General features: G+C 63.6%; 56 protein-coding genes, 1 other RNA gene and 1 riboswitch (2 of these 58 cut by a window edge). Of the genes, 33 read left to right on the forward strand and 24 right to left on the reverse strand.

The features are described 5' to 3' along the window. The 4 genes from dgoD to ACQKRQ_RS21230 all read left to right on the forward strand — a co-directional run. Positions 1 to 767, forward strand: the 3' portion of a protein-coding gene (gene dgoD, locus ACQKRQ_RS21215) for a galactonate dehydratase (protein WP_116139217.1). The gene continues 382 nt to the left of window position 1, outside the view; 767 of the gene's 1,149 nt are visible here — the last part of the coding sequence; its start codon lies beyond the left edge, outside the window; the stop codon is at positions 765 to 767. Positions 768 to 821: 54 nt separating this feature from the next. Further along, positions 822 to 2,171, forward strand: coding sequence for an MFS transporter (locus ACQKRQ_RS21220; RefSeq protein WP_427479280.1), 1,350 nt, complete (start codon positions 822 to 824; stop codon positions 2,169 to 2,171). A gap of 250 nt (positions 2,172 to 2,421) precedes the next feature. Then, complete coding sequence (locus tag ACQKRQ_RS21225) at positions 2,422 to 2,724, forward strand: hypothetical protein (protein ID WP_427479178.1); 303 nt, start codon at positions 2,422 to 2,424, stop codon at positions 2,722 to 2,724. A 13-nt stretch (positions 2,725 to 2,737) separates the two neighbouring features. Next, the gene (locus ACQKRQ_RS21230; protein WP_427479180.1) at positions 2,738 to 2,968 is read left to right on the forward strand and encodes a YodC family protein; all 231 of its coding nucleotides are present in this window, start codon (positions 2,738 to 2,740) and stop codon (positions 2,966 to 2,968) included. A gap of 197 nt (positions 2,969 to 3,165) precedes the next feature. Here the strand turns inward: ACQKRQ_RS21230 and ACQKRQ_RS21235 are convergent, their stop codons facing one another. Then, on the reverse strand, positions 3,166 to 4,095 hold the full coding sequence (locus tag ACQKRQ_RS21235) for a CopD family protein (protein WP_427479182.1): 930 nt from the start codon (positions 4,093 to 4,095) through the stop codon (positions 3,166 to 3,168). Then, on the reverse strand, positions 4,092 to 4,469 hold the full coding sequence (copC, locus tag ACQKRQ_RS21240) for a copper homeostasis periplasmic binding protein CopC (RefSeq protein WP_427479282.1): 378 nt from the start codon (positions 4,467 to 4,469) through the stop codon (positions 4,092 to 4,094). Before copC ends, ACQKRQ_RS21235 begins: the two co-directional genes overlap by 4 nt. A 369-nt stretch (positions 4,470 to 4,838) precedes the next feature. On the opposite strand from copC, the gene ACQKRQ_RS21245 reads away from it, so the two are divergent. From ACQKRQ_RS21245 to ACQKRQ_RS21260, 4 genes are all read left to right on the forward strand, one after another. Continuing rightward, positions 4,839 to 5,570 carry a c-type cytochrome gene (locus tag ACQKRQ_RS21245; protein ID WP_408287730.1) on the forward strand — a complete coding sequence of 244 codons (732 nt, stop codon included), beginning with the start codon at positions 4,839 to 4,841 and terminating at the stop codon, positions 5,568 to 5,570. Between the two features lie 21 nt (positions 5,571 to 5,591). After that, the gene (locus ACQKRQ_RS21250) at positions 5,592 to 6,890 is read left to right on the forward strand and encodes a c-type cytochrome (protein ID WP_132373192.1); all 1,299 of its coding nucleotides are present in this window, start codon (positions 5,592 to 5,594) and stop codon (positions 6,888 to 6,890) included. Between the two features lie 120 nt (positions 6,891 to 7,010). After that, positions 7,011 to 7,631 (forward strand): PAQR family membrane homeostasis protein TrhA, encoded by a 621-nt coding sequence (gene trhA / locus ACQKRQ_RS21255; RefSeq protein WP_093635539.1) that lies wholly within the window; start codon positions 7,011 to 7,013, stop codon positions 7,629 to 7,631. 212 nt (positions 7,632 to 7,843) lie between these two features. Next, a complete protein-coding gene (locus tag ACQKRQ_RS21260; RefSeq protein ID WP_427479184.1) occupies positions 7,844 to 9,406 on the forward strand; it encodes a DEAD/DEAH box helicase in 1,563 nt (520 codons plus the stop codon). A 46-nt stretch (positions 9,407 to 9,452) separates the two neighbouring features. Here the strand turns inward: ACQKRQ_RS21260 and ACQKRQ_RS21265 are convergent, their stop codons facing one another. The 4 genes from ACQKRQ_RS21265 to ggt form a co-directional block, all read right to left on the reverse strand. Continuing rightward, on the reverse strand, positions 9,453 to 9,977 hold the full coding sequence (locus ACQKRQ_RS21265) for a hypothetical protein (protein WP_408181099.1): 525 nt from the start codon (positions 9,975 to 9,977) through the stop codon (positions 9,453 to 9,455). A 104-nt stretch (positions 9,978 to 10,081) separates the two neighbouring features. Then, entirely contained in the window at positions 10,082 to 10,909 is an 828-nt protein-coding gene (locus tag ACQKRQ_RS21270; RefSeq protein WP_012434272.1) for a ferritin-like domain-containing protein, read from the reverse strand. Between the two features lie 348 nt (positions 10,910 to 11,257). Further along, positions 11,258 to 12,622, reverse strand: a complete 1,365-nt coding sequence (locus tag ACQKRQ_RS21275) for an MFS transporter (RefSeq protein ID WP_132373186.1) — start codon at positions 12,620 to 12,622, stop codon at positions 11,258 to 11,260. Between the two features lie 192 nt (positions 12,623 to 12,814). Then, positions 12,815 to 14,452, reverse strand: coding sequence for a gamma-glutamyltransferase (gene ggt, locus ACQKRQ_RS21280; protein WP_427479187.1), 1,638 nt, complete (start codon positions 14,450 to 14,452; stop codon positions 12,815 to 12,817). A gap of 354 nt (positions 14,453 to 14,806) precedes the next feature. On the opposite strand from ggt, the gene ACQKRQ_RS21285 reads away from it, so the two are divergent. From ACQKRQ_RS21285 to ACQKRQ_RS21295, 3 genes are all read left to right on the forward strand, one after another. Beyond that, a complete protein-coding gene (locus tag ACQKRQ_RS21285; RefSeq protein WP_408181102.1) occupies positions 14,807 to 15,586 on the forward strand; it encodes a DeoR/GlpR family DNA-binding transcription regulator in 780 nt (259 codons plus the stop codon). Between the two features lie 308 nt (positions 15,587 to 15,894). Next, positions 15,895 to 16,092: a hypothetical protein gene (locus tag ACQKRQ_RS21290; RefSeq protein WP_132373180.1), complete on the forward strand. Its 198-nt coding sequence runs from the start codon at positions 15,895 to 15,897 to the stop codon at positions 16,090 to 16,092. Positions 16,093 to 16,304: 212 nt separating this feature from the next. Further along, complete coding sequence (locus tag ACQKRQ_RS21295) at positions 16,305 to 16,934, forward strand: TetR/AcrR family transcriptional regulator (protein ID WP_427479189.1); 630 nt, start codon at positions 16,305 to 16,307, stop codon at positions 16,932 to 16,934. A 76-nt stretch (positions 16,935 to 17,010) separates the two neighbouring features. Here the strand turns inward: ACQKRQ_RS21295 and ACQKRQ_RS21300 are convergent, their stop codons facing one another. After that, on the reverse strand, positions 17,011 to 17,385 hold the full coding sequence (locus ACQKRQ_RS21300; protein WP_132373176.1) for a hypothetical protein: 375 nt from the start codon (positions 17,383 to 17,385) through the stop codon (positions 17,011 to 17,013). Between the two features lie 201 nt (positions 17,386 to 17,586). On the opposite strand from ACQKRQ_RS21300, the gene glpD reads away from it, so the two are divergent. The 4 genes from glpD to ACQKRQ_RS21320 all read left to right on the forward strand — a co-directional run bounded on the left by glpD (position 17,587) and on the right by ACQKRQ_RS21320 (position 22,426). Further along, on the forward strand, positions 17,587 to 19,116 hold the full coding sequence (glpD, locus tag ACQKRQ_RS21305) for a glycerol-3-phosphate dehydrogenase (protein WP_408435024.1): 1,530 nt from the start codon (positions 17,587 to 17,589) through the stop codon (positions 19,114 to 19,116). A 174-nt stretch (positions 19,117 to 19,290) separates the two neighbouring features. Continuing rightward, positions 19,291 to 20,790 (forward strand): glycerol kinase GlpK, encoded by a 1,500-nt coding sequence (glpK, locus tag ACQKRQ_RS21310; protein WP_427479192.1) that lies wholly within the window; start codon positions 19,291 to 19,293, stop codon positions 20,788 to 20,790. Between the two features lie 86 nt (positions 20,791 to 20,876). Beyond that, positions 20,877 to 21,590, forward strand: coding sequence for an MIP/aquaporin family protein (locus tag ACQKRQ_RS21315; RefSeq protein ID WP_132373170.1), 714 nt, complete (start codon positions 20,877 to 20,879; stop codon positions 21,588 to 21,590). A gap of 149 nt (positions 21,591 to 21,739) precedes the next feature. Continuing rightward, complete coding sequence (locus ACQKRQ_RS21320) at positions 21,740 to 22,426, forward strand: HAD family hydrolase (RefSeq protein WP_408318593.1); 687 nt, start codon at positions 21,740 to 21,742, stop codon at positions 22,424 to 22,426. Between the two features lie 115 nt (positions 22,427 to 22,541). On the opposite strand, the gene ribB is transcribed toward ACQKRQ_RS21320, so the two are convergent. The 4 genes from ribB to ACQKRQ_RS21340 form a co-directional block, all read right to left on the reverse strand. Further along, complete coding sequence (gene ribB / locus ACQKRQ_RS21325) at positions 22,542 to 23,261, reverse strand: 3,4-dihydroxy-2-butanone-4-phosphate synthase (protein WP_408181108.1); 720 nt, start codon at positions 23,259 to 23,261, stop codon at positions 22,542 to 22,544. 146 nt (positions 23,262 to 23,407) lie between these two features. Further along, positions 23,408 to 23,591: riboswitch (FMN riboswitch) on the reverse strand. A 119-nt stretch (positions 23,592 to 23,710) separates the two neighbouring features. Then, positions 23,711 to 24,400 (reverse strand): helix-turn-helix domain-containing protein, encoded by a 690-nt coding sequence (locus tag ACQKRQ_RS21330; RefSeq protein ID WP_132373166.1) that lies wholly within the window; start codon positions 24,398 to 24,400, stop codon positions 23,711 to 23,713. Positions 24,401 to 24,588: 188 nt separating this feature from the next. Beyond that, a complete protein-coding gene (locus ACQKRQ_RS21335) occupies positions 24,589 to 25,755 on the reverse strand; it encodes an MFS transporter (RefSeq protein ID WP_132373164.1) in 1,167 nt (388 codons plus the stop codon). Between the two features lie 16 nt (positions 25,756 to 25,771). Further along, positions 25,772 to 26,170, reverse strand: a complete 399-nt coding sequence (locus tag ACQKRQ_RS21340) for a VOC family protein (RefSeq protein ID WP_427479285.1) — start codon at positions 26,168 to 26,170, stop codon at positions 25,772 to 25,774. Between the two features lie 111 nt (positions 26,171 to 26,281). On the opposite strand from ACQKRQ_RS21340, the gene ACQKRQ_RS21345 reads away from it, so the two are divergent. The 7 genes from ACQKRQ_RS21345 (at position 26,282) to lnt (ending at position 34,044) form a co-directional block, all read left to right on the forward strand. Further along, positions 26,282 to 27,265, forward strand: coding sequence for a LysR family transcriptional regulator (locus ACQKRQ_RS21345; RefSeq protein ID WP_132373162.1), 984 nt, complete (start codon positions 26,282 to 26,284; stop codon positions 27,263 to 27,265). Between the two features lie 139 nt (positions 27,266 to 27,404). Beyond that, on the forward strand, positions 27,405 to 28,778 hold the full coding sequence (miaB, locus tag ACQKRQ_RS21350) for a tRNA (N6-isopentenyl adenosine(37)-C2)-methylthiotransferase MiaB (RefSeq protein ID WP_132373160.1): 1,374 nt from the start codon (positions 27,405 to 27,407) through the stop codon (positions 28,776 to 28,778). A gap of 47 nt (positions 28,779 to 28,825) precedes the next feature. Next, positions 28,826 to 29,905, forward strand: coding sequence for a PhoH family protein (locus ACQKRQ_RS21355; RefSeq protein ID WP_132373158.1), 1,080 nt, complete (start codon positions 28,826 to 28,828; stop codon positions 29,903 to 29,905). 39 nt (positions 29,906 to 29,944) lie between these two features. Further along, entirely contained in the window at positions 29,945 to 30,406 is a 462-nt protein-coding gene (gene ybeY, locus ACQKRQ_RS21360) for an rRNA maturation RNase YbeY (protein ID WP_408318587.1), read from the forward strand. A 49-nt stretch (positions 30,407 to 30,455) separates the two neighbouring features. Beyond that, positions 30,456 to 31,157, forward strand: a complete 702-nt coding sequence (locus ACQKRQ_RS21365; protein ID WP_132373155.1) for a gamma-glutamylcyclotransferase — start codon at positions 30,456 to 30,458, stop codon at positions 31,155 to 31,157. 201 nt (positions 31,158 to 31,358) lie between these two features. After that, positions 31,359 to 32,252, forward strand: coding sequence for an HlyC/CorC family transporter (locus ACQKRQ_RS21370; protein WP_091799238.1), 894 nt, complete (start codon positions 31,359 to 31,361; stop codon positions 32,250 to 32,252). A gap of 82 nt (positions 32,253 to 32,334) precedes the next feature. Next, entirely contained in the window at positions 32,335 to 34,044 is a 1,710-nt protein-coding gene (lnt, locus tag ACQKRQ_RS21375; RefSeq protein ID WP_427479198.1) for an apolipoprotein N-acyltransferase, read from the forward strand. 136 nt (positions 34,045 to 34,180) lie between these two features. Here lnt and ACQKRQ_RS21380 read toward each other — a convergent pair whose 3' ends face one another. Both ACQKRQ_RS21380 and ACQKRQ_RS21385 read right to left on the reverse strand, forming a co-directional pair. Continuing rightward, the gene (locus tag ACQKRQ_RS21380) at positions 34,181 to 34,939 is read right to left on the reverse strand and encodes a M48 family metallopeptidase (RefSeq protein ID WP_427479200.1); all 759 of its coding nucleotides are present in this window, start codon (positions 34,937 to 34,939) and stop codon (positions 34,181 to 34,183) included. 300 nt (positions 34,940 to 35,239) lie between these two features. After that, a complete protein-coding gene (locus ACQKRQ_RS21385; RefSeq protein ID WP_132373149.1) occupies positions 35,240 to 35,854 on the reverse strand; it encodes a glutathione S-transferase C-terminal domain-containing protein in 615 nt (204 codons plus the stop codon). A 203-nt stretch (positions 35,855 to 36,057) separates the two neighbouring features. Between ACQKRQ_RS21385 and ACQKRQ_RS21390 the strand changes: the two genes are divergently transcribed. The 5 genes from ACQKRQ_RS21390 to purH all read left to right on the forward strand — a co-directional run bounded on the left by ACQKRQ_RS21390 (position 36,058) and on the right by purH (position 42,048). Beyond that, on the forward strand, positions 36,058 to 37,464 hold the full coding sequence (locus ACQKRQ_RS21390; protein WP_427479203.1) for an aminopeptidase P N-terminal domain-containing protein: 1,407 nt from the start codon (positions 36,058 to 36,060) through the stop codon (positions 37,462 to 37,464). Between the two features lie 21 nt (positions 37,465 to 37,485). Next, positions 37,486 to 38,883 (forward strand): UbiH/UbiF/VisC/COQ6 family ubiquinone biosynthesis hydroxylase, encoded by a 1,398-nt coding sequence (locus ACQKRQ_RS21395; RefSeq protein WP_427479206.1) that lies wholly within the window; start codon positions 37,486 to 37,488, stop codon positions 38,881 to 38,883. A gap of 239 nt (positions 38,884 to 39,122) precedes the next feature. Next, positions 39,123 to 40,187 (forward strand): tRNA dihydrouridine synthase DusB, encoded by a 1,065-nt coding sequence (gene dusB, locus ACQKRQ_RS21400; protein ID WP_408181117.1) that lies wholly within the window; start codon positions 39,123 to 39,125, stop codon positions 40,185 to 40,187. After that, complete coding sequence (locus tag ACQKRQ_RS21405; protein ID WP_007180440.1) at positions 40,184 to 40,417, forward strand: Fis family transcriptional regulator; 234 nt, start codon at positions 40,184 to 40,186, stop codon at positions 40,415 to 40,417. The genes dusB and ACQKRQ_RS21405 overlap by 4 nt, the downstream gene beginning before the upstream one ends. Before the next feature lie 65 nt (positions 40,418 to 40,482). Next, entirely contained in the window at positions 40,483 to 42,048 is a 1,566-nt protein-coding gene (gene purH, locus ACQKRQ_RS21410; RefSeq protein ID WP_427479209.1) for a bifunctional phosphoribosylaminoimidazolecarboxamide formyltransferase/IMP cyclohydrolase, read from the forward strand. A 221-nt stretch (positions 42,049 to 42,269) separates the two neighbouring features. On the opposite strand, the gene ACQKRQ_RS21415 is transcribed toward purH, so the two are convergent. Further along, positions 42,270 to 42,509, reverse strand: a complete 240-nt coding sequence (locus tag ACQKRQ_RS21415) for a hypothetical protein (RefSeq protein WP_427479211.1) — start codon at positions 42,507 to 42,509, stop codon at positions 42,270 to 42,272. 127 nt (positions 42,510 to 42,636) lie between these two features. On the opposite strand from ACQKRQ_RS21415, the gene ruvC reads away from it, so the two are divergent. Next, positions 42,637 to 43,179, forward strand: coding sequence for a crossover junction endodeoxyribonuclease RuvC (gene ruvC, locus ACQKRQ_RS21420; protein WP_132373137.1), 543 nt, complete (start codon positions 42,637 to 42,639; stop codon positions 43,177 to 43,179). Positions 43,180 to 43,320: 141 nt separating this feature from the next. Here ruvC and ACQKRQ_RS21425 read toward each other — a convergent pair whose 3' ends face one another. After that, positions 43,321 to 43,953: a LysE family translocator gene (locus ACQKRQ_RS21425; protein ID WP_132373135.1), complete on the reverse strand. Its 633-nt coding sequence runs from the start codon at positions 43,951 to 43,953 to the stop codon at positions 43,321 to 43,323. Positions 43,954 to 44,112: 159 nt separating this feature from the next. Between ACQKRQ_RS21425 and ruvA the strand changes: the two genes are divergently transcribed. The 3 genes from ruvA to ACQKRQ_RS21440 all read left to right on the forward strand — a co-directional run bounded on the left by ruvA (position 44,113) and on the right by ACQKRQ_RS21440 (position 46,850). Continuing rightward, positions 44,113 to 44,694 carry a Holliday junction branch migration protein RuvA gene (ruvA, locus tag ACQKRQ_RS21430; RefSeq protein WP_007180436.1) on the forward strand — a complete coding sequence of 194 codons (582 nt, stop codon included), beginning with the start codon at positions 44,113 to 44,115 and terminating at the stop codon, positions 44,692 to 44,694. A 118-nt stretch (positions 44,695 to 44,812) separates the two neighbouring features. Further along, positions 44,813 to 45,877 carry a Holliday junction branch migration DNA helicase RuvB gene (gene ruvB, locus ACQKRQ_RS21435; protein WP_132373133.1) on the forward strand — a complete coding sequence of 355 codons (1,065 nt, stop codon included), beginning with the start codon at positions 44,813 to 44,815 and terminating at the stop codon, positions 45,875 to 45,877. Between the two features lie 31 nt (positions 45,878 to 45,908). Then, positions 45,909 to 46,850: an oxygenase MpaB family protein gene (locus tag ACQKRQ_RS21440; protein ID WP_427479214.1), complete on the forward strand. Its 942-nt coding sequence runs from the start codon at positions 45,909 to 45,911 to the stop codon at positions 46,848 to 46,850. A gap of 215 nt (positions 46,851 to 47,065) precedes the next feature. Here the strand turns inward: ACQKRQ_RS21440 and ACQKRQ_RS21445 are convergent, their stop codons facing one another. The 3 genes from ACQKRQ_RS21445 to tyrS form a co-directional block, all read right to left on the reverse strand. Continuing rightward, positions 47,066 to 47,737: a histidine phosphatase family protein gene (locus tag ACQKRQ_RS21445; protein WP_427479216.1), complete on the reverse strand. Its 672-nt coding sequence runs from the start codon at positions 47,735 to 47,737 to the stop codon at positions 47,066 to 47,068. Between the two features lie 104 nt (positions 47,738 to 47,841). After that, positions 47,842 to 48,300, reverse strand: coding sequence for a D-aminoacyl-tRNA deacylase (gene dtd, locus ACQKRQ_RS21450; protein ID WP_064268828.1), 459 nt, complete (start codon positions 48,298 to 48,300; stop codon positions 47,842 to 47,844). A 31-nt stretch (positions 48,301 to 48,331) separates the two neighbouring features. After that, entirely contained in the window at positions 48,332 to 49,576 is a 1,245-nt protein-coding gene (gene tyrS / locus ACQKRQ_RS21455) for a tyrosine--tRNA ligase (protein WP_132373125.1), read from the reverse strand. A gap of 206 nt (positions 49,577 to 49,782) precedes the next feature. Here tyrS and ACQKRQ_RS21460 point away from each other — a divergent pair, with 206 nt between their 5' ends. After that, positions 49,783 to 50,913 carry an anhydro-N-acetylmuramic acid kinase gene (locus ACQKRQ_RS21460; protein ID WP_427479218.1) on the forward strand — a complete coding sequence of 377 codons (1,131 nt, stop codon included), beginning with the start codon at positions 49,783 to 49,785 and terminating at the stop codon, positions 50,911 to 50,913. Between the two features lie 81 nt (positions 50,914 to 50,994). On the opposite strand, the gene erpA is transcribed toward ACQKRQ_RS21460, so the two are convergent. The 3 genes from erpA to rplM all read right to left on the reverse strand — a co-directional run bounded on the left by erpA (position 50,995) and on the right by rplM (position 52,471). Beyond that, the gene (gene erpA, locus ACQKRQ_RS21465) at positions 50,995 to 51,360 is read right to left on the reverse strand and encodes an iron-sulfur cluster insertion protein ErpA (RefSeq protein WP_007180424.1); all 366 of its coding nucleotides are present in this window, start codon (positions 51,358 to 51,360) and stop codon (positions 50,995 to 50,997) included. A gap of 278 nt (positions 51,361 to 51,638) precedes the next feature. Then, on the reverse strand, positions 51,639 to 52,031 hold the full coding sequence (rpsI, locus tag ACQKRQ_RS21470) for a 30S ribosomal protein S9 (protein ID WP_011489810.1): 393 nt from the start codon (positions 52,029 to 52,031) through the stop codon (positions 51,639 to 51,641). An 11-nt stretch (positions 52,032 to 52,042) separates the two neighbouring features. Then, positions 52,043 to 52,471, reverse strand: coding sequence for a 50S ribosomal protein L13 (gene rplM, locus ACQKRQ_RS21475; RefSeq protein WP_020069304.1), 429 nt, complete (start codon positions 52,469 to 52,471; stop codon positions 52,043 to 52,045). A gap of 648 nt (positions 52,472 to 53,119) precedes the next feature. Between rplM and ACQKRQ_RS21480 the strand changes: the two genes are divergently transcribed. Beyond that, the gene (locus ACQKRQ_RS21480; protein WP_064268831.1) at positions 53,120 to 53,542 is read left to right on the forward strand and encodes an OsmC family protein; all 423 of its coding nucleotides are present in this window, start codon (positions 53,120 to 53,122) and stop codon (positions 53,540 to 53,542) included. A gap of 109 nt (positions 53,543 to 53,651) precedes the next feature. Here ACQKRQ_RS21480 and rnpB read toward each other — a convergent pair. The 3 genes from rnpB to pyrC form a co-directional block, all read right to left on the reverse strand. After that, positions 53,652 to 54,065, reverse strand: an RNA gene (rnpB, locus tag ACQKRQ_RS21485) — RNase P RNA component class A. A 96-nt stretch (positions 54,066 to 54,161) separates the two neighbouring features. Further along, positions 54,162 to 54,989, reverse strand: coding sequence for a DUF3025 domain-containing protein (locus ACQKRQ_RS21490; protein ID WP_427479222.1), 828 nt, complete (start codon positions 54,987 to 54,989; stop codon positions 54,162 to 54,164). A gap of 12 nt (positions 54,990 to 55,001) precedes the next feature. Beyond that, positions 55,002 to 55,084: the final stretch of a dihydroorotase gene (pyrC, locus tag ACQKRQ_RS21495; protein ID WP_408434992.1), read on the reverse strand. The gene runs 979 nt beyond the window's last position; 83 of the gene's 1,062 nt are visible here — the last part of the coding sequence; its start codon lies off the right edge, out of view — the gene reads right to left on this strand; it ends in the stop codon at positions 55,002 to 55,004.

The raw sequence follows: 55,084 nt of genomic DNA on the forward strand, positions 1-55,084 counted from the left end.
TGGCCAACAACGCGCGCGCCGTGGTCGAGCGCGGCTTCAAGGCCGTGAAGATGAACGGCTCGGAAGAACTGCAGATCATCGACACCTTCGACAAGGTGCAAGGCGTTATCAACAACGTCGCGGCCGTGCGCGAGGCGGTCGGACCGAACATCGGCATTGGCGTGGACTTCCACGGCCGCGTGCACAAGCCGATGGCCAAGGTGCTGGCGAAAGAACTCGACCCGTACAAGCTGCTGTTCATCGAAGAGCCAGTGCTGTCGGAGAACGCCGAGGCGCTGCGCGACATCGTCAACCAGACCAACACGCCGATCGCGCTGGGCGAGCGTCTGTATTCGCGCTGGGACTTCAAGCACATTCTGTCGGGTGGTTACGTCGACATCATTCAGCCGGATGCGTCGCACGCGGGCGGCATTACCGAGTGCCGCAAGATCGCGTCGATGGCGGAAGCCTACGACGTCGCGCTCGCGCTGCATTGCCCGCTCGGCCCGATCGCGCTGGCCACCTGCCTGCAGATCGACGCGGTGAGCTACAACGCGTTCATCCAGGAACAGAGCCTCGGCATCCACTACAACCAGGGCAACGACCTGCTCGACTACATCAGGAATCCGGAAGTCTTCAAATACGAAGACGGCTTCGTGTCGATTCCGCAAGGTCCGGGCCTCGGCATCGAGGTCAACGAAGAGAAGGTGCGGGAGATGGCGAAGGTCGGCCATCGCTGGCGCAATCCGGTGTGGCGCCACGAGGACGGCAGCGTCGCCGAATGGTAATTGCGTGAAGGAACGCCGCCCATGGGCGGCGTTTTTGTTTTTGCGTCGACGTTCATGTTTGCGTGTTCCGCGGCCCGTGGCGCCGGCAGAAAAACCAACAAGAGGACAACCTCAGTGGAGACAACCCACATCCAGACGCAAGCGACGGCCAAGCGCCACCGCCTCCTTGCGATGCTGTTCATCACCGTCGTCATCACGTATCTGGACCGCAGCAATCTGTCGATCGCCGCCACCGCGATCGCGCAGGACCTGCAACTCGATTCGACCCAGATGGGGTTGGTGTTTTCCGCGTTCGGTTGGTCATACGCACTGCTGCAAATTCCCGGCGGCATGCTGGTCGATCGCACGCGGCCGCAGCTTCTGCTCGCGCTGATCATCGGACTGTGGTCGCTGGCGACCATTCTGCAAGGATTCGCCAGCGCGTTCGCGATGCTGCTTTCGCTGCGCGTGCTGCTCGGGGCGCTGGAGGCGCCCGCCTATCCCACGCTGAACCGTATCGTCACGACCTGGTTTCCGGATAGCGAACGGGCTCGCGCGATTGCCAGCTATACGTCCGGCCAGTATGTCGGGCTCGCGTTTCTGACGCCGGCGCTGGTTCTCACGCAACAGCATTTCGGTTGGCAAGGCGTGTTCTTTCTGACCGGCGCGATCGGCGTAGCGTGGGGGCTGGTTTGGTACGCGCTGTACCGTGAACCGTCCGAGGCTAAGGATGTCAACGAAGCCGAACTCGAAACGATCCGTGCAGGCGGCGGACTCGTCGAACTCGGCGATACACGCCATCCCCGCGCGCGCTACAGCGCCGCCGACTGGCGCGCGGTGCTCGGCAATCGCAAGCTGTGGGGCGTCTACATCGGGCAGATCGCGGTGACCTCGACGCTGTGGTTCTTCCTCACCTGGTTTCCCACCTACCTCGTCAAGTACCGGCACATGGACTTTCTGAAAGCCGGCTTCATGGCGGCCGTGCCGTTTCTCGCTGCCTTCGTGGGCATTCTGGGTTCGGGCCTGTTGTCGGACTGGATGATCCGGCGCGGCGTGTCGGCCACGCTCGCGCGCAAGGTGCCGATCGTGACGGGCCTGCTGCTGTCCACGGCGATCGTCGGCGCAAACTATGTCGAGTCGCCCGCGATGGTGATCCTCTTCATGGCCATCGCATTCTTCGGCAGCGGTTTTTCGTCGATCACATGGGTGCTGGTGTCGTCGATGGCGAAGAAGGAACTGCTCGGCCTCACCGGCGGCATGTTCAACCTGATGGGCAACCTGTCGTCGATCTGCGTACCGGTGGTGATCGGCTTGATCGTCAGGAACAACGACTTCCGCCCCGCGCTGGTGTTCATGAGTTGCGTCGGCGTGGTCGGCGCACTGTCGTATCTGTTCCTCGTGGGCAAGATCGAACGGATTCGTTGAAGCGGCCTTATCCCGTGCTTCGCGGCGCGGCCCGCGCGCTACGGTGATGTGGCGCGCGGGCCGTCGCAGTAACGCAGCATCCCGGACCAAATGGACTGAACCAGGCGTTTTCCGGGCTCTTCCCTGCTTCGTGGCACTCCTCGCAAAGCCTCCTCCAGAAAGGCTTTCAAGCCGTTTGTTCGGCATCAGACAGACTCATGGCCCGCTCCTTGCTGAAATGCATTCAAACGACAAATGCATCGGGGAAAATATGGGCGAATTCCTTCCAGACTATCTGCTCCGCGAACAAGCCGCCGTTGGTGCGTTGGTGGTGTTCGGCGTGCTGCGCATCCTCGGCGCGGCGCTCGCATTCGAACGCGCCTGGCGCATCTCGGTCGTCGAGAAATGCCTCATCGGCGCCGCGGTGGTGTACTGCCTGCCGCAACTGTTCGATCTCCTCACGCATATGTATGGCGCGCGCGCCGCGGGCGCCGAACTCGAAGGCAAAGCCGCGGGCTGCGCCATCGCGCTTTTTTGCGCGCCGATCCTCGGACACCGGCTCGGCCTCGAATAAGCGGAGGCTCATCATGCGGCTGGCCAAGCGGCTCGTGAGGCGGGCGCAACCCGCGTTTCGCGCGGGCGACGTCCTGAAACTCGAGTCAGGCGGCCGCCCGATGACCGTCGCCTGGAGCGGGCCGGTGCTATTCGCGCCGGGCAACTGGCTGATCTGCCAGTGGTTCAGCGAAGCCGGCGAGTTGCAGCAGCAGATGTTTCCGGAGGAGACACTAGAGCGGGCGAGCCACGCACTCGCCGCCTGAAAAGAGTAGTAACGGATTGCTGGCCACCGCCATGCGACCGTGTGTATTGCGCCGCACGCTTTTGCTGTGCGGCGCTTTTTTATGTGGTTGACGTGGCGCTTGCGGCACGTTGCAGAACTGAACCCATGCGGACGCGGTTGCGGTTTAGTCGCCGTCGATCATGCTGCTCGCCTTGCGCATGACCTCGCGCCACGGCATCAACCGAGCGCCGCGAACGCCGGTACGCTATGCGACAACGCGGCCGCCGCGACGAACACGCCGATCATCGCCAGCGCTTCGAGATACAGCACGTTGACGAAGGTGTGAGCATCCATCGTCGAAGCCGTGCGGCGCAGGCGCGGCAGCGCCAAAAAACGGTTGAGTCCGCCGAGCAGGAGCGCGAGCGCGACCAGCGCGAGCTTGAGCGTCAGCACATGACCCCATGTGCTGAGTTCAATCGCCTCGAACGAGCCGCCCGAACCCCGTATCGCGTTGAAGATGCCGGAGAGCAGCACGAGCGCAACCGCCACCACCGACACGTTCGACACCTGAGTCGCCGTGCGGATCAACATGCCGCGCGCGGTCGAGGTGCCGAGCGCCGGCAGGACCGCGAGCCCCGCCGCCATCGCCAGACCACCCCACACGCTGGTGACGAGCACATGCAGCGTTTGCATGGCGATCGCGGCCGAGGCCGGCCCGGCATCGGCGGCGTGACCCAGCGATGCCTTGCCCGCGGCGATCGCGATCACCGCGAGCCACAGCAGCGCGTTACGCAGCATGCCCGTATGACTGGCCATCGCCGTGCCGAGCAGCACGAGCGCGCCGGCAAACGCAAGGCTCCAGCCGTAACCGACATGGGTTTGCGTCAGCACGGTCGGCACTACGCCGATGGCGGCCGGCAACGCGACACCGCTCATCGACGCCGCCTGATACAGCAGCCAGCCGAGATCCGCGAGTACCAGCACGACGGTGGCCGTCAGCATCGAGCGTTGTGCGCGCAACCACGCGGGACGCGCGGGCGAGATCTTCTGCTGGGCGTCCTTCGCGAGCCACGCGCCGAGCAACGCCGAACCGACGGCAAACGCAAACGCGACGTTCATGAGCGCGGCCATGGCGACCTGCCCGATCCAGAGTCCATTGATGCTCATTTGACGATAAACGCAAAGTCGCCTTGGGTACGGTGGCCGTCCGTGGCGACCGCGATCCAGTGCACCGCATAGCGGCCGGCATTCAACGACGGCAGCGGCAGATGCATGACCTTGGCGTCGTCCTTATCGACCTGCGACTCGGCCGGCGCGGCCGCCTTGCCGCTCGTGTCGGCAAGCGCGATCCTGCTGAAAGCCGGCTCGAGCGGCTCGGTGAAGTGGATCGTCACTTCGGTGGGCGCGCTGACTTCGGCGTTGGCCGCCGGCACGCTCGAGGTCAGATGCGCATGGGCGAATGCCGTGGACGTCGCAAGCAGCGCCGCGGCGCCGAGCATCGAGGCTCGCAACGCCGGACGGGAAAAATTAAGTAGCTTCATGTAGGGCCGATAGCGGATGATCAGGAAAACGGTGGGCGTCGGACCGGGCACAACGAGACCGGACAAAGCCCGGCGCGCCCGGAAGTGTACGCTTCGATGGTTCGCGCGGGCGTCGGTTCAACCTGGTTTATGGATAGATCGGCCGGGCCCGAGGCTTGCGCCGTTGATCGCGCAGACAGATTTGGGACAACAGGCGAGTCGCTCGAAGCTGTCGTGCGCGTCAAACTGTCGCATGGCTGTGACAGCCGGAACCTTCTCTAATGTGCCAAATAGTCACCATCACCCTTCGATGATAGAATGCTGCGTCGCCGCAGCGCCGGCTGCCCTTCACACCGAGCCGCTCGAAGTTCGGTCAGGTCCCCGATTTTGATGGAGTTACGCGTGTCTTCAAGACGCATTTTCCGCCCGTTGCTCGCCCTTCTGCTGATCGGCTCCGCGGGCGTTTATAGCGCTGCGAAAGCGCAGACTCAACCGAAGGCCCCCGATACGATGGAAGCGCGCGTGCAAGGCTGCACGGCCTGCCACGGCTCGCATGGCCAAGGTACCGACAACGACTACTTCCCGCGCCTGGCGGGCAAGCCGGCCGACTATCTGTACAACCAGCTGCAGAATTTCCGCGAAGGGCGCCGTAAATATCCGCCCATGAACTACCTCGTCACGTACCTCTCGGACGACTACCTTCATCAGATCGCCACGTACTTCTCGCAACAGCGTCCTCCGTATCCGCCGCCGGCCAAGCCGACGGTGTCGTCGAGCACGCTCGCGCGCGGCCAGCAGATCGTGCTGAACGGCGACGCCTCGAAGCAGATTCCGGCTTGCGCGGCTTGCCACGGCAAGAGTTTGACAGGTATGGAACCCGCTATCCCGGGTCTGGTCGGTCTGCACTCCGACTACATCAGCGCCCAGCTCGGCGCATGGCGCTCGGGCTCGCGCCATGCCATCGCGCCTGATTGCATGCACACCATCGCCACGCGCCTGACCGACGATGACGTGAACGCCGTCGCTTCATGGCTTTCCACGCAACAGGCTCCGCAAAACCCCGTGCCGGCTCCGGCCCGCTCGATGAAGACTCCGCTTGCCTGCGGCAGCGAACCGCAATAAGGCACCGGGAGAGACACTCAAATGAAACGCAAGTCTTTGTTCGCCCTCTCGGCAGTCGTCGTCGTTGCGGCCGCCGCACTCGTTCCCGTCCTGTGGTCGGGCGGCGACCATCTGCATAACGGCACGGCCATGGCGGCAACGCCCGCCGACCAGGCCGCGCTGATCAAGAAGGGCGAGTATCTCGCCCGCGCCGGCGACTGTATCGCCTGCCACACGGTGCGCGGCGGCAAGCAGTTCGCCGGCGGTCTGCCCATGGCTACGCCGTTCGGCACGATGTTCACGCCGAACATCACGCCTGACGACCAGTACGGTATCGGCAAGTGGACGCAGGACGACTTCTACCGCGCCATGCACACCGGCCGTTCGAAAGACGGCAGCCTGCTGTATCCGGGCTTCCCGTTCACCAGCTACACGAAGGTCACGCGCGCCGACTCGGACGCGATCTACGCGTACCTGCGTTCGGTCACGCCGGTCAACGTGGCGAGCCGTCCGCATGAACTGAAATTCCCGTTCAATCAGCGCAACATGCTGATCGGCTGGCGCACGCTGTTCTTCCGTGAAGGCGAGTACAAGCCGGATCCGACCAAGTCGGTCGAATGGAACCGTGGCGCGTACCTGATCGAAGGCCTCGGCCACTGCGGCATGTGCCACACGTCGATCAACGCCATGGGCGGCCCGGTGAGCTCGGCGGCGTTTGCCGGCGGCCTGATCCCGCTGCAGAACTGGTACGCACCGTCGCTCACGTCGAACAAGGAAGCCGGCCTCGGCGACTGGGAAACCAAAGACATCGCCGATCTGCTGAAGACCGGCGTGTCGAACCGCGGCGCGGTGTTCGGTCCGATGGCCGAAGTGGTTCACAACAGCCTGCAGTACATGTCGGACGCGGACATCAACGCGATGGCCACGTACCTGAAGACGATTCCGCAGAAGAGCGAAGCGCCTGAACCGCTGCAGCTCGAAACGTCGGAAAAGTTCGGCGGCGAACTGTTGAAGCAAGGTCAGAAGATCTACGCTGACAACTGTGCGAAGTGTCACGCGGAAAATGGCCTCGGCATGCCGCCGTCCTTCCCGCCGCTCGCGAACAACCAGTCGATTCAGATGCCGTCGGCGGTCAATCCGATCCGTATGGTGCTGAACGGCGGCTACCCGCCGAGCACGGATGGCAACCCACATCCGTATGGCATGCCGCCGTTCGCGCAAGCGCTGTCGAATCAGGAAGTCGCGGCGGTTGTGACGTACATCCGTATGTCGTGGGGCAACCACGGTACGGCCGTGTCACCGCAGCAAGTGTCCGATCTGCGTTCGGCGCCGCTCGACTAAGCAGCGTTCGTAGCATCCGGGGCGCGGCCTGCGAAATTCGCGGCCGCGCCCTTCGCTTTTTCAGGACCGGTATCATGGGGCATGATTAAGCCTTATGAAATCGCGCAGGAGAGAAGAATCGTGCATGTCGGGGAGCGTTTCAACAGCATTACCCACCTCGTCGGCGCCGTGCTGTCGGTGGCGGGTCTTGCAACGCTCGTGACGATGGGCGCGCTCGACGGCGACGCGTACAAGGTGGTCAGCTTCAGCGTGTACGGTGCGATGCTGTTCGTGCTGTATGCTATCTCGACGCTTTACCACAGCGTGCGCAATCCGCGCGTGAAAGCAGTTCTGCAGAAATGCGACCATTCGGCGATCTACCTGCTGATCGCCGGCAGCTACACCCCGTTCACGCTCGTCACATTGCGCGGACCGTGGGGCTGGTCGCTATTCGGCGTAAGCTGGGGGCTTGCCGCTCTCGGCATCGTGCAGGAATTGACGCTGGGGCGACGCACCCGCAGCGTTTCGATGGTGCTGTATGTCTTGATGGGATGGCTCGCGCTCGTTGCCGTCCGCCCGCTGGTACAAGCCTTACCGGCAGCGGGTACCGCCTGGCTCGTGGCCGGCGGAGTCATCTACAGCGCCGGCATCTACTTCTTCATCAACGACGAGCGCATCCGGCACGGACATGGTATCTGGCACCTGTTCGTACTGGCGGGCAGTCTGTGTCAATTCGTCAGTGTCGCGCGCTACGTCGCGTGACACGCCACGGCGGCGAAATGCAACTTAAGGCCAGTCAACGTGTCTGCATAGCGCGTTGAAGCATTCGGCACGCGTTTCCCGCGTGCCGCCGATTTCTCTGCGAACGGAACTGGGCTTCGGCCTCGAACACGCCAAGCGGGTGTGTTCACGCGGCATTTATGCCTGCCGGGTCCATGTGTGCCGTTCGCGAAACTGCATTGCAAAGATCTTTTATGTCTTTTGATTCCCTCGGCTTGTCCGAACCGTTGGTCCGCGCTGTACACGAACTCGGCTACACCACTCCGACTCCGATCCAGACGCAAGCGATTCCCGCCGTGCTCAACGGCGGCGACCTGCTGGCCGGCGCGCAAACCGGCACCGGCAAGACCGCCGGCTTCACGTTGCCGATCCTGCAACGTCTGAACTCCATGCCCGCCGTTGCAACCGGCTCGGGCAAGCGCGCGGTGCGCGCGCTGATCCTCACGCCCACGCGTGAACTGGCTGCGCAGGTCGAAGAAAGCGTGCGCGCCTACGGCAAGTATCTGAAGCTGAAGTCGACCGTGATGTTCGGCGGCGTCGGCATCAATCCGCAGATCGGCGCACTGCGCAGCGGCGTGGATATTGTCGTCGCGACGCCGGGCCGGCTGCTCGACCACATGCAGCAGAAGACCATCGACTTGTCGCATCTCGAGATTCTCGTGCTCGACGAAGCCGATCGCATGCTCGACATGGGCTTCATCCACGACATCAAGCGCGTGCTGGCGAAACTGCCGCCGAAGCGGCAGAACCTGCTGTTCTCGGCCACCTTCTCCGACGAGATCAAGACGCTCGCCGACAATCTGCTCGACTCGCCGGCGCTGATCGAAGTCGCGCGCCGCAATACGACGGCGGAAACGGTCGCGCAGAAGATTCACCCGGTGGATCGCGACAAGAAGCGCGAACTGCTCACGCATCTGATCAAGCAACACAACTGGTTCCAGGTGCTGGTGTTCACGCGCACCAAGCACGGCGCCAACCGTCTTGCCGAACAACTGACCAAGGACGGCATCAACTCCCTGGCGATTCACGGCAACAAGAGCCAGTCGGCCCGTACGCGCGCGCTCGCCGAATTCAAGGACGGCACGCTGCAAGTGCTGGTCGCGACCGACATCGCCGCGCGTGGCATCGATATCGATCAGTTGCCTCACGTGGTCAACTACGATCTGCCGAACGTGCCGGAAGACTACGTGCACCGCATCGGCCGCACGGGCCGCGCGGGCGCGACGGGCGAAGCGATCTCGCTGGTGTGCGTCGACGAACTGCAATTGCTGAAGGACATCGAGAAGCTGATCAAGCGTCCGGTGCCGCAGGAAGTGATCGCCGGTTTCGAACCGGACCCGACCGCAAAGCCGGAACCGATTCTGCGTCGCGGCCAGGGTGGCGGCGGTGGTGGCGGTCGTTCGCCGCGTCAGGGTCAAGGCGCACCGAAACGTGACGACGGTCGGCGTGACGGCGCGGGTTCCGCGAAACCGGCGCAGCGCTCGGGTCAACGCCCCACAAACGGTCAACAGCAGCCGAAGCCGCAAGGCGCGAAGCCGGCCGGCAACGGCGGCCAGCCGCGTCGTGACGGTCAGCGTCACGACGACCGGCCGCGCGCCGTCGCGCATGAAGGCAGCGCCGCGCAGCACGCGCCGCGCAAGCCGCAGGGCGCGAAGCCGCAAGGCGGCAATCCGGGTGCGTTGCTGGGCGGCGCGAAGCCGCGCAACGACGCGCCGCGCGGTGGCCATCCCACGCGCAGCGGCCAGCGCGGCCGCTAAGCGTCGAAACCGCACGCTTGTTCGCCGTAGTCCTTGCGTTTGAGGACTACCGGCCGGCACCGGCCGCGGCTTGCTTCAAGTGCTCGATCTGCTGTTCCCATCGGTCGAGCACCACCTCTCCCTCCCCTTCCAGCTCGAACGTAATGCCGCTCGTCAGGCGCGCATAACGGACGCTTTGCGCGTCCGCCGTGTCGATCGAACCATGCAGATAGATGAGCCCACTGGCGTCGCCAGCGACACTCGCTAGCGGCGTCATGAGCAACTGCACCTGATAGAACGCCTCGTCGCAAACAAAGGTGAGCGCTGCGCGGCCGCTCTGCGCGATGGCGCGCGTCGCCCTGGCTTGCGGCCACAACGCGATGCACAGCGTGCGCGAATCAGGCGCATACAACTCGCCGACGCCGAGCAGCGACGTGCGCACATGGCCATTCGAATCGACGCTCAGCAGCGACGCGGTGAAACCCATCTTGCTGGCGAGCGACGAACCGTCGAACAGCGCGCGCACGGCATCGGGCCATTCATCGAACACGTTCTGTTCGAGCGGACGTTCGGGTGCGGGGGAATCGCTCATGGTGTCGATCCGGTGAGAAGTGAGCCAGCCTGCATCATGCCTTGAAAAGCAAATGGCCCGCATGAGCGAGCCATTTGCAACGCCAGGCATTCACGCCATGCAAATCAGCGAAAGAACACATGCTGCGTGATCTTGGCAAGCGGGTAATGCACGCCTGGCTGAATCCGCGCGGGCAGATCGAGCGGCTTGAGCAGCATCTTCACACACATGTCGGCCGACAGATTGCGCCGCACCAGCGCATTGATCCGCGCCGCGCGCTCGCGGTTATAAGTTGAGTCGTGCACACGCTCCGGATAACGAGTCGCGAAGACGTGGCGCAAGGCAATCTCCGAATCTTCGTTCTTGATCTCCATGACGCGGCGCATCAGCGCGCCCAGCACCGCAAGCCGGCCGTTGCCTTCGATCTTGTTGTACTTCTTGAAGTACTTGAAAAAGTGTTTGTAGTGACGCACTTCGTCGGTGCGGATGTTGTCGGTGATCTGCTTGAGGACCGGCTCGTCCGAGCATTCACCGATCGCGCGATACAAGGTCGCCGTGCCGGTTTCGACCACGCAGCGCGCGACCATCTCGAGCGCGCGGGTCTTTTCGAAGTCCTCCACTGAACAGGTCAGCGAATACTCTTCCATGAAATTACGAAAGGCCGTGTCCCAGTCGAATTCGGGCCACACGTAAGCGATATACGTCTTGAGCGCGCGGCCATGCTGCAATTCTTCCGGCTCCCACTCCTGGTTGAGCCAGGCCGAGACTTCAGGATCGCCGTTAAAAAACGTGCTGAGATTGCTGGTGTACAGATCGGAGCCGCTTTCGATAAACGAAGACGCGCACAGCAGCAGCAGCAAATCTTCGTTGGCGACGGCCTTTTGCCGATCAATGCGGGTGAGGTCGATGTCCTCGATCCGCCAGGGCATGACATGGTTCAGCTCTGTGTGCATCGTGTCTTGCTCCGAAAGCTGTATCGACTCGCGGAGCATGCTCGAAACCGCCCGCTCTCGGCCGGGCCGGTCCGCCGTGTCTGATACAGCGCCTTGAATTAGAGTTAACCCCTTGTATCTTGCATCTTAGTCGGTGTTTCGCAACTCTGCAGATAACCCAGCACAGACCATGCCGAGCCGCCGCAGTTCCAATTGCGGGATAGTCCAAACATTCGGTCGGACAAAGGCGCGGTGCGCGAGGCACAAAAAAAGCCAGCTCGAAGAGCTGGCTTGATTCTGTGACGATGCCTCGTCAAGCAGGTTTGGCGGGCACGGCGGCGCTTCGATCAAGCGGCGCGAGGCTCGCGATCAGGCGATCTGAACGCTTTGCATCAGTCGTACGCGACGCATGCGCCAGGCAACGACTACGAGCGAGAGGCCCGACAGCACCGCGGCGATTAACACGTAGTAACTTGGCGCAAGTTTGTCGCCGGTCAAATGAATGAACGTCTCGACGATCGTGGGCGCGAAGCCGCCGAAAATCGTCACGCCGATGCTGTAACCGATTGAAAGGCCCGTCGAGCGCACCTGCGTCGGAAAGATCTCGGACATCAATGCAGGCATCGGGCCGGAATACGCCGCCTTGAAAATGCCCGCCGTGCCCTGCAACAACAGCAACCAGCCGATGGTCGGATGAGACTGCAGCAACGCGAACATCGGATAGATCAGCGTCCCCATCAGAATCGACGTGGTTAGCATGATGCGAATCCGGCCGATGCGATCGGACAACGCGCCCATCACCGGCGAGAGCAGGAATTGCAGGCCGCCGTTGAGCACCACCACGCCGAACGATGCCGCTGCAGGCATGTGCAACTGCTTGACGGCGTACATCGGCATGTAGAGCTGCAGCACATACACGCCCACTGTGGATTGCGCGACGATGCCCACCGCGAGCAGCAAATTGACCCACTGGCTGGCGAACGACGCGTCCTTGTCTTCGCTCACCGTCGAGCGAGCCCCGGCCGCTTCGCGCGCCTCGCGCAGCGCGAGGAACTCCGGCGTCTCGTCGAGATGCGAGCGGATGTAATAGCCCACCGGACCGACCAGCAAACCGAACACGAACGGAAGGCGCCAGCCCCAGTCATTCAGTTGCGCGGGCGGCAGCCATGCTGTCAGCAGCGAGCCAAACGCGGCTGCGGTGATCGCGGCGAGCCCCTGGCTCGCGAACTGCCAACTGGCGTAGTAGCCGCGGCGCGACGCGCTATGCTCGACCATGAAGGCGGTCGCACTGCCGAACTCGCCGCCCACCGCGAAGCCTTGCACGAGCCGCGCGAGCAGAATCAGGATCGGTGCGGCGATACCAATCGACGCATACGGCGGCATCACCGCCATCGTGAAGGTGCCGACCATCATCAGCGCGATGGCGAACGTCAGCGCCGCCTTGCGGCCCTTGCGGTCGCCGTAAATGCCCAGCACAACCGCACCCAGCGGCCGCATCAGGAACGAAATGCCGAAAGTGGCGATGGCGAGCAGCGTGGAGAGCCACTCGTCCTGCATCGGGAAAAACTGTTTGGCGATGATGGTGGCGAAGTAGCCGTAGACCAGGAAGTCGAACCACTCGAGCGCATTGCCGACCGACGACGAAAACACGATCCGCCGCACCATCGCTTTGGAAAGCGGCGCGGGCGCGGAATGAGGGGAAGCTGTCGCCGAGGGCGACGCGTGGGTCTGCATGATGTCTCCTGCTCTGTCTGATGCTCGATGCCTGGCGTGCGGGAAGCCCGCCGGCAACCGGTGTATTTGATTCGCGCGATGCTTTGCGAGGGCAGTCGAGAAAGCGCGCCGAGTGCGGTCGCCGCTGTATCGCCTCCGCACGCAGCGAAGCACCGCCTCAGGCGGCACGGCGCGTCGCGCGTGGATGCTTTCCTAGAAGCCCGCAGCCAACCCGTCACGGCGGCTGTCGCTGGCCGCCACATAGCCGCGCTCCGGATCGTTGCGATCGAGCTTCCAGATGTACTGGCCGGAGCCGAAGTCCATGTACGGATCGTCGACCGACTTGATCGTGTGGCCGAGCTTCTGCAAGGCCTCGGCGGTCTTCGGATCGAGCGTCGATTCGATGTCGATCGTGAAGTCGCGATTGACCTTCCAGCGCGGTGCGTCGCACGCGGCCTGCGGCTGCTGACCGTAGTCGAGCATCCGCACGACGGATTGCAGATGGCCTTGTGGCTGCATGTCGCCACCCATCACGCCGAAGCTCATCACCGCTTCCTGCTGGCCGTTCACCTGCTGTGTGAGGAACGACGGGATGATCGTGTGGAACGGCCGCTTGCCGCCTTCCACCACGTTCGGCGATTTCGGATCCATCGAGAAACCGCAGCCGCGGTTCTGCATGGCGATGCCGCTATCCGGCACCACGATGCCCGAGCCGAAGCCCATGTAGTTCGACTGGATGAAGCTGACCATCATGCCGCGCTCGTCCGCCACCGACATGTAGATGGTGCCGCCGGCCTTCGGCATGCCGAAATCGAACTGCGTGGCGCGCTTGTGATCGATCAGTTTGGCGCGCGAGGTGAGGTACGCGTCGTCGAGCATCTGCTCGGGCGTGACCTCCATGGAACGCGGATCGGCGACGTAGCGGTAGACGTCGGCGAAGGCCAGCTTCATGGCCTCGATCTGCAAGTGCTGCGATTCGACGTTGTCGACCGCCAGTTCCTTCACATCGAATTTTTCGAGGATGCCCAGTGCGATCAGCGCCGCGATGCCCTGCCCGTTCGGCGGAATCTCGTGCACGGTGTAGCCGCGATAATCCTTGCCGATCGGCTCGACCCAATCCGCGCGGTAGTTGCGCAGATCGTCGGCGGTCAACGCGCCGCCACCTTCGCGGGCGAACGCGGCGATCTGCTCGGCGATCTCGCCTTCGTAATACGCGCGCGGGCCCTGCTCGGCGAGCTTGCGCAGCGTCTTCGCGTGGCCGGGGAAGCGCACCAGTTCGCTCACTTCCGGCGCGCGGCCGCGCGGCATGAAGGTTTGCGCGAAGCCCGGCAGGTCCTTCAGTTCAGGCACGGCGGCCGCCCACTTATAGGCGACGATGCTCGCCACCGCGTGACCGCGCTCGGCGATTTCGATGGCCGGCTCCATCAGGTCGGCGAACGGCAGCGTGCCGAATTTCTGATGCAGCGCTTCCCAGCCGGCGATCACGCCGGGCACCGTCACCGCGTCCCAGCCGCGCTTGGGCTGCTTCGCGAGTCCGTTTTCCTCGCCATATTTGCGCTTGAAGTAGTCGACGTTCCACGCCGCCGGCGACACGCCGGAAGCGTTCAGGCCATGCAGCTTCTTACCGTCCCACACCAGCGCGAACGCGTCGCCGCCCAGCCCGCACGATACCGGCTCGACCACCGTGATGGCGGCTGCTGCCGCGATCGCCGCATCGACGGCATTGCCGCCTTTCCACAGCATGCGCAGTCCAGCTTGCGCGGCGAGCGGATGCGAAGTCGAAACGATGTTGCGCGCGAATACAGGCAGACGCGGCGTCGGGTAAGGGTTTTGCCAGTTGAAGCCAGTCATGTCGAACACTCTCGAAAGCGCGGCCCGGCTTGTGGAAAACGCCGGAAACCATTGAAAAACAGATCGAACGCGGGGATGAGACGGGGTGAAGCGCGAATCAACCGCGGAACCTTGGATTGCATCGTGATCCGGCTCAAAAAACAAATTCATTTATCAAATGAATAAATGCGTAATCTGCCTGAATAGATCGACGCGCGGTCGTCTCATATCCTATGCATGTCGCACGAGTTGGCAGACAAGGCGCGCGATGGTCTTACAATACGCTCACCCCCGTTCACGCTTCACTCGCTTACCGGCTCAGCTTGGCGGGCCGGCGGCGGGCAACGCAGACAAGAAACCCACGAACCGAGACACATGACCCGAGACCCCCGCCTGACTCTCAATGCCCGGCAACAGGAACTGCTGGAGTGGGTGCAACGCGACGGCTTCGTGACCGTGGACGACCTCGCGGCCCACTTCGACGTGACGCCGCAGACGATCCGCCGCGACGTCAACTGGCTCGCCGACATGAACCTGTTGCGCCGCTATCACGGCGGCGCGAGTCTGCCTACCAGCTCCGAAAACGTCTCCTATACGGCGCGTCAGCGCATGTTCCATGACGAGAAGCGGCGCATCGCGGCGCTAGTGGCCACTCACATTCCCGATCAGGCCTCGCTCTTCATCAACCTCGGCACCACCACCGAAGAAGTGGCTCGCGCGCTCAATCGGCACCGCGGCTTGCGCGTGATCACCAACAATCTGAACGTCGCGAGCATGATGAGCGGCTATCCGGATTGCGAGGTGCTGGTGACGGGCGGCATCGTGCGGCCGTGGGACAAAGGGATCGTCGGCGAACTGGCGATCGATTTCATCCGGCAGTTCAAGGTCGACTTCGCGATCATCGGCACGTCGAGCATCGAAACGGACGGCACGCTGCGCGATTTCGACACGCGCGAAGTGCGCGTGGCCGAGGCGATCATCCAGCATGCGCGCACCGTTTTTCTCGCCGCCGACAACTCGAAATTCGGCCGCCCGGCGCTGGTTCGCCAAGGCCATCTCGATCAGATCGACGCCTTGTTCACCGACGTCGCGCCGCCCGCCGAAATGATCGAGACGCTCGCAGCCGCCAACTGTCAGGTGTATATCGCCGACTGACGCCAGGCGTTCTGCGCCATGCTGCAGCGCACGCAAAACTTCGAGTGAAATCAAGGATCTGGCCGCGACTCCCAACCGCCGCTGAGACGCCGAATTGTCAAAGGGAGAATTTACTGGGGCGGATTTGGTGTTTAACGTGCGGTTGACTACACTCCAGGTTCCCCGGCGTACGTTCCGCATTCTGCGTAACGCCGGTACGTGAAGCTGTCGTGTGAATCCGTACCTCCCGCCTGATCCTTTGCGGACCTTACTGGCATGAGCCAGTCGCCGGCAAGGCCGTCCGCGTTTGCTTGACATGGAGAGAAACGATGCTGAGTCCGCATGAATTCGCCACGTTATTACTCGTCAAGGACGCTCCCAATCAAGTCGACATGGAGCGAGAAGAACTCGACGCCCTTCTGGAACGCCAGTTGGTTCAACTCGAACGGCTCGCGTCGGGCAACGAACAATGGCGCGTGACTGAAAGCGGCGATAACGCATTGCGGGCCATCAAGCGTCTTTCCTAGTTGTGCTGGTTTCATCGCGTCTTGCGGCCGGACGGCGCAGTCGGCGTCCGGCGCTGTGATGGCGCGTGTGCCGCGCTTTCATGGCGCGTGCTCTTGCTGCTTTTTGAAATCTTTCTCTTCGTGTGAAAAGCAGGACGCCACCCGGCGTCCGCTTTATTGTGCCCAAATCATTTACACAGTAAATTGACGCGACGGACTTTCTGCCCTCGCGCATGCCCAAAACCCTCTCTCTCGACGATATCCAGCAATTCCGCGAGGCCATGCGGCGCGTGGCCGAGAACGCGTTCGCCACACGCGGCGCCGAGGGCGTGACGATGCGCGAACTGGCGAGAGAACTGGGTTGCAGCGCCATGACGCCCTATCGCTACTTCCGCGACAAGGACGAGATTCTCGCGATGGTGCGCGCCGCGGCGTTCAATCGCTTCGCGGCGCGCCTCGAAGCGGCCGCGAAGACCGCCACCGAAACGGATCACTCCGTGGTGAGCGAAGCGTACGTGGCGTTCGCGCTCGACGAACCGCACGCCTATCGGTTGATGTTCGATCTGGCTCAGCAGGCAAGCGTCTATCCGGAACTCGCCACCGCCTCGCAGCGCGCGTGGCGCATGCTCGGCACGCACTTCGAACGGCTGGTCGAAGCGGGCATTCTGGAAGGCGATCCGCAACTCATCGGTTACGCGTACTGGGCGAGTCTGCATGGCTTCACCATGCTGGCGCTGGCCAATCAGTTGCCATTGCCACAGGCGCAGCAACCTTCCGGCACCGGCAATACGCCGACGCGCGAAGCCGTGTTCGCACAAATTCGCCGCATGTTGTGGCGCGGCGCGCAGCCGCAGCGCGGCTAGCGCTTACTGCGCGCGAAGCGGACCGGTTCAACGAAAAGCGACAAGCGAATTGAACGACGGCGCTCGCGCTTAGGCCTCAACCATTGCGCAAAGTCGGATCGACGGCCGCGCGCCAACTCAGCGCCTTGGCGCGCTGGTCGGTAAAGAACGTCACCCACTGGTTGCGCAGTTGCGGATCGGTGCTCGCGCCCTCGCTCGCGTAACGCTGAGCGATCGACGTCTGGAACGCGCAGAAATCGTCCTTCGACAGCTTGCCGCCCCGGTTCGCCACGTACGCGTCGAACATCGCCGCGTAGACGCCTTGCGCGTCGTTGCCGTAGTCGACCGGCTGGGCACTGCACATCTGCTGCAACGACACGAACGACGGCGCGCCCCTCGTTCCGCTCAGGCTCGGCGAACTGACACACCCCGCGAGAAGCGTAGCGGCGCCGATCATCAAAAGTCCACGCATGAATTCACCTCGAAATGGCTGCTGCCAAGAGTATCGTCCGTGGCCGCGCGTTGCGCCACTACCCGGACAGCCGTTAGAGGAGCGTCCAAACAAACCGAACTTTACTTTTTCGAATATGTTCATTAAAGTTCGAAAACGAACACGATCAGTTCGATAGTTTTTCCAAACGATTTTCTGGATACGACGCAGGGGACACAGCAGGTGACGCAAGGCTCGAGATACGATTTGCTCGTCGTGGGCGGCGGGATCAACGGCGCAGGCATCGCTCGCGATGCGGCGGGCCGCGGCCTGTCCGTGCTGCTCTGCGAACAGGACGATCTGGCGGCGCATACGTCGTCGGCCAGTACAAAGCTGATCCACGGTGGCCTGCGCTACCTCGAATACCGCGAGTTCGGGCTGGTTCGCAAAGCGCTGCAGGAGCGCGAAACGTTGCTGCGCGCCGCGCCGCACATCATGTGGCCGCTGCGCTTCGTGATGCCGCACATGCCCGATCTGCGCCCGGCCTGGCTGATCCGCGCCGGTCTCTTTCTGTACGACCATCTCGCCAAACGCGAGCTGCTGCCTGGCTCGCGCGGCATCGTGATGCGCAACCATCCGGCGGGCGCACCGCTGGTCGATTCGATCAAGCGCGGTTTCGTGTACTCGGACGGCTGGGTCAACGACGCGCGCCTCGTCGTGCTGAACGCGCTCGACGCCCAGGAGCACGGCGCGAAAATTCTCACACGCACGAAACTGCTGAGCGCCGTGCGCGCGGGCGGCGAATGGCGCGCGCAACTCAAGCGCCCGGACGGCACGATTCTGGACGTGCGCGCCGGATCGATTGCGAACGCCGCGGGCCCCTGGGTCGGCGAACTGCTGCAAGGCGCGCTCGGCCGCGCCGCGACGCACAGCGTGCGGCTCGTGAAAGGCAGCCATATCGTCACGCGGCGCCTGTTCGAACACGACCACGCCTATATCTTCCAGAATCCGGACAAGCGCATCATCTTCGCGATTCCGTACGAACACGACTACACGCTGATCGGCACGACGGATCTCGAATATCGCGGCGACCCGTCGCAAGTGGCGATCAACGCTGAAGAAACGCAGTACCTGTGCGAGTCGATCAACCGCTACTTCAAGCAGAAGATTTCGCCGGCCGACGTGCGCTGGACCTATTCGGGCGTGCGTCCGCTGCTCGAGGAAGAAGGCGCGGACAACCCGTCGGCAGTCACGCGCGACTACTCGCTCGAACTCGACGCGCCAGCCGGCGAAGCGCCGCTGCTGTCGGTGTTCGGCGGCAAGATCACGACCTTCCGCAAACTCGCGGAAGAAGCCGTCGACAAACTCGCGGACGCGCTGCAGCACGGTGCGTCTTCGTGGACGGCCGGCGCGCCGTTGCCCGGCGGCGACATTCCGAACGCCAACTTCGAGCGCTTTCTCAGCGAATTCAAGCAGCAGCATGCCTGGTTGCCGGCCGATCTGGCGCATCGCCTCGCCCGCGCCTACGGCACGCGCGTCAAGCATGTGGTCGGCAATGCGCGTTCCGTGGCCGATCTCGGCCGCGCCTTCGCACCGGGCCTCTACGAAGCGGAACTGACGTACCTGCGCGATACCGAATGGGCGCGCAGCGCGCAGGACGTGCTGTGGCGCCGTTCGAAACTCGGCTTGCACGTCGAACCGGGCACGCTCGATTCGATCACACGCGATATCGACGCGTGGTTCGCTCGCGAACCCGAGCGACAGAGCGCATAGTCAGACATCGCCCACGCGACGCGCTCGCTGCATCTAACCAAACCGGATCGATTCACCCCTCGGCTGGACCAGGCGGGGCCGCACCACCACGTGTTGCTGCCCGCTTAAAACAACAAGCCGTTCCCGTCGCCGGCTATCCGTCCGGCGATTCATAAAACGCATGGAGAAGAGACAATGCAGGACCAGTACATCCTCGCGCTTGACCAAGGCACCACCAGCTCGCGCGCGATGCTGTTCGACCGGCTCGGCAATATCGTGTCGACCGCTCAAAAGGAATTCCAGCAAATCTATCCGCGTCCGGGCTGGGTCGAACACGATCCGCAGGAAATCTGGTCGACCCAGGCCGGCGTCGCCGCCGAAGCCGTGACGCGCGCCGGCATGAACGGCACATCGATCGCCGCGATCGGCATCACCAATCAGCGCGAAACCACCATCGTGTGGGATCGCGAAACCGGCCATCCGATCTACAACGCGATCGTCTGGCAGGACCGCCGCACCGCCGACTTTTGCGACCAGCTGAAGGAACAGGGCCTCGAAGAGAAAGTCCGCGCCAAAACCGGCCTGCCGATCGACTCGTACTTCTCGGCGACCAAGATCCGCTGGGTTCTCGATAACGTCGAAGGCGCGCGCGAAAAAGCCAAACAGGGCCGTCTCGCGTTCGGCACCGTCGACAGTTGGCTGGTGTGGAATTTCACCAAGGGCGGTTTGCACGTCACCGATGTCACCAACGCGTCGCGCACGATGCTCTTCAACATCCACTCGCTGAAGTGGGACGACGAACTGCTCGAGGCGCTCGACATTCCGCGCAGCATGCTGCCAGAGGTGCGGGCTTCGTCGGAAGTGTACGGGCCGACCAAGACCACCGTGTTCGCTTCCAAGATTCCGCTCGCGGGCATCGCCGGCGACCAGCATGCCGCCCTCTTCGGCCAGATGTGCACGGAGTCGGGCATGGTGAAGAACACCTACGGCACGGGCTGCTTCCTCGTGATGAACACCGGCGACAAGCCGATCGAATCGAAGAACAATCTCGTCACCACGATTGCCTGGCAGATCGGCGACCAGATCAATTACGCGCTCGAAGGCAGCATCTTCATCGGCGGCGCCGTGGTGCAATGGCTGCGCGACGGCCTCGGCATCATCAAGAACGCCGCTGAGATCGAAACGCTGGCGCGCAGCGTGCCGCATTGCGACGGCGTGTATCTGGTGCCCGCCTTCGCCGGACTCGGCGCGCCGCATTGGAATGCGCGTGCTCGCGGCACGCTGTTCGGCGTGACGCGCGGCACGACCTCGGCGCATATCGCGCGCGCCGCGCTCGACTCGATCGCCTATCAGTCGCTCGACGTGTTGAAGGCGATGGAAGCCGACTCCGGCATTCGCATCGGCGAATTGCGGGTGGACGGTGGCGCGTGCGCGAACAATCTGCTGATGCAGTTCCAGGCCGACATTCTCGGCGTCGATGCGGTGCGCCCGCAGGTAGCGGAAACGACCGCGTTGGGCGCGGCTTATCTGGCCGGTCTCGCGGTGGGTTATTGGAAAGACGTCGACGAACTGCAAAACCAATGGAAGCTCGACCGCCGCTTCACACCGGCCCTGCCGCACGCCGACGTCAAGGAATGCCTCGACGGCTGGAAGCGCGCGATCCGCGCCGCGAAGGCCTGGGCCGATACGCCCTGAGCGCGTCTTTTACCCCTTCTCTTTCGACAATAAAGAAGCCGCTTATCCGGCGGCTTCCCTAACAACTATATTTCGGATAACCAACGATGTCTCCCTACATTGCTGAATTCATCGGCACGGCACTCGTGGTGCTGCTCGGCGACGGCGCCGTCGCCAACGTGCTGCTCGCGCGGACCAAAGGCAAAGGCGCCGACCTGATCGTGATCGTCATGGGCTGGGCGATGGCCGTGTTCATCGCCGTCTACGTCACCGCGTCCTTCAGCGGCGCTCACCTGAATCCCGTCGTGACCATCAGCCTCGCACTGGCCGGCAAGTTCGCGTGGGCCAAGGTGCCCGGCTATATCGCGGCACAGATGCTCGGCGGCATGGCCGGCGCGCTACTCGTGTGGATGGCGTATCGCCAGCACTTCGCGAAAGAAGGCGACGCCGACGTGAAGCTCGGCGTGTTCTGCACCTCGCCCGCGATTCGCAGCGTGCCGCACAACCTGCTCACCGAAATGATCGCCACCTTCGTGCTGATTCTGGGCGTGCTGTATCTGGCTTCGCCGCAAGTCGGTCTCGGCGCGCTCGACGCGCTGCCGGTCGGCCTGCTGGTTCTCGGCATCGGCATCTCGCTCGGCGGCCCGACCGGTTACGCGATGAGTCCCGCTCGTGACCTGTCGCCGCGTTTGATGCACGCGCTGCTGCCGATTCCGGGCAAGCGCGACAGCGACTGGCACTATGCGTGGATTCCGGTTTGCGGTCCGTTGCTGGGCGGTGCGGCGGCAGCGTGTCTGTATCTGTACCTGCATGTGCATTGAGCTGGTCGCGCAGATAAAACGCGCCTGAGCATCGACGGAAAGCGGCGGCGCCGCTCACGCGGCGCCAAAGCACGTATCATGATGCTTTCACTCTCCGCGCATGAGCTTGCAATTGCCTTTCCCATGCGCTTCGCTTTCCGTTTCCAGGCATGATCGACCACCTCATCTGTGACTGCGACGGCGTGCTCGTCGACAGCGAAATCATCGCTGACCGCGTGATGCTCGAAACGCTGACCGCCACCTTCCCCGGCCTCGACTTCGAACCCATCGTCAAGACGGCCTTTGGCCAGCAAACGTCGCGCTTTCTCGAAGGCATCGAGAAGTCGTTCGATATCACGCTGCCCGCGAATTTTTTCGACACTATCGAGCACAACGTCGAGCTCGAACTCGCGGCTTCGCTCAGCCCGATCAACGGCGTGCGCGATGCGCTGCGACGCGTCACGTTGCCGGCCGCCGTCGTCTCGAACAGCCGCATGGCGCGCGTGAATGCGTCGGTGCGGCGCGCCGGTCTGCAGCAGATTTTCGGCGAACGCATTTTCAGCGCGGAACAGGTGGCGCGGCCGAAGCCCTATCCGGATGTCTATCTGTTCGCCGCGAAGACGCTGGGCGTGGAACCGTCACGATGCGTCGTGGTGGAAGACAGCGTGGCCGGTTTGAATGCCGCGCGCGCGGCGGGGATGAAGACGATCGCTTTCGTCGGCGCGAGCCATATTCCCGATGGCTACGCGGACGCGCTGCGCAAGATGGGCATGACGCGCATCATGCAGCATATGGATGAATTGCCCGCGCTGGTCGAAGCGGGCGTACGCGGCGAGTTCGGCGACGTGCAGTCATAGTCATTCACGTCAACCGTTCGCGACAATAGAAAAGCCGGCTGCAAAAGCCGGCTTTTTCGCATCAGCGTTGCAAGCGAGTGCGCGCCTCATCTCACACGCGCGCACGCCTCGCCCATCAAGCCTCGTCAGCCACGCATTCGCGCGCCTGCGCCAGCGCCTGACGAAATTCCACCAGTTCGGCGATGGTCAGCATCGGCAGATTGTGTTGCGCGGCGAAGCGCTCCACCTCGGCGCCGCGCGTCATCGTGCCGTCCGGGTTCATCAGTTCGCACAGCACGCCAGCCGGCTTCAAACCCGCGAGAATCGCAAGGTCGACCGTGCCTTCGGTGTGGCCGCGACGCGCCAGCACGCCGCCGGGTTGCGCACGCAACGGGAACACATGGCCAGGGCGCACGATGTCGGCGGGCTTCGCCGTGTCGGCGATCGCGGCGCGAATCGTCGTCACGCGATCGAGCGCGGACACGCCGGTGGTCACGCCGTCGCGTGCTTCGATCGAAACCGTGAACGCGGTGCCGTGACGGCTTTCGTTGTTGACAGCCATCGGCGGCAGTTCGAGCGCGCGGATTTTCTCGTCGGGCAAACACAGGCACACGATGCCGCTGCATTCGCGGATCAGCAACGCCATGGTTTCGACGGACAGACGCTCGGCGGAAACGATCAGATCGGCTTCGTTCTCACGGTCGTGGTCGTCTTGCAGAACGACGGCGCGGCCATCGCGCATGGCTTGCAACGCGGCGGCGATACGCGGCGGAACGGCTTCGGTGTCGAGCAACGGGAGATCGAGGAATGCGCTATCCGCAATCGTCGACGGAGCGGGAAAAGTAGCAAAGGTCATGATTGAAACGCTCATCGCAAAAGTTGGGCGAGAAACGTTTCAGGGCATTGCAAACAGACAAAGACGCGCCGTTGAACGCCGCGCAAAGCGACGCTCGCGCACCGCCTCGACCTGCAAGCGGCGCCACGAAACGAACATGACTATCTGCACATCTTCTTCCATCCGGACTCTAACCGTCGGCTCTGGCTTCTCACCAGATCTGCTGACCCCACTTCAGTCTCTCCTGTTCGGAAGACCGCACTACGTGGGCGCTCGCGGGCTCACCGGCTCACGCTTTCGCGTTGCCGGCCTACCGCCGGTGGGGAATTTCACCCCGCCCTGAAGACGCACTGATTGCCGGATCGACCGGCTGGCAAAGCATACAACAGTCGCACCGCACGTGCAGCGCAACCCTACTGATCAGACGGAAATCTCTGACTCCGACCACATCGGTCCGCAAACGATGCCGGTCACACCGGCGCGGCCTCGCGCTGCGGCTCGTGGTGCGCGGGCACGTCCCAGCGCGGCGGCGTTTCCGCCTTCAGCGTGACGCGAAACGCGCGCGCTTCCGTGTCGCCGGGATTGCGCAGGCTATGCGGCTGGTCGGCGTCGAACACGATCGCGTCGCCGGTGGCCAGCAACTGGCGTTGATCGTGCACGCTGACTTCCAGCGTGCCCTCGCTCACCACCAGATTCACCGTCGTGCCCGGCGCGCGGCGCGTGCCGGCTTCGGTGTGCAACGGCGCGATCCGCAACTCGTGAAACTCGGCGGCGGTCGGCTCGGCGTCGGGATAAAGCGGCCGGGCGGAATAGCGTCCATTCGAACTGACGACGCGCGACGAGCGCTCCGCCGGCAAATGCTCGAAGCCGTTGGTGGCGTGGCGCCGCAAAAAGGCCGCCACCGACACCTTCAACGCGGCCGCCACTTTGCATAGCACCTTGATGGACGGCACGCTGCGCGCCGACTCGATCTGCGCGAGCATCGCGCGCGACACGCCGGACGCGCGGGCCAAAGCGTCGAGCGACAGTTGCCGCTCGGCGCGCAAACGGGCGAGATTCACGCCGACGAGATGTTCGAGTGCATCGAAGGGTTCAGCGGCACGCGGCGACGCATCGGTGTCAGCCGTGGGATCGCGAACCAGCGCAAGCGGGGAATGCATGATTGCCTCCAGGAGCGCCGCCGGACGGCGGGCAAGCGGTTAGTGGAAGCAAGATAGCATCGCGCCCCGCCGTGCCCAACGAAGTTATCTTCACACTGTTATCAGCATTGCGGAGGACGTTTTCCGCAATGCTTGTGCCAATTTTTCATAAGGGCACGGGCGCAGGCGATTCACTGCCTCATTTGCCCTCACGCCCGCTGCGCCACCGTCGGTGCCGGCGCATCCATACGCGCAGCGAACCACGTCAATAGCAACGCCGCCACGCTGACTCCGGCCGCCACCCACGGCAAGGTATCGAGCGAATGACCGTGATTGATCACCAGACCGCCGAGCCACGCGCCGCCCGCATTGCCAACGTTGAACGCACCGATGTTCAACGTCGAAGCCAGATTCGGCGCCGCAGCCGCTTTTTCGACCACACGCATCTGCAAGGGCGGCACGGTGGCGAACGCAGCAATGCCCCACACGAAGATAGTGACCGCCGCTGCAATCTGCGAATGGCTGGTGCGCGCAAAGATCGCCATCACCACCGCGAGCGCGACCAGAATGCCCATCAGCGAAGGCATCAGCGAGCGGTCCGCCAGCTTGCCGCCCACTGTATTACCGATCGTCAGGCCCACGCCGAACAACACCAGAATCAGCGTGACGCCGCGCGGCGAGAAGCCGCTCACCTGCTCCAGAATCGGCGCGATATAGGTGAACACGACGAACACGCCGCCGAAGCCGAGCACCGTCATCGCGAGCGCGGTCCAGACTTGCGGGTCCTTCAACACACGCACTTCGTGACCGAGGCCGACCGGACCAGCGTCATGACGATTCGGCACCAGCGCCGTAACGCCCATGAGCGACAGCACGCCGAACGCGCTGACGATCCAGAACGCCGCGCGCCAGCCGAACTCCTGGCCGACGAACGTGCCAAACGGCACGCCGAGCACGTTCGCCAGCGTCAGGCCGGTGAACATGAGCGCAATCGCGCTGGCGCGCTTTTCGGCCGGCACCAGCGAAGCCGCCACCACCGCGCCGATGCCGAAGAACGACCCGTGCGCGAACGACGTCACCACACGCGCGATCATCAGCACGGAGTAGCTGGACGCGATCGCGCACAGCGTATTGCCGACGATGAACACACCCATCAGCAACTGCAACGCCAGCTTGCGCGGCATCTTGCTGGTCACCACCGCGAGCAGCGGCGCGCCGACCGCGACGCCGAGCGCATAGCCGCTCACCAGCAAACCCGCCGACGGAATCGACACCGCCAGATCGTGCGCGACCTCGGGCAGCAGGCCCATGATGACGAATTCCGTCGTGCCGATCGCGAAGGCGCTGATCGCCAACGCCAGTAATGGAATGGGCATTTTTCTACTCCAGGATTTAAGGTTGAGCGTGATGCAGCGCCGTCACGAATTCGACGACGACGCCCGGCGCGAGCGCCACGAACAGTTGCGCCTGAGCCTCCTGCGGCCCCATCTGCGGCACATAGGCGGTTTGGTAATCGACGCCGTGCGCATGCAGGCGACCGAGCAGCGCCCGCCATTCGGCGGCGCTCTCCAGCCGGAAGGCGATGTGGTCGATACGCGGCGCCGTCCGACCGGTCACGGCGGGCACCGTCGCGTCGATCAGGTGAATCAGCGGGCGGCCGTTCGCGTATAGCCAGTAGCCGTCGACCGAAAACGGCGGACGCGCGCCTTGGGTCAGCCCGGCGACATCGACGAAAAAGCGTCGGGCGGAGTCGAGCTCGGCGGTGACGATCGTCGCGTGATCGAGTTGCATGGCTTGGGCGGAATCAGGGTTTTCCATGACCGCAATTGTCGAGGCTGAGTGTCGATTTGATAATTGGCGTAGCATTTGAAGCATTTTCAAATCTCTTTTGAAAGATTCGCCATGGACAACCTCGGTGACATCCGTCTGTTCGTTGAGGCCGCGCAGCAGGGCAGCCTGTCTGCGGCGGGCCGCAAGATGGGTCTGACGCCGGCCGCCGCCAGCGCCCGCCTGGCCAAACTCGAAGCCGGCCTCAAAGCGCGCCTGTTCGAGCGCACCACCCGCCAGCTCAGGCTCACCGACGAAGGCCGTCTCTACCTGAATTGCTGCCGTCAGGCGCTGCAATCGCTCGACGACGCCGAAGCCGCCCTGCAAGCCGGCCAGGGCGTGGTGCGTGGCAAGGTGCGGGTCTCGGCGACCTCGGATTTCGGCCGCAATCTGCTGATGCACTGGCTCGACGAATTCAACGCGCTGTATCCGGAAGTGACCTTCGCGCTGACGTTGTCGGACTCGCTGTCGAATCTGGTGCAGGAGGACATCGATCTGGCGATCCGCTTCGGTGTGCCGCAGGACAGCTCGCTGGTCGCCCGCAAGCTGGCGCCGAACCGGCGCGTGCTATGCGCGTCGCCGGACTACATCGCGCGCAAGGGCGAACCGAAGGATCCGCACGATCTCGCCAATTTCGACTGCATCGTGCTGGGCACCGCCTCCGGGCTGGCGAACGAGTGGCGCTTCACGCGCGGCGACGAGGTGCAGCACTACACCGTGCCGTTCGAAGCCGCCCGCGAGACCAATGACGGTGCCGTCGCCCGCGAATGGGCGCTGCGCGGTTACGGCATCGCGATCAAGTCGATGTGGGACGTGGAGGCGGATCTGCGCGCCGACGGCCTGAAGATCCTGCTGCCGGAATGGCGTTATCCGGACGCGCCGCTGCACGCGCTCTACCATCGGAACCGCTTCATGGCGCCGCGCGTACGCGTGCTGCTGGATTTCCTGAGCGAGCGTTTCGCGCAGGTGTCGGACGAACTGGAAGGTCTGCTGGGCTTGCCGCCGGACGGGCCACACGGCCAGGCAACCGGGGAAACCGCGTCGCGCGAAGGGCTATAATAATGAGCTACGCTGCAAACGTGCCCCGACGCTGCCCGATAGTGGCCTGAAGCGCCGCCCCGCGGCCCGCTCGCACGTTTCGCCCTGTTCACCTTTTAAACGACGCCCCCAGGTTAACCACTGCGACCGGCGAAATTCGATGACCAAGAAAGTTTATGTAAAGACCTTTGGCTGCCAGATGAACGAGTACGACTCCGACAAGATGGTCGACGTACTCGGCGCGGCTGAAGGGCTCGTGAAGACCGACACGCCGGAAGACGCGGACGTCATTCTGTTCAACACGTGCTCGGTGCGCGAAAAAGCGCAGGAAAAAGTGTTCTCCGACCTCGGCCGCGTGCGCGAGCTGAAGGAAGCGAATCCGAATCTGATCATCGGCGTGGGCGGTTGCGTGGCGAGCCAGGAAGGCGCGGCGATCGTCGCGCGCGCACCGTACGTCGATCTGGTGTTCGGTCCGCAAACGCTGCACCGTCTGCCGCAAATGATCGACAAGCGCCGCGAAAGCGGCCGCGCGCAAGTCGACATCTCGTTCCCGGAAATCGAAAAGTTCGATCACCTGCCGCCGGCTCGCGTCGACGGCCCGAGCGCGTTCGTGTCGATCATGGAAGGCTGCAGCAAGTACTGCAGCTATTGCGTTGTTCCGTACACACGCGGTGAAGAAGTGTCGCGGCCGCTCGACGACGTGCTGACCGAAATCGCCGGCCTCGCCGACCAGGGCGTGCGCGAAGTCACGCTGCTCGGCCAGAACGTGAACGCCTACCGCGCCGGTCTCACGCTGGGTTCGTCGGACATCGCCGATTTCGCCACGCTGATCGAATATGTCGCGGACATTCCGGGCATCGAACGGATTCGCTACACCACGTCGCATCCGAAGGAATTCACGCAGCGCCTGATCGACACCTACGCGAAGGTGCCCAAGCTCGTCAGCCACCTGCATCTGCCGGTGCAGCACGGCTCGGACCGCATCCTGATGGCCATGAAGCGCGGCTACACGGTGCTCGAATACAAATCCGTGATCCGCAAGCTGCGCGCGATCCGCCCTGACCTGTCGCTCTCCACCGACATGATCGTCGGCTTCCCCGGCGAGACGGAAGAAGACTTCGACAAGATGATGGCGCTCGTGCACGAGATGAAGTACGACACCAGCTTCTCGTTCATCTACAGCCCGCGCCCCGGCACGCCGGCCGCGAATCTGCACGACGACACGCCGCGTGAAGTGAAGCTCAAGCGCCTGCAACATTTGCAGGCCACCATCGAGGAAAACGTGCAGCGCATCAGCGATTCGATGGTCGGCAAGATCGAGCGCATACTGGTCGAGCGCCCGGCGCGCAAGGATCCGAACGAACTCGCCGGCCGCACCGAGAACAACCGGGTGGTGAATTTCCCGGCACCGGTGGCGTCGCACGCAAGGCTGATCGGCCAGATGGTCGACGTGAAAATCGTCCATGCATACCCACATTCGCTACGTGGCGAGCTCGTGCTGGTTCATGACGACGCTCCGGCCACGACCCATTAAAGCGACGCCAACGCGCGTAGCGAAACCGACAGGATCGACCCACCGCCTTGAAGACCACTCAGCAGCATCTGGAATTCACCGCACCGCGCGAAGACAACGCGCGGCTCGCCAACCTCTGCGGCCCGCTCGACGAAAATTTGCGCCAGATCGAGCAGGCGCTCGACGTGACGCTGCAACGCCGTGGCCACCGCATCACGATTCGCGGGCGCGGCGCGAAACTCGCGCTCACCGCGCTCGAGAACTTCTACAACAATGCCCGCGAGCCGCTGTCGGTCGACGACATCCAGCTCGCGCTCGTCGAAGTGCGCCACCCGGCGCGCCATCGCACGAACGGCAATGGCAATGGTCATAGCGACGCAGCGGGCGACGCGCGTTTCCCCGGCAATCCGGATCATCCGTTCGACCAGCCCGCCGACGCCGGCGACGACGACCTCGAAGAACTCGGCCCGAAGCTGTACACGCGGCGCGCCGACCTGCGCGGCCGCACGCCGGCGCAGCGCGAGTATCTGAAGCAGATCATCTCGCACGACGTGACCTTCGGCATCGGCCCGGCCGGCACCGGCAAGACCTATCTCGCGGTGGCTTGCGCGGTGGACGCGCTCGAACGCGATCAGGTCAAGCGCATCGTGCTGACCCGTCCGGCTGTCGAAGCGGGCGAGCGTCTCGGCTTTCTGCCGGGCGATCTGGCGCAAAAAGTCGATCCGTATCTGCGTCCTTTGTACGACGCGCTGTACGACCTGCTCGGCTTCGACAAGACCGCCAAGATGTTCGAGCGGCAGATGATCGAAATCGCGCCGCTCGCGTACATGCGCGGCCGCACGCTGAACCACGCGTTCATCATCCTCGACGAGGCGCAGAACACCACGCCCGAGCAGATGAAGATGTTCCTCACGCGGATCGGCTTCGGCTCGAAGGCGGTGGTCACCGGCGACACGACTCAGGTCGACTTGCCGCGCGGCCACAAGAGCGGGCTGATCGAAGCGCAACAGGTGCTGGCCGACGTGCGCGGCATTGCGCTCACGCGCTTTACCAGCGCGGACGTGGTGCGGCATCCGCTGGTCGCGCGAATTGTGGAGGCGTACGATGCGCATTCGCAGAAAACCGCCAGTCCGGCGGATTCACGCTAAGCGCCCGCAGCCGCAACGAACGCACTACAACGAAACCGCATGAGCCGCGCCCCGAAATTGACGTTGAATCTGCAATTCCCCGCCGCCAAGACCTGGCCGGAACACAAGGCGCTGCTGCCGCGCGCCACGGTGGCCGGCTGGATCAAGGCGGCCCTCTTCGCGGACGGCGAACTGACGGTGCGTTTCGTCGATGCCGAAGAAGGCCGCACGCTGAACCGCACCTATCGCGGCAAGGATTATTCGACCAACGTGCTGACCTTCGCGTACGCCGAATCGGAAGACGATCCGGTGACGGGCGACCTGATCCTGTGCTGTCCGGTGGTCGAGAAAGAAGCCGCCGAGCAGGGCAAGCCGCTCATCGCGCACTACGCGCATCTGCTCGTGCACGGCACGCTCCACGCCCAGGGCTACGACCACGAAGTCGAGGAAGAAGCCGAGGAAATGGAAGCGATCGAAACGGAAATCCTCGCCAAGCTCGGTTTTCCCGATCCCTACCAGTAGGCGTCGATCACCCGCACGTCGCAAACGTCCAACCAGTTCAAAACCGATCGTGAGCACCTCTTCCCCCGAAGCCGACACCCGAACGCCCTGCCCGGACTATCCCCCGGCACTCGGCGAATCGCGGCTCCTGACGGACGAGGAACTGCGCGCGTCGCTCGAATGCACGTTGCGCGACTGGGACCGCAAGAGCGACCTGTGGCTGTTCGGCTATGGTTCGCTGATCTGGAATCCCGGCCTGCCCACCGTCGAAGCCACCCGATCGAGGGTCCACGGTTATCACCGCGGGCTCTACCTGTGGTCGCGCGTGAATCGCGGCACGCCCGAGCAGCCGGGTCTCGTGCTGGCGCTCGATCGCGGCGGTTCGTGCACCGGCATCGCATTCCGGCTCGCGGCCGAAGGCTCGATGCCGCATCTCGAAGCACTCTGGCGTCGCGAAATGGCGATGGGTTCATACCGCCCGGCGTGGCTGCCGTGCGTGCTCGCCGACGGCCGGCGCGTCGATGCGCTCGCCTTCGTGATGCGCCGCGACGTGCCGAGCTACACCGGCAAGCTGCGCGACGACGTCGTCAAAACCGTGTTCGGCTGTGCGAGCGGTCGCTACGGCACCACGCTCGACTACGTCAGCCGCACGGTCCATGCGCTGCGTGAGAGCGGCATGCCCGACCGCGCGCTCGAAGCGCTGCTCGAACGGTGTCGCGAGGAGAGGCGCGAAGCAGACTTAAAAGCAGCCCAGAAAGCAGACCGGAAATAACCGTCACGAACGGCGCTTTTTTTCCTGAAAACGCTTTTCCGCGCGTAATCAGTTAGGATTGACCTACGCCCGCCCTCACGGCGGAGCCGCTTCACCCGAGCTTCACTCATCGCCCAGCCGGGCGGGACACGGTCCTGCCATGTGCCTGGTGTATCCTTAATGCTCTGCAACAGCGCGCCCAGTCTTGCCGGGCGCACTACCATGAACGACACGTATCCCAGTCGACGCCAAACCGACAAACCGCAGGAAAAACGCTCACTCCTCGAGCGTCTGACCGATTTCATCTCGCCTGAGCCCGACTCGCGCGCCGAACTTCTGGAAATACTGCAGGACGCGCACGAGCGCAACCTGATCGACGCCGACTCGCTGTCGATGATCGAAGGCGTATTCCAGGTGTCCGAACTGAGCGCGCGCGACATCATGGTGCCGCGTGCGCAAATGGACGCGATCAACATCGCCGACAATCCCGCCGAATTCATCCCTTACGTGCTGGAAAAAGCGCACTCGCGCTATCCGGTCTACGAGGGCAATCGCGACAACATCATCGGCGTGCTGCTGGCCAAAGATCTGCTGCGCTACTACGCCGAAGAAGAGTTCGACGTGCGCGGCATGTTGCGCCCCGCCGTGTTCATCCCCGAATCGAAGCGCCTGAACGTGCTGCTGCATGACTTCCGTGTGAATCGCAATCACCTCGCGGTGGTGGTCGACGAATACGGCGGCGTGGCCGGCCTGATCACGATCGAAGACGTGCTGGAGCAGATCGTCGGCGATATCGAAGACGAATACGATTTCGACGAGGAAAGCGGCAACATCATCGCCTCACCGGACGGACGCTTCCGCGTGCGCGCGCTGACTGAAATCGAACAGTTCAACGAAGCCTTCGGCACCCACTACTCGGACGATGAAGTCGACACGATCGGCGGACTCGTCACGCATCACTTCGGACGGGTGCCGCATCGTGGCGAAAAAGTCCGCCTCGACGATCTGATCTTCGAGATTCTGCGCGGCGACGCCCGCCAGATTCACATGCTGCTGGTGCGCCGCGATCCGCTCGCCGGCCAGCGCGAACGCGAAGCGCAGCACGTGCAGACCTGAGCGGGTCCCGGCCGGTTCTTTCTGCGCTTCTTCAACTCGCTTTTCAACCCGCTTTTCAACCTCTCACGCCGACCGCGCAACAATGGCCGACCCGATGACTTCCCGTTCGCGCCGCGGCGTGAACGCTTCTACCGCCGAGCAAACCCGCAGCCGCACGCTGCCTCGCTGGCACTACCTCGTCGCGCTGGCCGCGGGCGCGGCCAATACCCTCTCGTTCGCGCCGACGCCGCACGGCGGCTGGCTCGAACTCGCGATCTTCGCGTTCTTTTTCGCCTGGCTCACGCGCACCACCGGCTGGAAGAGCGCGGCGCTGACGGGCGGCGCGTTCGGCTTCGGCAATTTCGTGACCGGCGTGTGGTGGCTCTACGTCAGCATGCATTTCTACGGCGGCATGGCCGCGCCGCTCGCCGCCGCGGCCGTCGTGCTGTTCTCGCTGTATCTGGCGGTTTATCCGGCGCTGGCGGCGGGCGTCTGGTCGTTCTGCGCGGGTCACGCGCGCAACGGCGCAGCCGCCGACGACACGCCGTTTTCGCCGACCTGGCATGGCGCGCTGGCGTTCGCGAGCGCGTGGGCGATCGGCGAATGGCTGCGCGGCACGGTATTCACGGGCTTCCCGTGGCTCGCGAGCGGTTACGCTCAAGTGGACGGCCCGTTCGCCGGTTTTGCGCCGGTGGCGGGCGTGTACGGCGTCGGCTGGATGTTGGCGCTGGTGGCCGCGCTAATTGTGCAAGCGGTGCTAGCGTTGCTGTCCTCGCGCAAACCGGACCAGAGCGCCGATGCCAGCCGCAACGGCAACGGCGCGAAACCCGGCGTGGCACGCATCGTCGTGCCGGGCGCGATCGCGCTGGCGCTGGTCGCAGCCGGCCTGCTGCTGCCGCTCGTGCAATGGACCGTGCCGGCCAACGCGCCGCTGACCGTGCGCCTGCTGCAAGGGAACGTCAAACAGGAAATGAAGTTCGAGGAATCCGGCATGCGCGCCGCGATCGATCAGTATCAGCAAATGATCACCTCGAAGCCGGCCGATCTGATCGTCACGCCGGAAACCGCCATACCGGTGCTTGCGCAGCAATTGCCGGCGCCCTTCGCCTCGGCGGTGCGCAGCTTCTCGGACTCGACGGGCAGCGCGATCCTGTTCGGCGCGATCGGGGGCACCATCACGCCGGAAGGCCAGGTGATCGACTATACGAACAGCCTGTTCGGCGTCACGCCCGGCACGCGCGATGTGTACCGCTACGACAAACACCACCTCGTGCCGTTCGGCGAATTCGTGCCGTGGGGCTTCCGCTGGTTCGTCAACCTGATGAGCATTCCGCTCGGCGATTTCTTCCGTGGCGCGCCGGTGCAGAAGCCGTTCATCGTGCACAACCAGCCGGTCGCCGTGGACATCTGCTACGAGGACATTTTCGGCGAAGAGATTGCACGGACCATCCGCGAAAGCGATACGCCGGCCGGCGTGCTGATCAATTCGACCAATCTGGCCTGGTTCGGCGACACGATTGCGCTCGACCAGCATCTGCAGATCGCGCGCATGCGTTCGCTGGAAACCGGCCGTCCGATGCTGCGCGCGACCAACACCGGCATGACGGCCGCGATCGATGCGAACGGCAAGGTGCTCGGACGCCTCACTCCGTACACGATCGGCTCGCTCGACGTCACTGTGCAAGGCACCGCGGGCAGGACGCCTTACATTACGAGCGGCAATAACACCGTGCTGGCGGTTTCCTTGCTGCTGCTGGCGTTTGGCTTTGCGTTCGGCCCCGGCATTACGCGGCGCCGCAACGGCAAGCAATAAGCCGCGATTAAACCGCCTCGATCGCGCGTCGCCAATATGAAAAGCAGCGCGCGTGAATCGAGTCAACAAAAACCGCTGCAATAAAAAACGCGCGCCGCGGATTACCGCGAGCGCGCGTTTTAGTATCCGTCAAACTTTACTGGTTCGAAGCAATACGCTGCTGAATATGCTGCGCACGCGCCGGCGACGCCGGATGCGAACTCAACATGCTCGATTTACCACCGTCCAATGCCGAGAGCTTGTTGAATGCCGTCACCAATCCCGACGGATCGAGATTCTTCTTTTTCTGCACGTCGAACGAATAATCGTCGGCTGCGCTTTCCTGCGTTTGCGAGAATTGCGCGTTAATCAGCTTCTCCGAAAAATCACCGAGCTGCGAACCGGACAGCGCGCCCGCCACGCCACCGGCTGACGACGCCACCGAACGCGCCGCCGAAGTCGCATACGCGACCTGCATCGCCTTCTTCATGTGGCCGAGCGCCACGTGGCCCATTTCATGACCGACCACGCCGCGCACTTCGTTGTCGTTCATCATGTCCATCAGACCGCTGTAGACGCGCACGCAGCCGTTGGCCATGGCCCACGCGTTGACGTCCTTGGTCATGTACACCTTGTAGTTCACCGGCGTGCCGTTGATGTTGTCACCCAGTTGCGCGGCGATCTTGTTCAGGCGCTTCTGGTACTTGCTGTTCGCGGCGGCAATCTTGTTTTCACTGTCCAGCTGCGCGCACGACTTGTCGGTCAGGGCGCGCACGTCGGCGTCGCTCAACGTGGCAGCCTGAGTGGCCATCTGGCCGGACTTGATCAACGCCGACGGATCGACGCTGCTGACATTCGAGCATGCCGCAAATAAAGCACAGGCGGAAGCGGCAATGGCAAAGCGGTACGATTTCATGTGGAAGTCTCTCTGCGATGTTATTAATTCAGCGGCGCGCTTTTAATGCACCGCCTGTTCGCAACGGTTTCATACCGTCGGCAAAAGAAGCCGGATATGTAAATTGCATAAACCTGCATGAACACATTTGCGCCACGCGACAGACAAAAAAATGCGCCTGACGGGCAGGCGCATTTTTACCACAACGTAAGCTTTAATTCATGTTTCTGGAAGCTTTAATGACACAATTTTGCAAACTGCCCGATATTACTGACCACGCTATTCAAAACATCATCACCTCGCGGCCAATTAGCCGCTTATTCAGTCGGCCGGCATCGTATCGATGAACGACTGACGCAGTGAGAGCTTCTGGAAATGTTTGTCCAGATTCGGATACGGTTCGCGCCAGTTCAATTCCGGCATGCGGAAATCCAGATAACCCAATGCGCAACCCATCGCGATATCCGCGAGCGTGTAGTGATTGCCCGCGCACCACGGCTTGCTGCCCAATCCCTGTGCCATTGCGATCAGGGCTTCGTCGATCTTGCGCTGCTGACGCGCGACCCAGGCGTCCACGCGTTGCTCCGGCGCGCGCTGCGTGCCTTCGAGGCGAATCAGCACCGCCGCGTCCAGCACGCCATCGGCGAGCGCTTCCCAGCAGCGCACCTCGACGCGCTCGCGTCCCGACTGCGGAATCAGCTTGCCGACCGGCGACAGCGTATCCACGTATTCACAGATCACCCGCGAGTCGAACACCGCTTCGCCATCTTCCATTACGAGGCACGGCACTTTGCCGAGCGGATTGAAGGTGTGAATGCGGGTGTCCGGTGCCCAGACATTCTCGGGCACCAGTTCGTAGTCGATCTTCTTGTCGGCCAGCACGATCCGCGCTTTACGCACGAAGGGACTGGCGAGCGAACCGATGAGTTTCATCATTACCGTCTGCCTTTTCCTGAATCCGGCGAAAGTATAAGGGCTTGGCGCCGTTCACGAGCGCTCAGAAGCGTCACGCCGACGCTTCGCGAGCCGCACGGGGACTCGCTGTGGACGGATTGCAACAGCGCCGCGCGCGTGTCTGCCGCCACTTTCGCCAGTATCCCGCGCAAAATAACTCCGCGCATGGGCGCTACAATCTCACGATGAACCAGCTGACCGAACCCACCATCGCCATCGACGTCTACCGCACGCGCCGTGAGCGCGTACTCGCCGCGCTGCGGGCAGCGGGTGGCGGCGTCGCCATCGTCCCCACCGCGCCGGAGGCGTTGCGCAATCGGGACGCGGACTATCCCTACCGGCACGACAGCTACTTTTACTACCTGACCGGTTTCACCGAACCCGAAGCGCTGCTTGTGCTCGACGCCAGCGCCGCGCCCGGCGAGCCAGCTTCGGTGCTGTTCTGCCGCGAGAAAAACGTCGAGCGCGAGACGTGGGAAGGCTTCCGCTTCGGCCCGGATGGCGCGCGCGTGGCCTTCGGGTTCGACGCCGCGTTCGCCATCGGCGAAATCGACACGCAATTGCCGCGTTTGCTCGCCGACAAGCCGTCGCTGCATTACGCGCTCGGCGCCTCGGCGCAACTGGACGAACGGGTGCGCGGCTGGCTCGACGCGGTGCGGGCGCAAAGCCGCGGCGGTGTCGCCGCGCCCGCGGCCGCGTGCGATCTCATCCCGTTGCTCGACGAGATGCGGCTCATCAAGGACGATCACGAACTGGCCATCATGCGCCGGGCCGGGCAGATTTCCGCCCAGGCGCATCGCCGCGCCATGGCCGCGTGCCATCCGGGCATGCGCGAGTACGAACTCGAAGCCGAACTGCTCTACACATTCCGCAAGTTCGGCGCGCAGGCGCCGGCTTACACGTCGATCGTCGCGGCCGGCGCGAACGCCTGCGTGCTGCACTACCCAGCCGGCAACGCGATTGCTCAGGACGGCGACCTGATCCTGATCGACGCGGCCTGCGAACTCGACGGCTACGCCTCCGACATCACCCGCACCTTCCCCGCGAGCGGCCGCTTCACGCCGGCGCAGCGCGAGCTGTACGACATCGTGCTGGCCGCGCAGCAGGCCGCGATTGACGCCACCCGCGCCGGCGCCACCTTCGACGACCCGCACCAGGCCGCCGTGCGCGTGCTGTCGCAGGGCTTGCTCGACACCGGCATCATCGACCGCGCGAAATTCGCCACGGTCGACGACGTAATCGCCGAACGTGCCTACGCGCCCTTCTATATGCACCGCACGGGCCACTGGCTCGGCATGGACGTGCACGACGTCGGCGACTACCGCGAACGCGGCGCGCCGCGCGACGAAGCGGGCGCGCTGCCGTGGCGCACGCTGCAGGCGTCGATGACGCTGACCATCGAGCCCGGCCTGTATATCCGGCCGACCGAAGGCGTGCCCGAGCGCTACTGGAACATCGGCATCCGCATCGAGGACGACGCGATTGTCACGCCGACCGGTTGCGAACTGATGACGCGCGACGTGCCGGTCGCCGCCGACGAGATCGAGGCGCTGATGCAGGAAGCCCGCGCGGCCCACGAAGCAGCGAAGTAACTCGCAAGGAAGTAACACGTAATGAACGACGTTTCCCAGTCGACGGTGATCCTGAAGCCCGCCAAGGCCGGCCAACCCTTCGATTTCGACGTGACGATTGTCGGCGCCGGTCCGGTCGGGCTGGCGCTGGCCGGCTGGCTGGCGCGCCGCAGCGCGACGCGGGCGCTGAAGATCGCGCTCGTCGACGCGCGCGAGCCGGAAGATTCGATCGCCGATCCGCGCGCCATCGCCGTGTCTCATGGCAGCAGGATGATCCTGGAACCGCTGCGCTGGCCCGCCGACGCCACCGCGATCCACCGCATTCACGTCTCGCAGCGCGGCCACTTCGGCCGCACGCTGATCGATCACGGCGAGCACGGACTGCCGGCGCTCGGCTACGTGCTGCGCTACGGCTCGATCGTGCATGGCCTCGCCGAGGCGGTGCACGCGACTTCGGTGCACTGGTTCCGCTCCACCTCCGCCGCGGCGCCGACGCAGGAACTCGACGGCGTCACGCTGCCGATCGAAACCGCGGGCGTCACGCGTCAGTTGCGCACACGCATTCTGGTGAATGCCGAAGGCGGTCTGTTCGGTGATCAGAAGTCGTCAGGTCGAGTCGCGGGCAAACGCGCCGCCAAAGGCGCCAGCACGAGTGCGGACAGGCAAGTCGGCCATGGTGCCGCCGACGATGGCAACGCCCCCAGCCAAGCCGCCGACAGCGCGGCGAAAAGCGCTGATCGGCAAGCCGGCCGGGACGGCGAGGCCGCACGGCGCGCCGGCGGAGGCGTCGCCGAACCCGGCACGCGCGACTATGGACAGACCGCACTCGTCGGCACGGTGACTGTATCCGCACCGCAACCGCACGTGGCGTGGGAGCGCTTCACGTCGCAAGGCCCGATCGCATTGCTACCGATGGGCGGCGTGCGCGGCGCCGACTACGCGCTGGTCTGGTGCTGCGCGCCCGAGGAAGCCGCGCGCCGCGCGCAACTTTCCGACGAAGACTTCCTGCGCGAACTCGGCGCCGCGTTCGGCGACCGCATGGGCCGCTTTACGCACATCAAGGGACGCGCGTCGTTCCCGTTGGGACTGAACGCCGTGGAAACGCTCGTGAATGGCCACGTCGTCGCGATCGGCAACGCGGCGCAGACGCTGCATCCGGTGGCGGGTCAGGGCCTGAACCTGGGTCTGCGCGACGCCCACGCGCTCGCCGACGCCTTGTCGGCGGAAGGTCCGACCCCGCTCGCGCTAGCCACTTTCGCGCAACGCCGCGCGCTCGACCGGCGCATGACGATCGGTGCCACCGACACGCTCGCACGCCTTTTCACTATCGACTTCGCGCCGCTCGCGATCATGCGCGGCCTCGCCCTCACCGCGCTCGAATTCCTGCCGCCCGTAAAAACCGCGCTGGCACGGCAAATGATGTTCGGACAGCGCCGCTAGGCGCGCCGCCCGCTCGCGCCGCACGGAGTTTTTGCCTCACGCGAAAGGTGCCTCGCGAGCAGCGCCGGTTCTATGAATCGGCGCACTTTCATAGAAGATTTAATGGGTTACGACAGGCACATGTCGGGTGCCGGCTATCCGTTAACGCTAAAATAGCGGTTTTCTCTCGCATTTCGCCAACGCTCCGATTGACAGAAATTGACCAATCGGCCGCGCGCGCGTCCACCGCGTCCCACGTTATGCCTACTCTCGGCTCCCACAATCTGCGTAATAACCTGTTCGTCGCGCCCATGGCCGGCGTGACCGACCGGCCGTTCCGGCAACTGTGCAAACGGCTGGGCGCGGGCTATGCGGTGTCGGAAATGGTCGCCTCGAACGCGCAGTTGTGGAAAAGCGAGAAGACCATGCGCCGCGCCAATCACGCGGGCGAGGTCGAGCCGATCGCCGTTCAGATCGCCGGCGCCGATCCGGCCATGATGGCCGAAGCGGCCCGCTACAACGTGGCGAACGGCGCGCAGATCATCGACATCAACATGGGCTGCCCGGCCAAGAAGGTGTGCAACGTGGCGGCGGGTTCAGCCCTGTTGCAGAACGAGCCGCTGGTGCAGCGCATCGTCGAGGCGGTGGTGGGCGCGGTCGGCGTCGGGCCCGACGCGGTGCCCGTCACGCTGAAGATCCGCACGGGCTGGGATCGCGAGAACAAGAATGCGCTGAACGTCGCGCGTCTGGCCGAATCGGCCGGCATTTCGATGCTGACCGTGCACGGCCGCACGCGCGCCGACCTGTATCACGGCGACGCAGAATACGAGACCATCGCCGCGGTGAAAGCGGCGGTGCGCATTCCGGTGGTCGCCAACGGCGACATTACGTCGCCGCAAAAAGCACGCGAGGTGTTGGCCGCCACCGGCGCCGACGCCATCATGATCGGCCGCGCGGCGCAGGGGCGCCCGTGGCTGTTCCGCGAGATCGAGCATTTCCTGCAAACGGGCGAGTTGCTGCCGCCGCCGCGCATCGACGAAATCCAGCAGGTGATGAACGAGCATCTGGAAGACCACTACGCTTTCTACGGCGAATTTACGGGTGTCCGCACTGCGCGTAAGCACATCGGCTGGTACACTCGCGGCCTTTCTGGCGCCAACGTGTTCCGGCATCGCATGAATACGCTGGACACCACGCGCGAACAACTCCTCGCCGTCAACGAGTTCTTCGACGCACAAAAGGCGATCTCCGACCGCCTCGTCTACGTCGACGAAACGCTCAACAATAACGGCGAGCCGGACCATACCGACCGACTAGCAGCATGAGCAAGAACAATATCGAACAATCTGTCCGCGACAGCCTGGGGATGTATTTCCAGGATCTCGACGGCTCCAATCCGCACGACGTCTACGACATGGTGATTTCCTGCGTAGAAAAACCTCTGCTCGAAGTGGTGCTCGAGCAGGCCGGCGGCAATCAGTCGCTGGCCGCCGAGTATCTCGGCATCAACCGCAATACGCTGCGCAAGAAGCTGCAACAGCACGGTTTGCTGTAACCCGTTGTAATTCGTTGTAGTTTCAGGCGCCCTGCCACGTTTCCCTTCGGCTTTTCGTCTTCATCATGATCAAGCAAGCGCTCATCTCCGTTTCCGACAAGTCCGGCATCGTCGACTTCGCCAAGTCGCTGTCGGACCTCGGCGTCAAGATCCTGTCGACCGGCGGCACCGCGAAACTGCTCGCGGACGCGGGTCTCTCCGTCACCGAAGTCGCCGATTACACGGGCTTCCCGGAAATGCTGGACGGGCGCGTGAAAACGCTGCATCCGAAGGTGCACGGCGGCATTCTCGCGCGCCGCGACCTGCCGGAACACATGGCGTCGCTTGAAAAGCACGACATTCCGACCATCGATCTGCTGGTCGTGAATCTGTACCCGTTCGTGCAGACCGTGTCGAAGGAAGAATGCTCGCTGGAAGACGCGATCGAGAACATCGACATTGGCGGGCCGACCATGCTGCGTTCGGCCGCGAAGAATCATCGCGACGTGACGGTGGTGGTCGATCCGGCCGACTACGCGGTCGTGCTCGACGAAATGCGCGCGAACAGCAATGCCGTGTCGTACAAGACGAACTTCCGCCTCGCCACCAAGGTGTTCGCGCACACCGCGCAATACGACGGCGCGATCACGAACTACCTGACGAGCCTGACCGACGAACTGCAGCACGCGTCGCGCAACGCTTATCCGGCGACGTTCAACCTGGCATTCGACAAGGTGCAGGATCTGCGCTACGGCGAAAACCCGCATCAGAGCGCCGCGTTCTACCGCGATCTGAGCGTGCCGGCCGGCGCACTGGCGAACTACAACCAGTTGCAAGGCAAGGAACTGTCGTACAACAACATCGCAGATTCCGATGCGGCGTGGGAATGCGTGAAAACCTTCGACGTGCCGGCCTGCGTGATCGTCAAGCACGCGAATCCGTGCGGCGTGGCAGTCGGGGCGGACGCCAACGAAGCGTACGCGAAGGCGTTCCAGACCGACCCGACCTCGGCGTTCGGCGGCATCATCGCGTTCAACCGCGAAGTGGACGAAGCAGCGGCGCAAGCCGTGGCCAAGCAGTTCGTTGAAGTGCTGATCGCGCCGTCGTTCAGCGCCGAAGCGCGCAAGGTGTTCGCGGCGAAGCAGAATGTGCGTCTGCTGGAAATCGCGCTGGGCGAAGGCCACAACGCATTTGATCTGAAGCGCGTGGGCGGCGGCCTGCTGGTGCAGTCGCTCGACTCGAAGAACGTGCAGCCGCGCGAATTGCGCGTGGTCACGAAGCGTCATCCAACGCCGAAGGAAATGAACGATCTGCTGTTCGCGTGGCGCGTGGCGAAGTACGTGAAGTCGAACGCCATCGTGTTCTGCGGCAACGGCATGACGCTCGGCGTAGGCGCGGGTCAGATGAGTCGCGTGGACTCGGCACGCATCGCCAGCATCAAGGCGCAGAACGCCGGTTTGACTCTGGCCGGTTCGGCAGTGGCGTCGGACGCGTTCTTTCCGTTCCGCGATGGCCTCGACGTGGTGGTGGCGGCAGGCGCGACTTGCGTGATTCAGCCGGGCGGTTCGATGCGCGATGATGAAGTGGTCAGCGCGGCGGATGAGCACAATATCGCGATGGTGCTGACTGGGGTGCGGCACTTCCGGCATTGATTTGGGGTTTGGGTTTCAATAGCGGCGTCGGTTTCCTGGTGAAACCGGGTTGCTGGTGAGATTTGAGATTTAGAGAAACGGCCTGGCGGAATTTTCCGTCGGGCCGTTTTCTTTGGTGCGGCGCTTGTTCCGCGTGTGCCGTTCGTGCCGTTCGTGCCGTTCGTGCCAGCTGTGCAGCTTGTGCCGGTCGTGCCGTGCCCACGCCACGCTTTACGCGCCGCTCAGTCGTCCGGTTCCTTTCTCGCGTAGCCACCGCTCACGTCCGCGTGCTGGCTGATATAAGTGCTGAGCCCCTGCCCACGTCGCGCAAGACGCTTGAGCGCGGCGACATGCTGTGCGCCGACGCTCGCCTCGGTGTACCAATACACCACGCCGTGCCTGAAGCGGACCGCGACAAAATCGTCGCCGATTTCATAAGCCTCGACGCCTGAGTCGCCGCTGAGATTCCGATAGCGCTCCATGTGTGGTTGCCTCCTGCAGCACACGCAGCAGTTTTTATTCCGCTGACAGCGCCGCGCGCCGACCGCCACGCGGCACGTGTGTTGTAGTATCGCAAGCACCTGGTTTTTACCGCATTTGCGGCACCTCATGAGAATTCTCGGCATCGACCCCGGCCTGCGTGTGACCGGCTTCGGCGTGATCGACCAAAGCGGCCACACGCTCAGCTATGTCGCGAGCGGCGTCATCAAAACCGCCGACGCCGATCTGCCGTCGCGCCTCGGCACCATCTTCGAAGGCATCTCCACATTGATCCGCCAGCATTCGCCGGATCAGTCGGCGATTGAAAAAGTGTTCGTCAACGTCAACCCGCAATCCACCTTGCTGCTCGGCCAGGCACGCGGGGCGGCAATTTGCGGACTGGTCGCGGGCGGCGTGCCGGTCGCCGAATATACAGCCCTGCAATTGAAGCAAGCCGTGGTGGGTTACGGCCGCGCAACCAAGGAGCAGATGCAGCAGATGGTGGTGCGCCTGCTCAATCTCTCCGGCGTACCCAGCACCGACGCCGCCGACGCGCTCGGTATGGCGATCTGCCACGCGCACGGCGGCACGACGCTGAGTACGTTGGGCGGCATCGCGCCTTCGCTGGCGAAGAAGGGGCTGCGCGTGAGGCGCGGACGGTTGGTCGGATAGCGTGGCAAACGCGGCCCGCTGGCCGCCTTTGTGCCGCGCATGCGTGGCTCACGGCTCACGGCTCACGGCTCACGGCTCACGGCTCACGGCTCACGGCTCACGGCTCACGCAAGATGGTATGCAACGGCGCAGCCGCCTCAATCAATTCCGACTAGCCAGCGCAAGCCGGCAGGCCAATCCCGCGAACACCGTCCCCAGCAGATACTGCGGCAGCCGCGACGGCCGCTGCCCCGCCGACAGCTTGCGGCTCAGCTTGCTCGCCATCAGGATCACCGCGCCATTCACGCAGAAGCCGATCAGGTTCAACACGGTGGCCAGCACCATGATCTGCAACGCGACCGACCCCGCTTCGGGCCGCACGAATTGCGGAAACAGCGCGAGCACGAACAGCGCGACTTTCGGATTCAGCAGATTGGTGAAGAGGCCCTGGCGAAAAATGCGGCCAACCGGATAACGGCTCATCGACGCATTCGGCGCGAGCACCGTGCCTTGCGCGCGGAATGTTTTCCAGGCGAGATAGAGCAGATACGCGGCGCCGGCGAAACGCACCACATCGTATGCCATGGGCACGGCCAGAAAGAGCTGCGACAACCCGAACGCCGCGGCCAACGCATGACAATACGTGCCGACCAGAATGCCCGCCAGCGACGCAAAGCCCGCGGAACGCCCCTGGCTCACACTGCGCGAGGCAATCAGCAACATGTCGGGGCCGGGCGTGGCGGTCAACGCGAGACACGCGCCGGCAAACAGCGCGAGAGTGGTGAGGCTCAGCATGAAAGCTCCTTCTGGGTGAGTGGGATGAGAACCGCCAAAAGGGATCTCAGTCTATGGGGCGGCCTCGCGCGGGTCAACCGCGATTACGCGTAACTCGCGGGCCACTCGTCACTCATTTGCTGCGCTACACTCGCCCTTTCTCTCAGGATTGAATTCGCCATGATCGGTCGCATTGCCGGCGTTCTGCTGGAAAAAAACCCGCCGCATCTGCTCGTCGACTGCAACGGCGTCGGTTACGAAGTCGATGTGCCGATGAGCACGTTCTACAACCTGCCCTCCACCGGCGAACGCGTCGTGTTGCTCACGCAGATGATCGTGCGTGAAGACGCGCACCTGCTATACGGCTTCGGCACCGCCGAGGAACGCTCGACCTTCCGCGAACTGCTGAAAATTTCCGGCATCGGCGCGCGCATGGCGTTGGCGGTGCTGTCGGGCATGAGCGTGCACGAACTGGCGCAAACCGTCACGATGCAGGACGCGGCGCGTTTGACGCGCGTGCCGGGCATCGGCAAGAAGACGGCGGAGCGCCTGCTCCTCGAACTGAAGGGCAAGATCGGCGCCGATCTGGGCGCGATGGCGGGCGCGGCGTCGGCATCCGACCACGCCTCCGACATCCTGAACGCACTGCTCGCATTGGGTTACTCCGAAAAAGAAGCGTTGGCCGCCGTCAAAAACGTGCCGGCCGGAACCGGCGTTTCCGAGGGCATCAAGCTCGCGTTGAAAGCGCTGTCCAAGGGCTGACGCTCGCCCCTCGTTTCGACGTGCATGCGATGGCTGAAGCTTCGCACACGGCTGCGAGCCGCGCACCCTGGCCATTCGGCCGAGTTTCGCGGCGGGCGGCTCGCGGTACAATGAACGCATGATCGAAACCGACAAACTCGCCGCCGAGCGCATCATCGCGGCCACGCCCGTCTCGCCGAACGAAGAAGCGTTCGAGCGCGCGTTGCGTCCGCGCCAGCTCGAAGAATATGTCGGGCAGGAAAAAGTGCGCGGCCAGCTGGAAATCTTTATCGAGGCCGCCAAGCGCCGTTCCGAATCGCTCGACCATGTCTTGCTGTTCGGGCCGCCAGGCCTCGGCAAGACCACGCTCGCGCACATCATCGCGCGGGAAATGGGTGTCAATCTGCGGCAAACGTCCGGACCGGTGCTCGAGCGCGCCGGCGACCTCGCCGCGCTGCTCACCAATCTCGAAGCCAACGACGTGCTGTTCATCGACGAAATCCACCGTCTCTCGCCGGTCGTCGAAGAAATTCTGTACCCGGCGTTGGAGGATTATCAGATCGACATCATGATCGGCGAAGGTCCGGCCGCGCGTAGCGTGAAGCTGGACCTGCAACCGTTCACGCTGGTCGGCGCGACCACGCGCGCGGGCATGCTGACCAACCCGTTGCGCGACCGCTTCGGCATCGTCGCGCGGCTCGAGTTTTATAACGCCGAGGAACTGGCGCGCATCGTCACGCGTTCGGCGTCGCTGCTCCATGCGCAGATCCATCCGGACGGCGCGTTCGAGATCGCCAAGCGCGCGCGCGGCACGCCGCGGATTGCGAACCGCTTGCTGCGGCGCGTGCGCGATTTCGCCGAAGTGAAGGCCGACGGCAACATCACCGCGCAAGTGGCCGACGCCGCGCTCAAGATGCTCGACGTGGATGCGGTCGGCTTCGACCTGATGGACCGCAAGCTGCTCGAGGCGATCCTGCACAAGTTCGACGGCGGCCCGGTCGGCGTCGACAATCTGGCCGCGGCGATCGGCGAAGAACGCGACACGATTGAAGACGTGCTTGAGCCTTATTTGATCCAGCAAGGCTTCCTGCAACGCACGCCGCGCGGCCGCGTCGCCACGATGCTGACGTACCGGCATTTCGGCCTCGCCGCGCCCGACTCGTCGAGCGGCCTGCCCGGTCTGTGGGATTCGGCCGCGACCTGATCCGAACCACGTCGCGCGAGACCGAATCAGGATGTCCGACCAAACCAGGCAACCCAACTCTTCCAGCAGTCTCTTGCAGCTTCTCACCCGCAGGCTTCGCTCAAAGCTGGCCGCCGGGGTCACGCATCTGACAAGCGGCAGCGGTCCCACGCTCGACTACCTGTCGCCTCCGGGCGACCCCGGCCTGTTCGGGCCGGACTCGGAGTGCTGGAAAGTCCACGCCGATTTCACGTCGATGATGACGGGCGGCATCAGCGCGCTATTGCTGCAAGCGTTGCATCCGCTGGCGCTCGCCGGCGTGTGGGACCATTCGACGTTTCGCACCGACATTCTCGGCCGCCTGCGCCGCACCGCGACTTTCATCGCGGGCACGACGTACGGCAGCCGGCACGACGCGCTAGCGCTGGTCGAACGTGTGAAGCGCATTCATCTCGGTGTCAGCGGCGTCGCGCCTGACGGCCAGCCCTATCGCGCGAGCGAACCCGCGCTGTTGACGTGGGTGCATGTCGCCGAAGTGTCGAGCTTCATGACCGCGCACTTGCGCTATGTGAATCCGTCGCTGCCCGTTGCCGCGCAGGATCAGTATTTCGCGGAGACCGCGCGCATTGCCGAGATGCTCGGCGCGTCGGACATTCCGCGCTCGCGAGCCGAGATCGACGCTTACCTGCTCGCGATGCAGCCCGGGCTTGTGGCCAGCGAACGCACGCGCGAAGTCGTGAGGGTTCTGATGACAGCGCCCGCCCCGAGCGTTTCGATGCGACCGGCCGGCGTGTTGATGTTCAACGCCGGCGTCGATCTGCTGCCCGATTGGGCACAGGCAATGTTGGGATTTCAGCGCTACGCGGCGCTTCGCCGTGCGATGGCGAGGCCGGGTGTGCGGTTGGTGGCGCCTGTCATTCGTTGGGCGCTGGTGAATGGTGTGTCGAAACGGGCGCGGCGCCGTGTGGCTGCAGGTGTACGCGAGCCGGAGTAACGCGAGCGACGGCGCTCGTACGCGCGCAAGCCGCCCAATCAAACGTCAGTTATTCGAGCCGCGCGAGTATGCGTGCAAACCGCCGCGTCAGTCGTCAGGGACGAGAACCGCTCAGGGCTCGTACACAAACTGTCACGCCAAACGCCGGCGGCGCGAATGTGCGCGACCGTTCCGGGTCAGACACGCAAACTCGTGCCGTCCTGTAGGCCCGCCAATCAACGCCCCGGCTCCGGCACCTTCTTGAAACTATCATCCGCACTCGGCGCATCGAGATGCGAAACATCCGCCCACGACACGATCGTCGCCTTGCCATTGTCGAAATCCACCGTGTTCACGCTCGTGTTCAGCAGCGGATAGTCACGCGGCGCATCGAGCGGCAAGCCACAGGCAAAACGTCGCACGCAATCAAGCACGCCGCCGTGCGCGACGCAGGCAATCCGTCCACCGGGATGCGCGGCGACCAGCGGTTCGATCGCGTGCAGCACGCGATGGTAGAGCGTGCGTTGCGACTCGCCCTCCGGCGGCGCGAAGCCCGCGTCACGCGTTTGCCAGTGCGCGTATTCGTCGGGGAAACGCAGGGCGATCTCGTCGCTGTCGTGGCCCTGGAACGCTCCGTATGAACGCTCGCGCAGGCCTTCGCGCAACTGCAGCGGCAAGCCGAGCGCATCGGCGATCGGCTGGGCGGTTTGCTGCGCGCGTTGCAGATCGCTCGAATAGATCGCGTCGAGCCGTGCGCCCTGCTTCGCCTCGTCGGCCATGCGGCGCGCAAGGCGCTGCGCCTGAGCCAGCCCTGACGTGGCGAGCGGAATGTCGATGTGACCTTGAATGCGCTTGATGCGGTTCCAGTCGGTCTCGCCGTGTCGGATGAACAGAATCTGCGTCGTCATGGAATGAAAGTGGGCGCCATTAGCCGGTTATGCCGAGCCGCTATTGTCGCAAAAGCGGCTGGAGGATGGATGCGCGCACCACGGCGCGCATTGAAGGACAAAATTCAGGCGTTCGTTTGCAGCCAGAACGTGACCGGCCCGTCGTTGACGAGCGACACCTGCATGTCCGCGCCGAATTCGCCGGTCTCGACGATCGAATGCTTCGCCCGCGCGGCCGCGACGAAGTAATCGAAGAGGCGCTTGCCTTCATCGGGCGGCGCGGCCGGCGTAAAGCTCGGACGCAGGCCGCTGTTGGTGTCCGCGGCCAGCGTGAACTGCGACACGAGCAGCAAACCGCCCGCGCGGCCGGCGCCGTCGAGATTTTGCACGGAGAGATTCATCTTGCCGGCGGCATCGCTGAAGACGCGATAGCCGAGCACCTTGGCGAGCAACCGGTCGGCGGCCGCCTCGGTGTCGCCGCGTTCGGCGCAGACGAGCGCGAGCAGGCCCGCTTCGATCGCGCCGGTTACGCGGTCCGCCACGCGCACTTCCGCGCGCCGCACGCGCTGGATCAGCGCGATCATCGGCGTGACTCCGGTTGCGACGTGCGGCGCATCAGGCCGTCAACGTGACGCGCGCAAAACGGCGCTTGCCGACCTGCACGACGTATTCGCCGGCCTCGACTTTCAGGCCCTTGTCGGCCACGGTCGCGCCATCGATCTTCACGCCACCCTGCTCGATGTTGCGCAGCGCTTCGCTGGTCGACGGCACGAGGTTGGCCTGCTTGAGCAACTGGCCGATCGCGAGCGGTGCACCCGCAAGCGTCACAGCCGGGATATCGTCCGGCACGCCGCCCTTCGCGCGATGGTTGAAGTCATCCAGCGCGCGCTCGGCATCGGCTTGCGAGTGGAAGCGCGCGACGATTTCCTGGCCGAGCATCACCTTGAAATCGCGCGGATTGCGGCCCGCTTCGATTTCCTTCTTGAAGCCCGCGATTTCGTCCATCGGACGGAACGACAGCAGTTCGAAGTAACGCCACATCAGCACGTCGGAAATGCTCATCAGCTTGCCGAACATGTCGGTCGGCTTTTCGCTGATGCCGATGTAGTTGTTCTTCGACTTCGACATCTTCTCGACGCCGTCCAGCCCTTCGAGCAGCGGCATCGTCAAAATGCACTGCTGTTCCTGGCCGTATTGCTTCTGCAGCTCGCGGCCCACCAGCAGGTTGAACTTCTGGTCCGTACCGCCGAGTTCGAGGTCCGCGTTCAGTGCGACGGAGTCGTAGCCCTGCATCAGCGGATACAGGAACTCGTGAATCGAGATCGGCACGCCGCCCTGAAAACGCTTGGTGAAATCTTCGCGCTCGAGAATCCGCGCCACCGTGTAGCGCGACGCGAGCTTGATCATGCCGTCGGCGCCGAGCGGCATCGACCATTCGCTGTTGTAGCGGATCTCGGTCTTGTCGCGATCGAGCACGAGCGCGGCCTGCTCGAAATACGTCTTCGCGTTCGATTCGATCTGTTCGCGCGTGAGCGGTGGCCGGGTGGCGTTACGGCCCGACGGATCGCCGATCAGCGACGTGAAATCGCCGATCAAAAAGATCACGGTGTGGCCGAGATCCTGCAACTGGCGCATCTTGTTCAACACGACCGTATGGCCGATGTGGATGTCCGGTGCAGTCGGATCGAGCCCGAGCTTGATGCGCAGCGGCTTGCCAGTCGCCGCGCTCCTCGCGAGTTTTTGCGCGAATTCGTCTTCGATCAGCAGTTCGTCGACACCGCGTTTGGTGACCGCGAGGGCGTGACGGACTTCGTCGGTGATCGGGAAGGCGGGGCTGGGCTTAGTGGACTCGGTGCTCATGCTGGAAACGTGAAGTCGCGAAAAAAGGAGATTGTCCCATAGATGCGCGCCGCCGCGCCCACTGACGCAGCCGCAAGCGCCCCGCCGACGCGCGATTTCCGCGTTCGGCGGCCCGCAGCCGGCGTCGCGACGCTTTATATTCGACCGCGCTTCGCCCGATAATCTGCTACAACGGATCGCAACGAACCATCGAGAGGAGCAGCAACGTGGCGCAAGACCCCGCAGACGGCGTCTACTTTGGATTGATGTCCGGCACCAGCATGGACGGCGTGGATGGCGTGGCCGTCAAGTTCGCGCAAGGGAAGCCACCGGTAGTGCTGGCCGAGGCGTTTGTCGGCTTTGCCGCGGGCCTGCGCGACGCATTGTTCGCGCTCCAGCAACCCGGCGACAACGAGATCGAGCGCGAGGCGCTGGCCGCCAACGCGCTCGCCACGCGTTACGCGGTGTGCTGCCATGAACTGCTGCACGGCAGCCGCGTGCCCGCCGCTGAAGTGCGTGCGATCGGCGTGCATGGGCAGACGGTGCGACATCGGCCGGAAAAGGGTTATACGCGGCAGATCAACAACCCGGCGCTGCTCGCGGAAATGATGCATATCGACGTAATCGCCGATTTCCGCAGCCGCGACGTCGCGGCCGGCGGCCAGGGCGCACCGCTCGTGCCGGCTTTTCACGCCACGGTGTTCGGCGCGAAGAACGAAACGCGGGTGGTCTGCAATCTCGGCGGGATCAGCAATATCACGATCCTGAACGCAACCGGCAGCGTGCGCGGCTTCGACTGCGGGCCGGCCAACGCGCTCCTCGACGAATGGGCGCAGCGCCATCTCGGCAAACCCTTCGACGAGAACGGCCATTTCGCGGCGGGCGGCCAGGTGGATCGCACGCTGCTGAACGCCTTGCTCGATGAGCCCTTTTTCGCCCAACAGCCGCCGAAGAGCACTGGCCGCGACCTGTTCAATGCGGAATGGCTCGACGCGAAGCTACAGCCGTTCGCCGGGCTCGACCCCGCCGACGTGCAAGCGACGCTGGTCGCGCTCACCGCGGTGACAGTCGCGCGCGAAATCGAGCGGCACGCGTCGGATGCGAGAGCGGTCTATGTCTGCGGCGGCGGCGCGCGTAATCCGGAGATTCTGAAGGCGCTGCAGCAGGCACTGGAGGAGAGCGGCGTCAGCGGCGTTCCCGTGATGACGACCGATGCGCTCGGCGTGCCGCCGAGCCAGGTCGAGCCGCTGGCGTTCGCCTGGCTTGCAATGCGCTGCGTGGCGCGTCTGCCGGGCAATCTGCCCGCGGTCACGGGCGCGTCGGCCGAGCGCGTGCTCGGGGCGATCTATCCGCGCTGATCACCTTAGGAGATCCAAGGCGCAGGCAATAAAAAACGGGGCCGAAGCCCCGTTTTTCACATGCTTTCGCTCAACCGGCCATCACACCGAGAACGACGAGCCGCAACCACAGGTGGTCGTGGCATTCGGGTTCTTGATGACGAACTGCGCGCCGTTGATGTCGTCCTTGTAATCGATCTCAGCGCCCACCAGATACTGGTAGCTCATCGAATCGATCAGCAGCTGGACGCCGCTCTTGTTCATGACGGTGTCGTCTTCGTTGACGGCTTCGTCGAAGGTAAAACCGTACTGAAAGCCCGAGCAGCCGCCGCCCTGCACGAAAACGCGCAGTTTGAGGTCCGCATTGCCTTCTTCTTCGATCAGTTGCTTGACCTTGTCAGCCGCTGCGTCGGTAAAAACGAAGGGGGCGGGCATCTCGGTCACGGGTGTATCGGTGACTGCGTTCATTCGAACTCTCCAAAAAGCTTCTAACCGCTATTGTAGGGCTGATCTCGATATCGTGCTGAAGCCCACAAAATCAATGGGTTCTTCCTGAAAATCGATGGACGGCGCGTTCTGCCGCCACCAGCCCGGCTGAGCGGGATATCTCGCCGCTTTGACGACGAGTTCGTTGCGGCAACACTGAACCGCACCGAGGCGCGAACCCATGAAAAAAGCCGCCTTCGCGAAAGCGTTGGCGGCTTTTGCAGCGCTCCGGCCCGAAAGCCGGCTCGCACCCGAAGCGATTAACGCTTCGAGAATTGCTTCCTGCGACGTGCCTTGTGGAAGCCGACCTTCTTACGTTCGACTTCACGAGCGTCACGCGTAACGAAGCCGGCCTTCGACAGTTCCGGCTTCAGCGTCGCGTCGTAGTCCATCAGCGCGCGGGTGATGCCGTGGCGAACCGCACCGGCTTGACCCGTTTCACCGCCACCCGTCACGTTGACTTTGATGTCGAACGTGACGCCGTGGTTCGTGAGTTCCAGCGGCTGACGCACGATCATCAGCGACGTTTCGCGCGAGAAGTAATCGGCGATAGGCTTGCCGTTCACAACGATATCGCCCTTGCCTGCCTTGATGAAGACGCGTGCGACGGCGCTCTTGCGGCGGCCCGTGCCGTAATTCCAGTTACCGATCATGTGGGCTCCCCTTAGATCTCGAGCGCTTTCGGCTGTTGCGCCGAATGCGGATGCGTTGCTTCAGCGTAGACCTTCAGCTTCTTGATCATCGCGTAGCCGAGCGGGCCCTTCGGCAGCATGCCCTTGACCGCTTTCTCGAGCGCACGGCCCGGGAAGCGTTCTTGCATCTTGCCGAACGTCGTTTCATAGATACCGCCCGGGTAGCCCGAGTGGCGATAGTACTTCTTGTCAGTAGCCTTGTTGCCCGTGACCTTCAGCTTGCCCGCGTTGATAACGATGATGAAATCACCGGTGTCGACGTGCGGAGTGAATTCAGGCTTGTGCTTGCCGCGAAGACGGTGTGCCACTTCGCTGGCGACACGCCCGAGAACCTTATCCGTCGCGTCAATCACGTACCATTCACGCGTAACCTCATGGGCTTTTGCGGAAAACGTCTTCATGATCGATCCAAAAAAATTGCTGCGCCCAATGTGTTTTTTCCTGCTTGTAGTGTGCGCATCGAGGCGCGTGCAGGCTCTCCCTGGTTCTTCCTCCGCGGGCGCGGATGCGGAAAAGCCCTGAATTATAAAGGAATTTGCTACGGCAAGTCAAAACGTACGGGGAGCTGCGCGAGATTTCGCGGCAATTCGGCAGTCGGGAGCGTGATCTGGCGGTCTTTCGCACGTGAATCGGCGGGGCGCTGGCGGAGCGCGGCCGAAAAAAAACCCGAACGAGCGGTTCGGGTTTAATCCACCAAAGGAGGAGGTGGAGGAGACAAAACGGATTATATGAGTCCACCTTGTGCGACGCAAGAACATTTGCATTGCGAAATGAGATTTCACAATGTGACATTTGCATTTTCCAGTTTGAGAATGACAAATCTTCTTTTTAATCAAAGAGTAAAGCTTGCAGTAGCGGCCGCACGCCAAGCCATCGCCTAGAGTAAAACCCCTAAATCCGTCAGGGCATTCCCGAATCGGCTGAACATGCCGCAGCGCAACACGCAAGCCGACATTACGCATAACTTGCGGCAAAAGTCGCCTCGGGCGGACACTCAAACACCGGGCTACAATGCCGTCTCGATATGGCAAAGCGCGGTGGAGCACAGCATGGAATGCAAAGTGAGCTGGATGGGGCAAGACGGGATGGCGTTCGCAGCCGAGACGGGCAGCGGCCATCTGGTGGCAATGGACGGCGCGCCTGAAGGCGGCGGCCGCAACCTCGCGCCGCGCCCGATGGAAATGGTTTTGCTCGGCACGGGCGGGTGCACCGCCTACGACGTCGTGATGATCCTGAAGAAAAGCCGTCAGGAAATCAGCGATTGCTCGGTGACGCTGAAGGCCGAACGCGCCAGCGAAGATCCGAAAGTGTTCACCAAGATCCACTTTCACTTCACCGTGACGGGCAAGAATCTGAACCCGGCCACCGTGGAACGCGCGATCAACCTGTCACACGACAAATACTGCTCGGCGTCGATCATGATCGCCAAGACGGCTGAGCTGACGCACTCGTTCGACATCGTCGCGGGCTGAACGCGGCCTTGCGCGTGCTGCGGCGCGAGCCCGGGTTCGCCACGGCGCGCGCGGCACGCACAAAAAGAAAATGCCGGCGTCCATCTGGACGCCGGCATTTTTTGTTGGGTGGCAAAGCAAGCCGATAAGCCGGATTCTGTGCACGCGCAACGTCCGAAGACGCGACGCGCGTGGCAGCCATTCCTCTAGGCGCGCCATTGCTGACGCGCTCAAGCTTCCTACCCGCAGACGTGACAGGGGCCCCGTCCTGCATCTCGAAGATGCTAGCCTGCCTACTTGGAATTGCTCCGGGTGGAGGTTACCGTGCCGGTCTGCCTCGCAGCAGCCGCGGTGCGCTCTTACCGCACCGTTTCACCCTTACCTGATCCCGGCTTGCGCCGGGCCATCGGCGGTTTGCTTTCTGTTGCCCTGTTCCGCGTGTTGCCACGGATGGCCGTTAGCCATCACCCTGCCCTGTGGAGTCCGGACTTTCCTCGCCCTCTTTGGCCGAAGCCGCAAAGGCCGCGACTGCCTGGCCCGCTTTGCTGGGGCGGATTTTAACACCTGCGGGCGCGGCAAGCCGGATCTACCGTTTAAATAGCCGAACGGCCAAGGAATCTTGCGACGCACCTCAGCGCGCTCAACGCGCGCGCCGTCCTGTGCGAAACACGGAAGTGTCGTCGTAAAACGCGGGCGAGTCGTTCTCCGGCCACCAACCCGGAATGCCCAGCACGGGCAAAGGCGCGAACATGCGGCTCGTCAGCACATCGGTGTTCAGCAGCGCGGCGGCGACGGATTCGTCCAGCCACGCATCCCGCTTCACAGCGTCCCACTCAAAATACGCGGCGGGCACATCGACGATCAACGCGTGCCCCGTGCAGGCCTTGAACGGCGCGATCAGCTTTTCCATCAACGCATGACCGAAGCAGCGCACCTCACAACTCGCGCCCCATGCTTCGCGCCGGGCCACCAGCAGCGCGTGCCAGTCGAAGCCACGCAAAGCCGCGCTCAAAGCGGGATCCGCGCAAGGGAACAGCAGCGCGTTCTCGTCGAACAAGGTCAGCGTATCGCGCACGCCGCCGCGGGTCGGACCGACGCCCAACACATCGATGGCGGCCGACTGCCGCGCGTTCAACGCCGCCTTGATGCGTGGAAAGGCGAACCACATCGATGCATTGAAGAAGTCGTGCAGATTGTGGCGCGTCGGCACGCAGCCGGTCGACGCGATATGCGCCTCATACGCCGCGCCGGGCGGCAGATCGTCCTGCGCGATGAACGCAAGGCGCTGGCCGCGGCCGGTGATCTGCCGCATCTCGCCGGCGTCGGCGTTCATGGCGGCGAGCAACGCCTCATAGCTCGTCAGCGCAGCTTGCTGCCAGCGCTTGCCGCGTTGGGCGAACGGCGCGAACCACGGCTTCGACCAGTCGATTGCAGCGAAGCCCGGCAGCTCCGCCTCATACGCCTGCATCTTGCTGATGCCTTAAACCAGGCGCCAGCCGATCGACTCGCCGCCGCGCAACGGCACGACCGGCGTATCGCCGACCGGCAGTTCGGCCGGCAGCG

Source organism: Paraburkholderia sp. NPDC080076 (assembly GCF_050281145.1).
Classification (GTDB): Bacteria; Pseudomonadota; Gammaproteobacteria; order Burkholderiales; family Burkholderiaceae; genus Paraburkholderia.

What these genes read in the sequence shown, in the direction of transcription:
- ACQKRQ_RS21220 (WP_427479280.1), top strand. Translation starts at nt 822, where the DNA reads ATGTTTGCGTGTTCCGCGGCCCGTGGCGCCGGCAGAAAAACCAACAAG.
- ACQKRQ_RS21225 (WP_427479178.1), top strand. Translation starts at nt 2,422, where the DNA reads ATGGGCGAATTCCTTCCAGACTATCTGCTCCGCGAACAAGCCGCCGTT.
- ACQKRQ_RS21230 (WP_427479180.1), top strand. Translation starts at nt 2,738, where the DNA reads ATGCGGCTGGCCAAGCGGCTCGTGAGGCGGGCGCAACCCGCGTTTCGC.
- ACQKRQ_RS21235 (WP_427479182.1), bottom strand. Translation starts at nt 4,095, where the DNA reads ATGAGCATCAATGGACTCTGGATCGGGCAGGTCGCCATGGCCGCGCTC.
- copC (WP_427479282.1), bottom strand. Translation starts at nt 4,469, where the DNA reads ATGAAGCTACTTAATTTTTCCCGTCCGGCGTTGCGAGCCTCGATGCTC.
- ACQKRQ_RS21245 (WP_408287730.1), top strand. Translation starts at nt 4,839, where the DNA reads ATGGAGTTACGCGTGTCTTCAAGACGCATTTTCCGCCCGTTGCTCGCC.
- ACQKRQ_RS21250 (WP_132373192.1), top strand. Translation starts at nt 5,592, where the DNA reads ATGAAACGCAAGTCTTTGTTCGCCCTCTCGGCAGTCGTCGTCGTTGCG.
- ACQKRQ_RS21260 (WP_427479184.1), top strand. Translation starts at nt 7,844, where the DNA reads ATGTCTTTTGATTCCCTCGGCTTGTCCGAACCGTTGGTCCGCGCTGTA.
- ACQKRQ_RS21265 (WP_408181099.1), bottom strand. Translation starts at nt 9,977, where the DNA reads ATGAGCGATTCCCCCGCACCCGAACGTCCGCTCGAACAGAACGTGTTC.
- ACQKRQ_RS21270 (WP_012434272.1), bottom strand. Translation starts at nt 10,909, where the DNA reads ATGCACACAGAGCTGAACCATGTCATGCCCTGGCGGATCGAGGACATC.
- ACQKRQ_RS21275 (WP_132373186.1), bottom strand. Translation starts at nt 12,622, where the DNA reads ATGCAGACCCACGCGTCGCCCTCGGCGACAGCTTCCCCTCATTCCGCG.
- ggt (WP_427479187.1), bottom strand. Translation starts at nt 14,452, where the DNA reads ATGACTGGCTTCAACTGGCAAAACCCTTACCCGACGCCGCGTCTGCCT.
- ACQKRQ_RS21285 (WP_408181102.1), top strand. Translation starts at nt 14,807, where the DNA reads ATGACCCGAGACCCCCGCCTGACTCTCAATGCCCGGCAACAGGAACTG.
- ACQKRQ_RS21290 (WP_132373180.1), top strand. Translation starts at nt 15,895, where the DNA reads ATGCTGAGTCCGCATGAATTCGCCACGTTATTACTCGTCAAGGACGCT.
- ACQKRQ_RS21295 (WP_427479189.1), top strand. Translation starts at nt 16,305, where the DNA reads ATGCCCAAAACCCTCTCTCTCGACGATATCCAGCAATTCCGCGAGGCC.
- ACQKRQ_RS21300 (WP_132373176.1), bottom strand. Translation starts at nt 17,385, where the DNA reads ATGCGTGGACTTTTGATGATCGGCGCCGCTACGCTTCTCGCGGGGTGT.
- glpK (WP_427479192.1), top strand. Translation starts at nt 19,291, where the DNA reads ATGCAGGACCAGTACATCCTCGCGCTTGACCAAGGCACCACCAGCTCG.
- ACQKRQ_RS21315 (WP_132373170.1), top strand. Translation starts at nt 20,877, where the DNA reads ATGTCTCCCTACATTGCTGAATTCATCGGCACGGCACTCGTGGTGCTG.
- ACQKRQ_RS21320 (WP_408318593.1), top strand. Translation starts at nt 21,740, where the DNA reads ATGATCGACCACCTCATCTGTGACTGCGACGGCGTGCTCGTCGACAGC.
- ribB (WP_408181108.1), bottom strand. Translation starts at nt 23,261, where the DNA reads ATGACCTTTGCTACTTTTCCCGCTCCGTCGACGATTGCGGATAGCGCA.
- ACQKRQ_RS21330 (WP_132373166.1), bottom strand. Translation starts at nt 24,400, where the DNA reads ATGCATTCCCCGCTTGCGCTGGTTCGCGATCCCACGGCTGACACCGAT.
- ACQKRQ_RS21335 (WP_132373164.1), bottom strand. Translation starts at nt 25,755, where the DNA reads ATGCCCATTCCATTACTGGCGTTGGCGATCAGCGCCTTCGCGATCGGC.
- ACQKRQ_RS21340 (WP_427479285.1), bottom strand. Translation starts at nt 26,170, where the DNA reads ATGCAACTCGATCACGCGACGATCGTCACCGCCGAGCTCGACTCCGCC.
- ACQKRQ_RS21345 (WP_132373162.1), top strand. Translation starts at nt 26,282, where the DNA reads ATGGACAACCTCGGTGACATCCGTCTGTTCGTTGAGGCCGCGCAGCAG.
- miaB (WP_132373160.1), top strand. Translation starts at nt 27,405, where the DNA reads ATGACCAAGAAAGTTTATGTAAAGACCTTTGGCTGCCAGATGAACGAG.
- ybeY (WP_408318587.1), top strand. Translation starts at nt 29,945, where the DNA reads ATGAGCCGCGCCCCGAAATTGACGTTGAATCTGCAATTCCCCGCCGCC.
- ACQKRQ_RS21370 (WP_091799238.1), top strand. Translation starts at nt 31,359, where the DNA reads ATGAACGACACGTATCCCAGTCGACGCCAAACCGACAAACCGCAGGAA.
- lnt (WP_427479198.1), top strand. Translation starts at nt 32,335, where the DNA reads ATGGCCGACCCGATGACTTCCCGTTCGCGCCGCGGCGTGAACGCTTCT.
- ACQKRQ_RS21380 (WP_427479200.1), bottom strand. Translation starts at nt 34,939, where the DNA reads ATGAAATCGTACCGCTTTGCCATTGCCGCTTCCGCCTGTGCTTTATTT.
- ACQKRQ_RS21385 (WP_132373149.1), bottom strand. Translation starts at nt 35,854, where the DNA reads ATGATGAAACTCATCGGTTCGCTCGCCAGTCCCTTCGTGCGTAAAGCG.
- ACQKRQ_RS21390 (WP_427479203.1), top strand. Translation starts at nt 36,058, where the DNA reads ATGAACCAGCTGACCGAACCCACCATCGCCATCGACGTCTACCGCACG.
- ACQKRQ_RS21395 (WP_427479206.1), top strand. Translation starts at nt 37,486, where the DNA reads ATGAACGACGTTTCCCAGTCGACGGTGATCCTGAAGCCCGCCAAGGCC.
- dusB (WP_408181117.1), top strand. Translation starts at nt 39,123, where the DNA reads ATGCCTACTCTCGGCTCCCACAATCTGCGTAATAACCTGTTCGTCGCG.
- ACQKRQ_RS21405 (WP_007180440.1), top strand. Translation starts at nt 40,184, where the DNA reads ATGAGCAAGAACAATATCGAACAATCTGTCCGCGACAGCCTGGGGATG.
- purH (WP_427479209.1), top strand. Translation starts at nt 40,483, where the DNA reads ATGATCAAGCAAGCGCTCATCTCCGTTTCCGACAAGTCCGGCATCGTC.
- ACQKRQ_RS21415 (WP_427479211.1), bottom strand. Translation starts at nt 42,509, where the DNA reads ATGGAGCGCTATCGGAATCTCAGCGGCGACTCAGGCGTCGAGGCTTAT.
- ruvC (WP_132373137.1), top strand. Translation starts at nt 42,637, where the DNA reads ATGAGAATTCTCGGCATCGACCCCGGCCTGCGTGTGACCGGCTTCGGC.
- ACQKRQ_RS21425 (WP_132373135.1), bottom strand. Translation starts at nt 43,953, where the DNA reads ATGCTGAGCCTCACCACTCTCGCGCTGTTTGCCGGCGCGTGTCTCGCG.
- ruvA (WP_007180436.1), top strand. Translation starts at nt 44,113, where the DNA reads ATGATCGGTCGCATTGCCGGCGTTCTGCTGGAAAAAAACCCGCCGCAT.
- ruvB (WP_132373133.1), top strand. Translation starts at nt 44,813, where the DNA reads ATGATCGAAACCGACAAACTCGCCGCCGAGCGCATCATCGCGGCCACG.
- ACQKRQ_RS21440 (WP_427479214.1), top strand. Translation starts at nt 45,909, where the DNA reads ATGTCCGACCAAACCAGGCAACCCAACTCTTCCAGCAGTCTCTTGCAG.
- ACQKRQ_RS21445 (WP_427479216.1), bottom strand. Translation starts at nt 47,737, where the DNA reads ATGACGACGCAGATTCTGTTCATCCGACACGGCGAGACCGACTGGAAC.
- dtd (WP_064268828.1), bottom strand. Translation starts at nt 48,300, where the DNA reads ATGATCGCGCTGATCCAGCGCGTGCGGCGCGCGGAAGTGCGCGTGGCG.
- tyrS (WP_132373125.1), bottom strand. Translation starts at nt 49,576, where the DNA reads ATGAGCACCGAGTCCACTAAGCCCAGCCCCGCCTTCCCGATCACCGAC.
- erpA (WP_007180424.1), bottom strand. Translation starts at nt 51,360, where the DNA reads ATGAACGCAGTCACCGATACACCCGTGACCGAGATGCCCGCCCCCTTC.
- rpsI (WP_011489810.1), bottom strand. Translation starts at nt 52,031, where the DNA reads ATGATCGGTAACTGGAATTACGGCACGGGCCGCCGCAAGAGCGCCGTC.
- rplM (WP_020069304.1), bottom strand. Translation starts at nt 52,471, where the DNA reads ATGAAGACGTTTTCCGCAAAAGCCCATGAGGTTACGCGTGAATGGTAC.
- ACQKRQ_RS21480 (WP_064268831.1), top strand. Translation starts at nt 53,120, where the DNA reads ATGGAATGCAAAGTGAGCTGGATGGGGCAAGACGGGATGGCGTTCGCA.
- ACQKRQ_RS21490 (WP_427479222.1), bottom strand. Translation starts at nt 54,989, where the DNA reads ATGCAGGCGTATGAGGCGGAGCTGCCGGGCTTCGCTGCAATCGACTGG.